Annotated in this window: 56 protein-coding genes and 1 tRNA gene (2 of these 57 only partly in view); 41 read left to right on the top strand and 16 right to left on the bottom strand. The window is 61.9% G+C overall.

Annotated elements, in window-relative coordinates; all coding sequences use genetic code 11:
* Window positions 1-1,692: the 3' portion of a hypothetical protein gene (locus HNQ95_RS12750; protein ID WP_182574215.1), read on the top strand. It extends 354 nt beyond the left edge of the window; 1,692 of the gene's 2,046 nt are visible here — the last part of the coding sequence; its start codon lies beyond the left edge, outside the window; the stop codon is at window positions 1,690-1,692.
* Here HNQ95_RS12750 and HNQ95_RS12745 read toward each other — a convergent pair.
* Window positions 1,630-1,875, bottom strand: a complete 246-nt coding sequence (locus tag HNQ95_RS12745; protein ID WP_182574214.1) for a hypothetical protein — start codon at window positions 1,873-1,875, stop codon at window positions 1,630-1,632. The two genes, HNQ95_RS12750 and HNQ95_RS12745, sit on opposite strands and share 63 nt — an antisense overlap.
* Window positions 1,876-1,953: 78 nt before the next feature.
* Between HNQ95_RS12745 and HNQ95_RS12740 the strand changes: the two genes are divergently transcribed.
* The 3 genes from HNQ95_RS12740 to HNQ95_RS12730 are packed head-to-tail and all read left to right on the top strand — an operon-like array spanning window position 1,954 to window position 3,575.
* On the top strand, window positions 1,954-3,018 hold the full coding sequence (locus HNQ95_RS12740) for a hypothetical protein (protein WP_182574213.1): 1,065 nt from the start codon (window positions 1,954-1,956) through the stop codon (window positions 3,016-3,018).
* Between the two features lie 3 nt (window positions 3,019-3,021).
* Window positions 3,022-3,276, top strand: a complete 255-nt coding sequence (locus HNQ95_RS12735; protein WP_182574212.1) for a hypothetical protein — start codon at window positions 3,022-3,024, stop codon at window positions 3,274-3,276.
* Entirely contained in the window at window positions 3,273-3,575 is a 303-nt protein-coding gene (locus HNQ95_RS12730; RefSeq protein ID WP_182574211.1) for a hypothetical protein, read from the top strand. Before HNQ95_RS12735 ends, HNQ95_RS12730 begins: the two co-directional genes overlap by 4 nt.
* Here the strand turns inward: HNQ95_RS12730 and HNQ95_RS12725 are convergent.
* Window positions 3,572-4,246, bottom strand: a complete 675-nt coding sequence (locus HNQ95_RS12725; RefSeq protein ID WP_182574210.1) for an FkbM family methyltransferase — start codon at window positions 4,244-4,246, stop codon at window positions 3,572-3,574. The two genes, HNQ95_RS12730 and HNQ95_RS12725, sit on opposite strands and share 4 nt — an antisense overlap.
* A gap of 124 nt (window positions 4,247-4,370) precedes the next feature.
* Here HNQ95_RS12725 and HNQ95_RS12720 point away from each other — a divergent pair, with 124 nt between their 5' ends.
* The 7 genes from HNQ95_RS12720 to HNQ95_RS12690 are packed head-to-tail and all read left to right on the top strand — an operon-like array spanning window position 4,371 to window position 6,754.
* Window positions 4,371-4,877: a DUF7338 family protein gene (locus tag HNQ95_RS12720; protein ID WP_182574209.1), complete on the top strand. Its 507-nt coding sequence runs from the start codon at window positions 4,371-4,373 to the stop codon at window positions 4,875-4,877.
* Window positions 4,877-5,539 (top strand): glycoside hydrolase family 108 protein, encoded by a 663-nt coding sequence (locus tag HNQ95_RS12715; RefSeq protein WP_182574208.1) that lies wholly within the window; start codon window positions 4,877-4,879, stop codon window positions 5,537-5,539. The genes HNQ95_RS12720 and HNQ95_RS12715 overlap by 1 nt, the downstream gene beginning before the upstream one ends.
* 1 nt (window position 5,540) lies before the next feature.
* Window positions 5,541-5,732 carry a Pam3-gp28 family putative phage holin gene (locus tag HNQ95_RS12710; protein WP_182574207.1) on the top strand — a complete coding sequence of 64 codons (192 nt, stop codon included), beginning with the start codon at window positions 5,541-5,543 and terminating at the stop codon, window positions 5,730-5,732.
* Window positions 5,729-6,010 carry a hypothetical protein gene (locus HNQ95_RS12705; protein ID WP_182574206.1) on the top strand — a complete coding sequence of 94 codons (282 nt, stop codon included), beginning with the start codon at window positions 5,729-5,731 and terminating at the stop codon, window positions 6,008-6,010. The genes HNQ95_RS12710 and HNQ95_RS12705 overlap by 4 nt, the downstream gene beginning before the upstream one ends.
* Entirely contained in the window at window positions 6,007-6,246 is a 240-nt protein-coding gene (locus tag HNQ95_RS12700) for a hypothetical protein (RefSeq protein ID WP_182574205.1), read from the top strand. The genes HNQ95_RS12705 and HNQ95_RS12700 overlap by 4 nt, the downstream gene beginning before the upstream one ends.
* A complete protein-coding gene (locus HNQ95_RS12695; protein ID WP_182574204.1) occupies window positions 6,243-6,458 on the top strand; it encodes a hypothetical protein in 216 nt (71 codons plus the stop codon). The genes HNQ95_RS12700 and HNQ95_RS12695 overlap by 4 nt, the downstream gene beginning before the upstream one ends.
* Entirely contained in the window at window positions 6,455-6,754 is a 300-nt protein-coding gene (locus tag HNQ95_RS12690) for a hypothetical protein (protein ID WP_182574203.1), read from the top strand. Before HNQ95_RS12695 ends, HNQ95_RS12690 begins: the two co-directional genes overlap by 4 nt.
* Before the next feature lie 312 nt (window positions 6,755-7,066).
* Here the strand turns inward: HNQ95_RS12690 and HNQ95_RS12685 are convergent, their stop codons facing one another.
* Window positions 7,067-7,885 carry a dienelactone hydrolase family protein gene (locus tag HNQ95_RS12685; protein WP_182574202.1) on the bottom strand — a complete coding sequence of 273 codons (819 nt, stop codon included), beginning with the start codon at window positions 7,883-7,885 and terminating at the stop codon, window positions 7,067-7,069.
* Window positions 7,886-8,012: 127 nt separating this feature from the next.
* Here HNQ95_RS12685 and HNQ95_RS12680 point away from each other — a divergent pair, with 127 nt between their 5' ends.
* Window positions 8,013-8,987 carry a GlxA family transcriptional regulator gene (locus tag HNQ95_RS12680; RefSeq protein WP_182574245.1) on the top strand — a complete coding sequence of 325 codons (975 nt, stop codon included), beginning with the start codon at window positions 8,013-8,015 and terminating at the stop codon, window positions 8,985-8,987.
* Window positions 8,988-9,085: 98 nt separating this feature from the next.
* Here the strand turns inward: HNQ95_RS12680 and HNQ95_RS12675 are convergent, their stop codons facing one another.
* The 6 genes from HNQ95_RS12675 to HNQ95_RS12650 all read right to left on the bottom strand — a co-directional run bounded on the left by HNQ95_RS12675 (window position 9,086) and on the right by HNQ95_RS12650 (window position 14,334).
* Window positions 9,086-9,844: an ABC transporter permease gene (locus tag HNQ95_RS12675; protein WP_182574201.1), complete on the bottom strand. Its 759-nt coding sequence runs from the start codon at window positions 9,842-9,844 to the stop codon at window positions 9,086-9,088.
* Window positions 9,844-10,599 carry an ABC transporter permease gene (locus HNQ95_RS12670; protein WP_182574200.1) on the bottom strand — a complete coding sequence of 252 codons (756 nt, stop codon included), beginning with the start codon at window positions 10,597-10,599 and terminating at the stop codon, window positions 9,844-9,846. The genes HNQ95_RS12675 and HNQ95_RS12670 overlap by 1 nt, the downstream gene beginning before the upstream one ends.
* A gap of 1 nt (window position 10,600) precedes the next feature.
* Entirely contained in the window at window positions 10,601-11,359 is a 759-nt protein-coding gene (locus HNQ95_RS12665; RefSeq protein ID WP_182574199.1) for an ABC transporter ATP-binding protein, read from the bottom strand.
* Window positions 11,360-11,498: 139 nt separating this feature from the next.
* Window positions 11,499-12,458, bottom strand: a complete 960-nt coding sequence (locus HNQ95_RS12660) for an ABC transporter substrate-binding protein (RefSeq protein WP_182574198.1) — start codon at window positions 12,456-12,458, stop codon at window positions 11,499-11,501.
* A gap of 17 nt (window positions 12,459-12,475) precedes the next feature.
* The gene (locus HNQ95_RS12655) at window positions 12,476-13,249 is read right to left on the bottom strand and encodes a 5-oxoprolinase subunit PxpA (RefSeq protein ID WP_182574197.1); all 774 of its coding nucleotides are present in this window, start codon (window positions 13,247-13,249) and stop codon (window positions 12,476-12,478) included.
* A gap of 41 nt (window positions 13,250-13,290) precedes the next feature.
* Window positions 13,291-14,334: a YeiH family protein gene (locus tag HNQ95_RS12650; protein WP_246340698.1), complete on the bottom strand. Its 1,044-nt coding sequence runs from the start codon at window positions 14,332-14,334 to the stop codon at window positions 13,291-13,293.
* A gap of 516 nt (window positions 14,335-14,850) precedes the next feature.
* On the opposite strand from HNQ95_RS12650, the gene HNQ95_RS12645 reads away from it, so the two are divergent.
* Complete coding sequence (locus tag HNQ95_RS12645) at window positions 14,851-16,170, top strand: S24 family peptidase (RefSeq protein ID WP_182574196.1); 1,320 nt, start codon at window positions 14,851-14,853, stop codon at window positions 16,168-16,170.
* Complete coding sequence (locus tag HNQ95_RS12640) at window positions 16,170-16,385, top strand: hypothetical protein (RefSeq protein ID WP_182574195.1); 216 nt, start codon at window positions 16,170-16,172, stop codon at window positions 16,383-16,385. The genes HNQ95_RS12645 and HNQ95_RS12640 overlap by 1 nt, the downstream gene beginning before the upstream one ends.
* Window positions 16,386-16,599: 214 nt before the next feature.
* On the opposite strand, the gene HNQ95_RS12635 is transcribed toward HNQ95_RS12640, so the two are convergent.
* Window positions 16,600-16,675, bottom strand: a tRNA-Lys gene (locus tag HNQ95_RS12635).
* Between the two features lie 262 nt (window positions 16,676-16,937).
* Here HNQ95_RS12635 and HNQ95_RS12630 point away from each other — a divergent pair.
* From HNQ95_RS12630 to HNQ95_RS12610, 5 genes are all read left to right on the top strand, one after another.
* On the top strand, window positions 16,938-17,276 hold the full coding sequence (locus HNQ95_RS12630) for a hypothetical protein (RefSeq protein ID WP_067962214.1): 339 nt from the start codon (window positions 16,938-16,940) through the stop codon (window positions 17,274-17,276).
* A 221-nt stretch (window positions 17,277-17,497) separates the two neighbouring features.
* Entirely contained in the window at window positions 17,498-18,244 is a 747-nt protein-coding gene (locus tag HNQ95_RS12625; RefSeq protein ID WP_067962212.1) for a cytochrome c biogenesis CcdA family protein, read from the top strand.
* 99 nt (window positions 18,245-18,343) lie between these two features.
* Entirely contained in the window at window positions 18,344-19,711 is a 1,368-nt protein-coding gene (gene glmU / locus HNQ95_RS12620) for a bifunctional UDP-N-acetylglucosamine diphosphorylase/glucosamine-1-phosphate N-acetyltransferase GlmU (protein WP_182574194.1), read from the top strand.
* Between the two features lie 146 nt (window positions 19,712-19,857).
* Window positions 19,858-21,681, top strand: a complete 1,824-nt coding sequence (glmS, locus tag HNQ95_RS12615; protein ID WP_067962207.1) for a glutamine--fructose-6-phosphate transaminase (isomerizing) — start codon at window positions 19,858-19,860, stop codon at window positions 21,679-21,681.
* 84 nt (window positions 21,682-21,765) lie between these two features.
* Window positions 21,766-22,521 (top strand): DUF502 domain-containing protein, encoded by a 756-nt coding sequence (locus tag HNQ95_RS12610; protein WP_182574193.1) that lies wholly within the window; start codon window positions 21,766-21,768, stop codon window positions 22,519-22,521.
* On the opposite strand, the gene recG is transcribed toward HNQ95_RS12610, so the two are convergent.
* Window positions 22,473-24,581, bottom strand: coding sequence for an ATP-dependent DNA helicase RecG (gene recG, locus HNQ95_RS12605; protein ID WP_182574192.1), 2,109 nt, complete (start codon window positions 24,579-24,581; stop codon window positions 22,473-22,475). The genes HNQ95_RS12610 and recG overlap by 49 nt on opposite strands.
* A 92-nt stretch (window positions 24,582-24,673) precedes the next feature.
* Here recG and HNQ95_RS12600 point away from each other — a divergent pair, with 92 nt between their 5' ends.
* Together HNQ95_RS12600 and mfd are read left to right on the top strand one after the other, a co-directional pair.
* Window positions 24,674-24,961 carry an FAD assembly factor SdhE gene (locus tag HNQ95_RS12600; protein ID WP_182574191.1) on the top strand — a complete coding sequence of 96 codons (288 nt, stop codon included), beginning with the start codon at window positions 24,674-24,676 and terminating at the stop codon, window positions 24,959-24,961.
* A gap of 8 nt (window positions 24,962-24,969) precedes the next feature.
* Window positions 24,970-28,470 carry a transcription-repair coupling factor gene (mfd, locus tag HNQ95_RS12595; RefSeq protein ID WP_182574190.1) on the top strand — a complete coding sequence of 1,167 codons (3,501 nt, stop codon included), beginning with the start codon at window positions 24,970-24,972 and terminating at the stop codon, window positions 28,468-28,470.
* A gap of 68 nt (window positions 28,471-28,538) precedes the next feature.
* Here mfd and HNQ95_RS12590 read toward each other — a convergent pair whose 3' ends face one another.
* The 3 genes from HNQ95_RS12590 to HNQ95_RS12580 all read right to left on the bottom strand — a co-directional run bounded on the left by HNQ95_RS12590 (window position 28,539) and on the right by HNQ95_RS12580 (window position 31,834).
* Window positions 28,539-28,979: a GNAT family N-acetyltransferase gene (locus HNQ95_RS12590; RefSeq protein WP_312874160.1), complete on the bottom strand. Its 441-nt coding sequence runs from the start codon at window positions 28,977-28,979 to the stop codon at window positions 28,539-28,541.
* A gap of 328 nt (window positions 28,980-29,307) precedes the next feature.
* The gene (locus HNQ95_RS12585; RefSeq protein WP_067962198.1) at window positions 29,308-29,985 is read right to left on the bottom strand and encodes a DsbA family oxidoreductase; all 678 of its coding nucleotides are present in this window, start codon (window positions 29,983-29,985) and stop codon (window positions 29,308-29,310) included.
* Window positions 29,986-30,013: 28 nt separating this feature from the next.
* Window positions 30,014-31,834 (bottom strand): extracellular solute-binding protein, encoded by a 1,821-nt coding sequence (locus tag HNQ95_RS12580; RefSeq protein WP_067962196.1) that lies wholly within the window; start codon window positions 31,832-31,834, stop codon window positions 30,014-30,016.
* Between the two features lie 233 nt (window positions 31,835-32,067).
* Here HNQ95_RS12580 and HNQ95_RS12575 point away from each other — a divergent pair, with 233 nt between their 5' ends.
* Window positions 32,068-32,694 (top strand): invasion associated locus B family protein, encoded by a 627-nt coding sequence (locus HNQ95_RS12575; RefSeq protein WP_067966575.1) that lies wholly within the window; start codon window positions 32,068-32,070, stop codon window positions 32,692-32,694.
* A gap of 75 nt (window positions 32,695-32,769) precedes the next feature.
* Here HNQ95_RS12575 and hspQ read toward each other — a convergent pair whose 3' ends face one another.
* The gene (gene hspQ / locus HNQ95_RS12570; protein ID WP_067962194.1) at window positions 32,770-33,093 is read right to left on the bottom strand and encodes a heat shock protein HspQ; all 324 of its coding nucleotides are present in this window, start codon (window positions 33,091-33,093) and stop codon (window positions 32,770-32,772) included.
* Window positions 33,094-33,360: 267 nt separating this feature from the next.
* Here hspQ and HNQ95_RS12565 point away from each other — a divergent pair, with 267 nt between their 5' ends.
* On the top strand, window positions 33,361-34,323 hold the full coding sequence (locus tag HNQ95_RS12565; protein ID WP_067962193.1) for an AEC family transporter: 963 nt from the start codon (window positions 33,361-33,363) through the stop codon (window positions 34,321-34,323).
* Between the two features lie 2 nt (window positions 34,324-34,325).
* Here HNQ95_RS12565 and HNQ95_RS12560 read toward each other — a convergent pair whose 3' ends face one another.
* Window positions 34,326-35,549, bottom strand: a complete 1,224-nt coding sequence (locus tag HNQ95_RS12560; RefSeq protein ID WP_067962192.1) for a UbiH/UbiF family hydroxylase — start codon at window positions 35,547-35,549, stop codon at window positions 34,326-34,328.
* 392 nt (window positions 35,550-35,941) lie between these two features.
* Between HNQ95_RS12560 and pcsA the strand changes: the two genes are divergently transcribed.
* The 18 genes from pcsA to HNQ95_RS12470 all read left to right on the top strand — a co-directional run.
* Entirely contained in the window at window positions 35,942-36,682 is a 741-nt protein-coding gene (pcsA, locus tag HNQ95_RS12555; RefSeq protein ID WP_067962191.1) for a phosphatidylcholine synthase, read from the top strand.
* Window positions 36,683-36,686: 4 nt separating this feature from the next.
* Entirely contained in the window at window positions 36,687-37,664 is a 978-nt protein-coding gene (locus tag HNQ95_RS12550; protein ID WP_067962189.1) for a quinone oxidoreductase family protein, read from the top strand.
* A gap of 101 nt (window positions 37,665-37,765) precedes the next feature.
* Window positions 37,766-39,343 (top strand): ABC transporter ATP-binding protein, encoded by a 1,578-nt coding sequence (locus HNQ95_RS12545; RefSeq protein WP_182574189.1) that lies wholly within the window; start codon window positions 37,766-37,768, stop codon window positions 39,341-39,343.
* Window positions 39,343-40,443, top strand: a complete 1,101-nt coding sequence (locus HNQ95_RS12540; protein ID WP_182574188.1) for an ABC transporter permease — start codon at window positions 39,343-39,345, stop codon at window positions 40,441-40,443. Before HNQ95_RS12545 ends, HNQ95_RS12540 begins: the two co-directional genes overlap by 1 nt.
* Window positions 40,436-41,350, top strand: a complete 915-nt coding sequence (locus HNQ95_RS12535) for an ABC transporter permease (RefSeq protein WP_182574187.1) — start codon at window positions 40,436-40,438, stop codon at window positions 41,348-41,350. Before HNQ95_RS12540 ends, HNQ95_RS12535 begins: the two co-directional genes overlap by 8 nt.
* 110 nt (window positions 41,351-41,460) lie before the next feature.
* Window positions 41,461-42,531, top strand: coding sequence for a BMP family ABC transporter substrate-binding protein (locus HNQ95_RS12530; protein WP_067962182.1), 1,071 nt, complete (start codon window positions 41,461-41,463; stop codon window positions 42,529-42,531).
* Window positions 42,532-42,701: 170 nt separating this feature from the next.
* On the top strand, window positions 42,702-43,538 hold the full coding sequence (locus HNQ95_RS12525) for a sugar phosphate isomerase/epimerase family protein (protein WP_182574186.1): 837 nt from the start codon (window positions 42,702-42,704) through the stop codon (window positions 43,536-43,538).
* A 253-nt stretch (window positions 43,539-43,791) separates the two neighbouring features.
* Complete coding sequence (locus HNQ95_RS12520) at window positions 43,792-44,670, top strand: branched-chain amino acid ABC transporter permease (RefSeq protein ID WP_067962179.1); 879 nt, start codon at window positions 43,792-43,794, stop codon at window positions 44,668-44,670.
* A gap of 41 nt (window positions 44,671-44,711) precedes the next feature.
* Window positions 44,712-46,475, top strand: coding sequence for a branched-chain amino acid ABC transporter ATP-binding protein/permease (locus HNQ95_RS12515; protein WP_182574185.1), 1,764 nt, complete (start codon window positions 44,712-44,714; stop codon window positions 46,473-46,475).
* Entirely contained in the window at window positions 46,468-47,172 is a 705-nt protein-coding gene (locus HNQ95_RS12510; RefSeq protein ID WP_182574184.1) for an ABC transporter ATP-binding protein, read from the top strand. The genes HNQ95_RS12515 and HNQ95_RS12510 overlap by 8 nt, the downstream gene beginning before the upstream one ends.
* 6 nt (window positions 47,173-47,178) lie before the next feature.
* Window positions 47,179-47,721: a thioesterase family protein gene (locus tag HNQ95_RS12505; protein WP_182574183.1), complete on the top strand. Its 543-nt coding sequence runs from the start codon at window positions 47,179-47,181 to the stop codon at window positions 47,719-47,721.
* The gene (locus tag HNQ95_RS34085; RefSeq protein ID WP_182574182.1) at window positions 47,718-49,331 is read left to right on the top strand and encodes a GMC family oxidoreductase; all 1,614 of its coding nucleotides are present in this window, start codon (window positions 47,718-47,720) and stop codon (window positions 49,329-49,331) included. The genes HNQ95_RS12505 and HNQ95_RS34085 overlap by 4 nt, the downstream gene beginning before the upstream one ends.
* Window positions 49,332-49,386: 55 nt before the next feature.
* Window positions 49,387-50,331 (top strand): aldo/keto reductase, encoded by a 945-nt coding sequence (locus HNQ95_RS12495; RefSeq protein WP_182574181.1) that lies wholly within the window; start codon window positions 49,387-49,389, stop codon window positions 50,329-50,331.
* A 130-nt stretch (window positions 50,332-50,461) separates the two neighbouring features.
* Complete coding sequence (locus HNQ95_RS12490) at window positions 50,462-51,358, top strand: enoyl-CoA hydratase (protein WP_067962171.1); 897 nt, start codon at window positions 50,462-50,464, stop codon at window positions 51,356-51,358.
* Window positions 51,359-51,389: 31 nt separating this feature from the next.
* Window positions 51,390-52,553, top strand: a complete 1,164-nt coding sequence (locus HNQ95_RS12485; protein ID WP_182574180.1) for an acyl-CoA dehydrogenase family protein — start codon at window positions 51,390-51,392, stop codon at window positions 52,551-52,553.
* Window positions 52,554-52,567: 14 nt separating this feature from the next.
* Window positions 52,568-53,623 (top strand): acyl-CoA dehydrogenase family protein, encoded by a 1,056-nt coding sequence (locus tag HNQ95_RS12480; RefSeq protein WP_182574179.1) that lies wholly within the window; start codon window positions 52,568-52,570, stop codon window positions 53,621-53,623.
* 1 nt (window position 53,624) lies between these two features.
* Complete coding sequence (locus HNQ95_RS12475) at window positions 53,625-54,776, top strand: acetyl-CoA C-acetyltransferase (protein ID WP_067962167.1); 1,152 nt, start codon at window positions 53,625-53,627, stop codon at window positions 54,774-54,776.
* Window positions 54,777-54,778: 2 nt separating this feature from the next.
* A protein-coding gene (locus HNQ95_RS12470; protein ID WP_067962165.1) for a gamma carbonic anhydrase family protein crosses the window boundary here: on the top strand, window positions 54,779-55,350 show its 5' portion. Its footprint extends 31 nt past the window's final position; 572 of the gene's 603 nt are visible here — the first part of the coding sequence; the start codon lies at window positions 54,779-54,781; the stop codon falls past the right edge of the window.

The following is a 55,350-nucleotide window of genomic DNA, read 5'->3' as shown; positions in this document are numbered from 1 at the left end:
CAGACCATCCAGTCGGGGACCGAGGCTGAAAAGTCGATGAACCCGAAGCTGGACACGGCCGCGCAGGTTACCGGCGCGGTCGTTGGCACGGTCCCCATGATTGCAGCAGCTCCGAGCGCCTTTGGCGTCGCGCAGGCAACCCGCTTGGGGAAGATTGGCGGCGCGACTCTTGGCGGCGGGGGCCTAGGAGGTGCAGACGCCTTTGTGCGGTCTGGTGGCGATCTGGAAAAAACGCGCGACGGCGCGCTCTGGGGTGGTGGTCTGGGTGCCGCCGGCACTTACGTCGCCCCTTTGGTCGGCAAAGGCGTCAAGAAGGTCGCCGATGCCCTCCTAACCGGTCGCCTCGCCAAGGCAACCGGCGTCGACAAGCAGGCTTTCAATCTCCTGGCCAAAGGCATGGAGCGTGATGGGCTCGACGCGGCGACTGTACACGCCCGTCTTCAGGAATTGGGCCCTGACGGCATGGTTCTGGATCTGGGGCCAAACCTCAAACACCAGGCCGCCGCGCTCGCTGCCATGCCGGGCGAAGGCCAGCAGATCGTTCGCGGTGCAATCGGCGCCCGCGATGCTGCTGCAAATCGTCGGATCATCGACGAGGTCAATTCCCAGCTTGGGCCGGCTCCGGTCCCGCGCAGGGTGTCGGCTGACATCGAGGTCAATCAGGGGCACCTGTCGCCGCGATACCGTGAAGTGTTCCAGAACGCTTCGCCGGTCGATACGCGGCCAATCGCGCAATATCTGGACCGGGAAATTCAGACCCTACGGGGCGAGGCGCAGCGTGGTCTGTCGACCGTTCGACGGATGCTCAATCGCGTCGGAACGGAAGAGCTTGAAACCAATCCCGTGACCCTGCTGGAAACCCGCAAGGCCATCGACGGCATGTTGGAGACGGTCCAGGAGACGAACGCCCGCAATGCCCTGACCACCGCCCGCCAGGCGGTTGACGATCAGCTTCGCGCTTCGGTGCCGGGCATCAAGGAAGTCGACGCTCAATATGCCGAACTGGCCCGTCAGAATACGGCGGTGCAGCGCGGTCAGACGGTTCTTGCCAATGGCCGCGAAGCACCTCGGCCGGTCGAACTGGCGGACGAATTCAGGCAAGGCGCGTTGCCTCAGGGCGAACAGATCGGTCCCTCGGCGGTGCCGGTGCGATTGCGCGAAGGTGCGCGGGCCGAAATCGAGCGCATCATTGGCACCAATGCCAACGACCGGGTAGCACTTCAGCGGCTGATCAAGGGTGAAGGCGACTGGAACCGCGACCGTCTCGCGACGCTGTTCGGCGACGACCGTGCCGACAGGATCATTCGGCTGCTCGACAATGAACGGTCCTTCGCGGACACCTCGAGCATCGTCACGCGCAATAGCGAGAGCCTGGCGCGCCGCGAGGCGATCAACGACCTGACAGGCCAGACCGGCGGCGACTTCGGCGTGGTCGACAGTTTCAAGGCTGGCGGCGTCGGCGGCGCGACGCGGGCAACAGCCGTTAAGGGTGTCGAGAAGGTCGTCGAGGCGTTGCAGGGCGTGAAGACGGAAGCAGCGCGAAAGCAGATGGCCGAAACGTTGACCAGCAACAATGCTGAGGTGGTCGATGCTCTGCTGAAGGCGGCGAAAGGCTCGAACCTTGATCCGTCACAGATCGATCGAGTTTCGCGGGCCTTGCTGCTGACGACGGTTGGCGGCGTCGGCCGCTGATCGCTGATCATAGCGAAGAGCAAAGAAAACGATCAGGCCCGTCACGATCACGCCGGTTAGCAAGCCGTTTTTGAAGTCTGATGAGACGACGCCAAGGAAGCCGTCCAGCGCAAAGCCAAGCGCCACCATTACGCAGGCGGTGACTGCTGCAGCGATCAACTGAACTGTGGTCCGGTAGCTCATGCGCCGGAAAGTAACCCCAGCCCGCCATTTCGACAATAGGCCGCCTTTGGAGCGGCTTTCCCACATGGAGTACTGCCGATGCCCCGTAACGGCTCAGGTGTGATGTCGTGGCCGCCAAATACGAATGGTGTGCCCAATACGACTGTTTCGAGCACACGCTACAATGCATTCCTGGCCGACCTTCTGGCGGATCTGAATGCTGCACGGCCCATAACCGCCGGCGGCACTGGTGGCAACACGGCCGTTTCCGGCAATGACAATCTCAATACTACCGGTGCCGACATGGCCTCGGCGGCGACGCTCAACCTGGCCAACGCGACGGGTGTCGTCGTCAACGTCACTGGCACCACGCCTATTACCGCGCTCGGCACGGTGAACTCGGGAGCGATCCGAACGCTGGTCTTCGCCGGCGCGCTGATCCTCACCCACAATGCGACCAGCCTCATTCTGCCGGGTGCGGCAAATATCACCACCGCTGCCGGCGATGTCGCAACCTTCCGGTCGAAGGGTACGGGCAATTGGGTCTGTGTTGGGTATCAGCGCTCGACAGGCGGACTCACGGTCAACACACTCGTTCAACCTACGCTCACACTGAAGCAGGGGGCCACTGCGACCCCCACCGCAGAGGGCGGTGTCGAGTGGGACACCGATGACAACGTACTTGCAATCGGCGACGGCGCTGCAACCCAGCTTTTCGTTCCCATCCCAGCGAGCACGGCAGCCGGCGACATCGAGTACTTCACTGCTGCAAAGGTCAAGGCAAGGCTTGCCAAAGGCACTGCGGCGCAGGTGCTTCAGATGAATTCTGGCGCGACTGCGCCAGAGTGGGCTGCCCCCATCGCAAGTCATCAAGGCGTGGCCAAGGCCTGGGTAAGCTTCAACGGTACTGGCACTGTCGCCATCAATGACAGCTTCAACGTGTCCTCAATTACAGACAACGGCGTCGGTAACTACACCGTCAACTTCGCGTCAGCGTTGGCCAACGCCAATTATGCGGCTGTCGGTATGGCCAGCGGCAACCTCAGGGATGTCAACTACAGCGGTGGTACTAAGACGACGTCGGCCATAGCCATTGTGGTTGGTGAATCAAACGTGGGTGGCGTCGACACCGCATATGTCGGCATCATTGTAATGGGAGACTGACCCATGAACAAACGTATCATTTTCCCGTCAGGTGATGGTGGGGTCTGTGTCCTGATCCCTGCTGGGAAAAGCGGCATTCCAATCGAAGAGATTGCCCGCAAGGATGTTCCTGCCGGCGTGCCCTACCGCATCATCGAAGCGACCGATGTTCCTGACGACAGGACTGAGCGTGGTCTCTGGTCGGCAGATTTCACGAACCCAGATGGTCACGGGATTGGCCCTGACGCTTGGTTTGCCGAACAGGAGGCAGGAGAATGAGCGTCATCACGATCCGACCGGCACCGCTGCCTACCTTGGATGATTACAAGGCGGCAATTGAACGGCTGATTGATGCGCGAGCGCAGGACCGTCGGTACGACAGCGCGGTGTCCCTCGCGACATATGTGGGGAGCACCAATGCCGCATGGGCTGCGGAGGCCGCCGCCTTTGTCGCTTGGCGCGATTGTGTCTGGGCATATGTCTATGCCGAGCTTGAGAGGGTGACGACGGGACTGCGTCCGCAACCATCGATCACGGATTTCTTAGCAGAACTACCGCAGATCAAATGGCCCGCTTAACGCTTCCGGTACCAAGCGTCCCAACGCGACCACAGGCGATGAACCCGCTCATATCCGCGTAGCTTCATCAACCGATCAATCTGTTTCTCTGCCTGTGTGTAGTTGTGCTCGATGGCGAAGAGACGGACGTCGTATCTGCCGAAGTCGAAACCCTCAAGAATCTCCGGCTCGCTGCCTTCGGTATCTATGCTGATGAAATCGATCTTTTTGGGCGCGTCGTAGCGGGCTAATAGGTCGTTCAGGCTGATCGTCGTTTGGGTGACCTTGGTATGGTCCGCACGGCGGGAGGCATGGCGGTCGCCGCCCGCGAATTGCTGCATAGTGGAAAGCTCGGGGTGGTCGGGGACAAAGAGCATGTCCACTTCGACCCCTGACACCTTGCCGACTGGCTGGCTGCAAAGCGGGGCCTTCCTTCGTGTAACGATGCTCTGTTCCGCGGCAGGGTTTGGCTCCGCTAGGATACCCGCCCAGCCGACTTGCTCGAGCAGGTAGGTATTGGAATGGGTAACGCCGTCGTAAGCGCCGACCTCGACAAAGAAACCGTCCGTCTTGTTGCCAGCTTCCGACAGCGCCCAAAGGTCTTGCTGGAGTTGCGAACTACTTTTGCGGTCACCCTGGCCGCGAATGAACGCAGGCGGGAACGCTGATCTGATCAGATTGCTTAGTCGCATAGATGCCCCGGAAGGATTGCCTAGGCAGCTTTAGACGATCCGAAGTGCATTTCAACCGTCTTCGAATTCGCGCACCTGACCCGCATCCAGCGGGAATGACGACGCACGCTCAAAGGAATTGGCCATGTATTCACGCTATCTTCTGATGGCGCCGCTTTCGCTCGCCTTCAATCTGTTTGTGATGGCGACGGTCCCGGTCTGGGCTGCATGGGCTGCGCTCGCCAGTCTTGACCGGCTGCCAGGCGTCTTTGCCTACGTCCACACCCACGATGACGACATCTACGGGCCTGTTCTAAAGCCGTTGTCAGCGCTGGAACGCTTCAAGGTCGCGTGCTGGTGGCTCTGGCGAAACCCTGGCTATGGCTTCGATGCCTATGTGCTCGGCTTTGACGCTGCCGGGGTTCAGATCGTCTCTGACAGCGGCGTTGTCGACTTTGACCGAGGCAAGACCGTCTCACGCCTCGTCGTCATGCAGGCTGCCAATGGCCACCGCTATTTCTCCTATCGTCGCGACCAGATGCTGCCAGGCAACCGCTTCGCCAAGATCTGGATCGGCTGGCACTGGTCTGCGCTCGATGGCCACCGGCACATGATCAAGATCATGTTCAACCCCTTTCGGAGTGTTTCCTGATGGACCGTAATTTCCAGCGGGCGCTTGCGCTCGTCCTGAAACATGAGGGGGGCTGGTCGGATCATCCGGCCGATCCGGGCGGAGCGACCATGAAGGGCGTCACGCTGGCGAACTTCCGCCGCTACGTGAAGCCGGGCGCGACCAAGGACGATCTGCGTGGGATCACGGACGAGCAGTTGGCGACGGTCTACCGGCGCTTCTACTGGGACGCGGTGCATGGCGCCGAACTGCCCGACGGTGTCGACTATGCCGTTTTCGACTTCGCCGTGAACAGCGGGCCGGGCAGGGCGGCCAAATACCTGCAGGGTGTCGTCGGTGTTGTGCAAGACGGCCGGATTGGGCCGGCCACCATTGCCGCTACCAAGGCGATGATGCGGGCAACCGTCATCAATGACCTTTGCGACAAGCGCATGAAGTTCCTGCGCGGCCTGAAGACGTGGCCGACATTCGGCAATGGCTGGACGGCGCGCGTGTCCGGCGTGCGCGCCGACGCGCTCAAGCTGGCCGAGCCGAAAGCGGGTGAGGGCACGGCTCCCAAGCCCGATGAGACAAGTCCGTCGCCACCTGTGACCGCCCCCGCCGAACCCGCCAAGGGCGCGGCCTTCTGGCTCCAACTCATTGGCAAGGCGTTCGCCTGGGCCTTCTCCCGAAAGGATCGCTGACATGACCGCAGTCATCGTTCGCATCGGCCTGCGTTATGGCGCGGGCTATCTCGTTCTCAAGGGCATGCTGTCGGCTGAAGACGGGGCCAACTTCGCCACCGATCCCGATATCCAGATGCTGGTCGGCGCCGGGCTGGGTGTGGTCGCCGAGGGCTGGTACTGGGCCGCTCGCAAGTTCGGGTGGTCGAAATGAGCAAGTATCGCAAGAAGCCAGTTGTCATCGAGGCTATGCAGTATCGATATGGCGATCCGGCCGTCCGCGCTTTCCTCGGAGCGAGCGCCGGCCACGAGAGCAAGGCGCGTCACCCTTCAGCGAAGGGCGAGCTTGAAATCGTCACGCTCGAAGACGGCCACGACCAGCGCGCAAAGCATGTGGCCACAGAGGGTGATTTCATCATCAAGGGTGTTCAAGGCGAGTTCTATCCGTGCAAGCCCGACATCTTCGAGGCGACTTACGAGGCGGCAGAATGACCGCGCTCATCCTCTCAGCACTGACCAATCCAACGCTGCTGGCGATCATGGGTGGCTTGCTGGCCGTCCTTGTGGCCTTCTTCAAGGGCAATTCACGCGGGGCGGCCAAGGAACGCGCCAAGCGTGAAGCTGAGGAAGCCAAGGCGCGGGATGTCCTCGACGACGTGCAATCCGATGTCGGCGCCATGTCGGCCGATCAGGTGCGCGCCGAGCTCGCCAAGAGGGCACGACCATGAAGCGCCGGCTGCTCGACCTCGTCGTCAAGATCATGCTGCTGATCGTGGTCCTGACCGGCGCTGCTGCCTGCACCTCAGCCCGGGGCAGCATCTGCCTGGGTCCAGACCTCCGCTATCGGCAACAGGTCTACGACGCGATGAACGCCGAGGAAGCAGCCCGGCACCTCACCATTCTGAAGACACGCGAGGAACTGTGCGGGAGGAAGCCGTGAGCGACCAAAAGCACTTCGGCATGGATATCGATATGAAGATGAGCCTGGGCAACATGATCGTCATCGGCACGTTGCTGGCGTCAATCATCTTCGGCTGGGCGAAATTTGGGTCTGACATTGAGGCCAACAGGCTGGCCACCGCGGCGAACACCACCCGCATCGAGCGCCTGGAGATCCAGAGCGGCGAGATGAAGGACCGGCTGACACGAATGGAGGTCACACTTCAGAACGTGTCCATGCAGATCGATCGCGCGGTCAGGCTGCTCGAGAAGGACTCTCCGACGCCGAGGCCGTAGCCGTTCATTAACGTCCATTACCACCTATTACCGCCCCACTTGCTTCGGCTGGCGGGTTTTTTGCGCTCACGCGCTCCCAACACTCGTCGCCTCGCTCTATAGCTTCGCTGCGTGGGGGGACTGCCCGCATGGCCGCCTAGACGTAATCGTCCTTCCCGCAAAAGCCGCCGGTTCACCCGGCGGCACTTTGTCGTTCAGTCGGGGGGGGCGTTGTGAGAGTTTCACCGTCGCGCCCGCATTATCGCAAGGGGACGATAGACGGCCTCCCACACTGCACCTGTCGCGCGACCTTGGCATCTCGTCTGCCCGAGATTACGAAGTCAGCCTGCGTTTGAAGAAATCGAGTATCTCGTCGCGTGCCTTGATAGTCGGCTGACCAGCCTCATCAATCAGATGCACAGTAACGACGTTGTGGGGGGTCTGCACGACCTTCTCAAAGAATTCCGGCACATCGCGGTTCGCCGACGCATCCGGCAAAACGCGACCAACAAAGCGGTCCCCCAAGACCTGCTGATAGGCTGCGAAACGCTGCGCCTTACAGAACCGATCGCCCTCGAAACGGTAAGCAAGAACGGTCAGGTCCTCTTTGACTAGTCGCTCCCTAACCGTGACGAGGTCTTCGGATGAGATTTCGAGGCCGGCATCATCGTCGAGGGGCAGAGCTGGTTGCGAGAGAACTGGCGCAAGCATGGATGGCTCCAACATCATGCTGAGTGCGAAATTGCCCGAGAAGCACATGCCAATAGCGCCCACCCCGGGACCTCCACACTCTTCATGTGCAAGTTTCGCCAAGGCCCGAAGCCATATTGTGACTGGACTTGAAGCACCAGCGCCGAAGGCACGGAACTCTGCGCTTACGCAAACTCGTTTGAAGATTGCCTGGCCCACCTCAAGGTCAACCGGCTCCCCGTCTCGGCCATAGAGGGATGGCATGTAGACCGTAAACCCCGCCTCCAAAACCCAGCGAGCGAAGCGGGCAACGTGTGGACTGATACCGGGCACTTCCGGAATCACGATCACCGCGGGCCCTTTGCCCGCAGTATGCACCATCTTGGTTACGCCCATCAGGGTTATCTTCCTTGGAGCAAAATCCTCAAGAGGATCATACTCGTCGAGCTTCCTAGCCTTCATCGCCTTTTTCCTTCCTGTTTGGTTGCCGGCCTTTCCCCAGACGTCTGGGGGTAGCCGACTTCCATTTGCAGTGACGGAGTGCTTTATTCGAGTGTCCTATCTGACATTATTCGTGCTAAATCAGCCAATGTTCGATTTCACACTCGTCGTGCTTCCAGGCACTTTTGCGTCAGGCGTCGGCGTATCGCTCGACACGCTTGCCTGTGCCACTGCCATTGCTCATGAAGCTGGCTGCGCTCCGCCACGCTGGCGCATTTGTTCGACCGAGAAGTCAGTGCTCCTCAGTAGCGGCCTTCAGATTGAAGCTGCGATTCTGCCGGAAAAGCCGAAGTCCGATGGATCGGTCTGGCTGCTGCCCGGGCTTGGCCTTAACGATGCCGAAGCTGTCATAAACCGCCTAGCGCAGCCGGATGCGGTCACTATAGCAAATGGGTTGAAGGCGCATTCCGACGCAGGAGGGATTATCGCGGCGTCATGCTCTGCAGTGTTCTTGTTGCATGCGGCGGGGCTTCTGAGCAGCAAGAGGGTGACCACGACATGGTGGCTCGGGGGGCTCCTGCAACAGATGGCACCCGATTGCCAAGTTGACGTCGATCAGATCGTTGTCGCCGACGGAAACATTATCACAGGTGGCGCGGCCTTCGCGCACATCGACCTAATGCTGCATCTACTTCGCATCCGCTTTGGCCCGGCACTTGCTGAGTCAGTTTCGCGCGCAATGGTAATCGATGGCCGCCAATCGCAAGCGCCGTTCATCGTTCCTGCGATTCTGGCAAGCAGCAGCGACGTCGCAACTAGGCTTGTGGCCTGCTTTGAAGCGAGGCTGCCGAACCCTCCATCGGTGGAAGAACTTGCTGCAGAACTATCTATGTCGAGCCGAACTCTCTCGCGGCGTATCAAGGCCACAACGGGGAAAAGTGTGTCTGCCTTGCTTCAAAGTGTGAGGATCAATCGGGCGCGGATACTGCTGGAGAGCACCAACATTTCCGTAGAAAAAATAGCCGAACAAGTTGGTTATGCTGATACGACTGCGCTGCGACGGCTAATGCGAAAAGTCACGCAGGCAACGCCGCGGCAGTTTCGCGGCAAACGAAACGCATAAGCCGGTGCTGGAGCCCAGATGTCTAACAGCTAGGCCGCATTTAGCATTGGCGCTACCCGGTTTCAGCCCGGGTAGCGCAATCTTTCGGTCGTCTTGGGCTAACCTGTCTGGAAGCGCCGAGCTAGAATCAGGCGCTCCATCAACTCGAACAGAATCTGACAAATCGCGCCAACACCGCCTAGCACGAAGATGCCAACGACCATGCGGTCGGTTTGCAGCGCGAACCGTGAATCCATGATAATCTGTCCCAACCCTGAATTGGCACCAATCAATTCAGCGGATACCAACGCCACGAAAGCAAAGCCGACCGCGTTGCGTAGACCTATTAGGGCGTAGGGCACTACCGATGGCAGTACAACCCGGTAGAGTCGCTCGAGTGGCCCCAACCCGATGATCTCTGCAGTGCGCAAACGGATTAACGGCACCTCCTTGGCACCAACCAGCGTGCTAATAGTGACCACCACCCAAACTACATAAGCGATAACCAGCCATTTGGACATTTCGCCGATGCCAAACCACATGATTACGACCGGTACTAGCGCGATGGGAGGTATACCCTTTGCAACATCAAATATGATGCTGAACGATTCGCGGATGATGGTGATACGCCCGAGGATGATACCTGTGACTACGCCGGCAACACCCCCCAGCAGATAGCCGACGACTACGCGGCCCAGGCTCGTAATAGTAGCCTTCACAATCTCACCTGAAGACAACATGCCCTTGAGAGCCTCAACCACCTGCAGAGGGCTCGGCACGAGGTCTGGACGTCCAATAGACCCGGCGGCAATCGCCCACATAATGACGAAGGAGCACAGTGAAAGCGTCGACAAGGTCGTCATACGAAAGCCAGACATTACTTGATCCTCCGCTTGGTCGAGTAGCGTGGCAATAAGGTCTCCACTGCGAACTCAAAGGCGCGGTCCAGTAGCAACGCCAGCAATCCCAGTCCAATGATACTAGCCATCAGGGCGGCGGTGTCGAATTGCGAGCGGGCTTGCATAAGTCGATAACCGACACCGCTTTCAGCGCCCAGCATCTCGGCTGCCACTACGACCATGACGCCAAGGCCGATCGCCGTACGTATGCCAATAATGATTGCGGGTATGCAGGACGGCAGCACTATCTTGAACAGCGCCTGGGGGCCGCGGACGCCAAGGCATTCGCCCGCCCGCAACTTGATGCGGCTTACATTGCGCACACCGGCCCGCGTGCTAATGAGCACGGTTAGGGTGATCGTATAGACTAGCAACGCGATACGAGACTGTTCCGTCACTCCGAGCCACAACAGACTAAACGGCACTAGCGCTATCGCCGGGATGGCGTTGAACATACGAATAAAGGGCTGGACAATAGCGTTCGCGATAGGCCACCAGCCGATAGCCACGCCTATGAGAATGCCAGCCGGGACGCCGATCAATAAGGCGAGTAGCAGTCGCCACAGGCTCGCGCCGACATCGTCGGTCATGCTGCCACTCACAATCATATCATATGCACTAGCGCCAACTACCCTCGGAGGTGGGAAGAGCATGTCAAAGGCGATTGCATTTGCCATCAGTTGCCAAACCGCGATGACGATGGCGACGCCTAGCCCCGCATAGAGCACACGCATCTCAGTGGTCCTCATCGATGTCGAGTGCCCTCTCAAGGCGGGTCTTCATTGCGACATATTCGACCGTGGCGGGATCCTGTGGAATTTGGTCGCGCCGAATCCATTCCTTCACGCGTGCGCCAGGACCGGTCGAAAGTACGACGATTTCGGTCGCCAGAAGCAAAGCTTCCTCAATGTCATGCGTGACGAAGAAAATGGTCTTCCCTGTCTCCTCCCAAAGAGATTTGAGGTCAGTCTGAAGCTTTTTGCGAGTAATGGCATCCAGCGCCCCAAACGGTTCATCCATCAAAAGCATGTCTGGCTCCATGGCGAGCCCGCGTGCGATCTGTACGCGCTGTTTCATGCCGCCGGACAGTTCCGAAGGGAACTTGTTTGTATGATTGGCTAAGTTGACCATCTCGAGCACCCGGGCGACACGTTGCTGTCTTTCAGCACGCGGGAGTCGGGAAATGCCGAACTCGACATTTTCTCGGACGGTCAGCCAGGGAAAGAGTGCATTGCTCACGTCTTGGAACACAACTACTCGGTCGGGGCCAGCCGAACGGATTTCCTCTAATCCGAGGCGAATGGCGCCCGAAGTCGGGCGTTCGAAGCCCGCGATAAGATCGAGTAGCGTGCTTTTGCCAGATCCGCTGGGACCGAGCACACAGATGAATGAGCCCCTGTTAAATTCTAGGTCGATCCGGTCAAGGATCGGGTAGTTACCGAAGGATTTCGAGACGTTTGAAATTCCGAAATTGGTCCATAGCTTAGCTAGCATTTTTTGTTCCCCTTTTTTTGTCTGTACGGTCCGCTGGGCGGAGCATAGATGCCCGCCCAGCGTCCTGATCCGCCTTACCTGCCATCCCACCAGGGGAACTGGTATCGTTGCGGCTCATCAATGTGAGGCTATTCGCCTCCTATTGGACTAGGCTGGCGTCCACTGCCTTCAAGGCAGTCCAGTCGAATGCCTTTTGCCAATCTATCGGCGCGGCGATCAGCTTCTGACTTTCCAAGAATTGGCCAACGGACTTCATTCCGTCCAGGAAGTCCTTACTAACGTGCATGTCCCATTTATTAGTCTCGAGCACGCTTTGGACATCGGCGGGCGGGGCCTTGAGATAAGCAGCCAAATCCGCGGCGTTGGCTTCTACGCCTCCGGACTTCTCGAGATATTTGGTGGCCTTAAGCAGTGCGCGCACCACTTTCTCCACCGTCTCGGGCTGCTTCTCCAACAGCTCGCGCTTGGCTACTATTCCGGAGTAAATGTCGAAGCCGACTTGGCCGTTCCAGGCGGCTGGTATCATTTCGCCGCGACTTAGCTGTACCATCTTTTGGTCGAAAGGCTTCCATGAGGAAACGGCATAGACGTCGCCTTGAACGAGGGCGGAGATTTGGTCGAAGGGCGCGAGGTTGATGCGCTCGACGTCGTTCAATGTCAGTCCCTTGCTGTCCAGGAAACGGCTCAGCATGTATTCCCCAGCCGATTTTGAGACCAGGCCAATTTTCTTTCCTTTGATGTCGGCAGCTTCCATCTTTTCCTTTGGTCCGACAACAACCATAAAGTGCGAGCTCTGAGAGAACTGCGCGACCATAACGACGTCGCCTCCCGTAAGAAGATACGACAGAGGCACATCGGCAGCGACGAGGAAGTCGGCCGCGCCAGATCGGAAACCCTCAATAGCCTCAGCGCCAGAGGGGAAAGGCCTCACCACAGCCTCCAATCCTTCCTCCTTGAAGTAGCCCTGTTGGTCGGCCACAAAGACCGGGGCGAACGTGGGGCTGGAGCCCGCGAAAATCCGAACTGGTTCCGCCGATGCGGCAGTAGATAAAATAGCGGCGCCGAAAATCAGCGCCGTCAAAAGTGTTCTAAAATTCATTGACTCCTCCCGATGTTTTACAATGAAGCCAACGCCACAAGGCGCGACTTGACTACTCTATGTCCTCTGTTCTGCAGTTCTTTCCGCGTCTTCTTGGCGAGTTCGATACCGTTGGCCATGTCTCCGTGCATGCAGATGGTCTGCGTAGGCAGGACTATCCAAGATGATCCATCGAGGGCGAGACGACCGCCCTCTTCGACCAACGAAATTGCGTTACGGGCAACCTCGGCGGGGTCCCGCGCCTCGCGTTTCTTGTCCAAGTATAGCGAGCCGTCCGGATTGTAATCGAGGTCAACATATCCCTCATTGACCATCATGATGCCCAAGTCTCGGCATGCGGCATCAACGATAGGACCGACAAGAAAAAGAAGAAGGCTGTCATCGACAGCCTTCAGAGCACGCACGACGCCCCGTGCCACTTCCGGATCGACAGCCGCCGCGAGATAAAGCTCGCCATGCGGTTTGACGTGGTTCAGCGGAACATTCTCCGCTGCACAAAATGCTTTCACCGCGCCGATCTGATATACGGTTATCTCGAACACTTCCTGCTCGCTCAACCCCATCTTGCGACGGCCGAAACCAGCCAGGTCGGGATAAGCGACATGCGCACCTATTTCGACCCCATGGTCCTTTGCGAGCTTTACAGTGGCGTGGATAGTACCTGGATCAGCAGCATGATACCCGCAGGCAATATTGGCCGAAAGAACATGCTTGATCAGCGCTTCGTCGTTGCCCAGCCTATACCGACCGAACGATTCTCCCATATCTGCGTTCAGATTAACCAGCGCCACGACCTGATACCTCCACCACTTACCCTGCGCCAATGTGTCCCTTAGTACTCGATCTTGATCAACGCGAGGCTGAGTCCTGCGATGAACAGGGAAGCCGACAGCGCCAGAACCAACGGGCGCCAACCATGCCTGCGGATTTCGGCAACGTTCGTGCCCAGCCCCATCGCGGCCAAGCCGACCGACAGAAGGCATGTGGTGACCGATTTCAACAGTACCGTCGCCTCAGCGGGTATCGTTACCAGGCTGTTCAGACCAACAACCCCGACGAAGGCAAAAACGAACCAAGGGAGCGGCGGGCGCTTGGCCTCCGCTGTACCCTTGCGGTGCATGGCAATAGCGCCAAGAGCGATGACCATGGGCGCGAGCATGGCGATACGTGCGAGCTTGACGACGGTGCCGATCTCGCCCGCTTGGGGACCGCCCTGGAAGCTTGCGCCAACCACTTGCGCTACCTCATGAATGGAAGCGCCGGCCCACAGCCCGAAAGCATGCTGATCAAGGCCGAAGCTACCCATCAGCAGGGGGTAGCATAGCATGGCGACAGTGCCGAACAAAGTGATGCAAGCGATTGCATAGGCGACCTGCTCGCTTCGAGCATTCGTCACGGCATTGGTGGCAACGATTGCAGATGCGCCGCAGATAGACGTTCCTGCGGCAATCAGTTCAGTTAGCTTTTGATCGACCCCCATCCAGCGGCCCAACAGGATGGTGAACCCGAAAGTTGTGACGAGAGCAATTACTGTGACAACAATTCCCTGCACGCCAATCGAGACAATCTGCGTTGCCGTGAGTTGGAAGCCGAGCGCAACGATAGCGGCACGCAGCAACGTCTTCTGTGAAAAGGCAATGCCCGCCTTGGCATTGGCCATCACGCCGACCGTATTAGAGAATACGATTCCAACTAGCACAGCCAGTATCAGCGGGCTGAGCAACGCCATGCCAGGTAGCTGCTTTAGGGAGAACCCAGCGCCTGCAATTGTGCAGGCTAGCACAATACCAGGCCGGATCACGTTGTGCGTTTCGTCGCCCTTTTTCATGGGCGCCTGTGGAAGCGACAAGCGGTTATCGGCAAGGTCGACGGACAATTTTTTTCTCCAGATATTAAATCGAGGAGATCATTTTTTCAAAAGCCGCTCCAACGCATTGTGTTTGTCAAATTAATCGGACAGGTCGATTAATGGAGCACGAAACGGCCCCGCGCGCCGAAAGGTGGCGGGAGCTAAATTTCCATGCGCAAAGAGGCGCCCCGGAGGGCGTTCTTGCAATCTTAAGCAAATCAGATGAAGGTAGGCGCGGGTGTGACAACCTGACCGCGATAAGCAGGAACCACGATTGGCGTCGTAGGTGCTGCTGAGGCGCACATGGCCTTGGCGGGCCGTAATGTGCCACCGGATACGCCTTGGCGGGCGTTCCAACTCGGCTGAATATGGCCGGGGGCGAACGCTATGTCCAGAGGGGTGACCCTTAAAATCGTTCGACCTGTCTCGCGGCAGGTGTCACCCCCCGGCTGCTGGTCCGCCACCAGCGCGGAAGGCCTTTCTGTGACGGGAAGGTCCCTCCACCGACTGTGACGGTCGGTCTAAAACCGCGAGTACTGAAAAATGACCCTTCACACAAATGGGGGGCATGACGCCCCCGATTTTATGCCGAAGCTCCAAGTCGACGGCGGGTTCGTCTTTGTCACCTGCAAGGAAGGCCACCGGCTTTCCATATCGGCCACCATCGAGTGCTTGATAGATATGCTCGACACCATGGAGCCTGACCCCGACCTTGAAGACAACTCCGACGACGAACCTTGGCTTGGCTGGCCGAATGCTGCTCAGCCGGCATGCGGTGACATGTCCCAGGACAGCGACCGTGAAGCCGACTGGGCAGATGCCGAGCCAACGCTCGGGGCGACTGAAAACCATCCGCGGCCCCTTGGTCATGGACGATCCAAGGACGGGGCGCAAAACGGATGGTCGACAGGGATTGCAGTCGTCGCCGATGGCGAGAATGAGCCGTGCCTGGCCGCAGCCGAAAGCCATCCTTCGTCGCGGGAGTTCATTGCTTGTGGCGTTCAGCAGCCCCGGAGCGGCGCTGTTTACCATGACCGGAGCCATAATCAGGAGCAATGGGCCAAAGGTGACGCATCTGGGGATGATCGTGAAGACGATGACGAGCGCGAACCGGACCAAGACGACGAGTATTCGCTAGGCTGGGGTGATGGCTCGCAGGCGGTCCTGCAGGCCAGGGATGAGTACGAGGCCAGCCTCGGCTTTGTCGGCATAGGAACAGGTTGGCGCGCTGGCGAGGACGATAACGACACTGAGGCTTGCCAGCTTGGCGACAATGAGTTGGAGGCTGATCCTGCTGAAAGCGGTGTCGGGGATGAGGATGGACTATATTGGATGAGTTCGGAAACGCTCTCCGAGCGCGGCGCACGCTCCGACGTCCGCAACCCAGCAGTGCTGCCTGAGTTCTTTCCAGACCGCTTCTCAATGGTAGGCGCCGGCAGTTGCTGTGAACCCCTCATTGCAGATGGCTCACGTCTTTTCGTCGATAGACAACAGTCCTTGAAGCCAGGCGGGTTCGTCGTGGTTTTCCGTGATCCGGCGAAGGTGTCGAGCGGCGACCATGTCATGAAAGTCAAACGCCTCGTCTCCCAGACAGAAGACGCTTACGTGGTCGAAATGCTCAACCCGCCAACACGCATTACCTATCAGCGCAAGGACGTGCTGGCCGTGTGGCATTGTGAAGTGGCGCCGGCGGACTATGTTCCGGGGCCGGTGGTCACAGATGGCGAGATGTTGGCCAAACGCGCGGCCGAAATGCGGCGGCAGGCTCAAAAGCTCACCTATGCCGAGCGTGCGCACCGGATGCCCGACGGAACGATCATGCGCACCTTCGTGGCTTCCAACGACGTCAAGGTCATCCACTGATGAAGGCGGCGGTGACATCTGAGGACATCGACCGTTCCCTGCATCTGTTGGGGCTCTTGGCCGTATGTGCGCATGCTTCGTCGACCATCAATGAGGTCAGCGGCATGACGACACAGCAGGTCGCCAGCGGTCTAGCAAGTTGCATGGTGCTCGCCATTGGCTTGGCGGGGCAACAGCATGATTTGCTGGACGCGGTGCGCGATGATCAGGGGTAGGCGGCATGAGCTACCTTGATCTGCTGTTTTGGGTGACCGTTGGCGCCGGCTACGCGAGTCATTTGCTCATATTGGGCTGAGACATTTGAGAGGCCCGGTTGCACCTGCAGCCGGGCCTTCAAATATGTTACCCATACTGCACCCATCGGCCTGCTTCCTCGATTCAGGTCAGTGGCGACGGCGATGTAAGCATCTGGTTTTATTGGGTTTTTTGTGGTGAGCGCGCAGGGATTCGAACCCTGGACCTACTGATTAAAAGTCAGTTGCTCTACCGGCTGAGCTACGCGCTCCCGGGGGGCGTATGGCGACCCCGAAATTGCGGCGGAACATAGGGAGAGTGTCCCGGCGGGTCAACCGGAAAAACATCATTGCAAACAGGCTGTCGAATGGCCACCGGCAATTGGCTCTCGACCCTGCAACTCAACTCGCTCGGCATTTCCTGGCAACCCCTCACGCGCGTAATATTACCTCTTGGTGATATTGCTGGCATCCGGCAGCGCTGCTAGACATCGGGGGCCCAATATCGGGCTTATCGTTTTGGACATTTGATAGATGCGTATTCTTTTGAAACTCGCCGTTGCTTCCGTTTTCGCAACTTCCGTCATTCCCGCCGTCGCACAGGCAGAAGATCTTGTCTTCACGCTCAAGAACGGCACGAAATCGGTGCTGACGAATTTCTACGCCTCGCCGGTTGGCGTTGACCAGTGGGAAGACGACATCTTCGGCCGCGACACGCTGGGCGCAGGCGAAAGCATGCAGATCACCATCGCCGATGGCCGCAGCGTCTGCGAATACGACATGCGCTTCGAATTCGAGGAAGGCTCAGACCTCGACACCACCGAGGACAAGCAGAACCTCTGCGAACTCGGCGAATACACGATCCACGAATAGGGCTGGCTTCGAGCAAGCCCCGGGCTGGTCACGCCGCGAACAGATTCGGCACCTTTTGCGCCGAACCCCGAATAGAGTGGCTATCGGCAATGCACGCCGCAGGAACGCCGAAGAAAACTGCACCGGGCCGGAAGCAACCGGCCCGTCTGCCACAAAATGGTGATTGGTACCTGATTGCCGCTGCCGCTATAGCGGCCCTGCACATTGTGGAGCGGCATTGAATGGCATTGGACGTCGGTTATCTCAGCGCATTGGGGGCGGGCGCCCTGTCGTTCCTGTCGCCTTGCGTGCTGCCGCTGGTGCCGCCTTACCTCTGCTACATGGCGGGCGTTTCGGTCGACGACTTCCGGGCCGAGGGCGGGGCCGCAACCGTTTCCCGCGCCCGCGGCGCGCTTTTGACCGCGTCGGCCTGCTTCGTGCTCGGTTTTTCCACCGTCTTCGTGGCGCTGGGTGCTGGCGCCTCGACGATCGGGCAGCTGTTGCGAACCTGGCAGGAACCGCTGGCGATGGCGGCTGGCGTGCTGATCATCCTGATGGGCCTCAATTTCCTCGGCATCCTGCGCATTCCGCTGTTTTCGCGCGAGGCGCGCTTCCAGTCGCAAGGCAAGCCGGCGAGCAATCTCGCCGCCTATCTGATGGGCCTAGCCTTTGCCTTTGGCTGGACGCCGTGCATCGGACCGGTGCTGGGGCCGATCCTGACGCTGGCCGGCGGCCGCGAGACGGTGGGAGAGGGCGCTGCCCTGCTGGCTGTCTATTCGCTCGGCCTTGGCATTCCGTTCCTGATCGCGGCGCTGTTTTCGGGCGCTTTCATGCGGTTCCTGCAGAAGTTCCGCGTCCATCTCGGCAAGGTCGAAAAGGCCATCGGTGCGCTTCTGGTGGTTGCAGGCGTGCTGTTCCTGACCGGTGGCGTGCAGACCGCATCCTACTGGTTGCTGGAGCGCTTTCCGGTGCTCGGCCAGCTCGGCTAGCTCCAAAAACGTCCAGATAGCCTGTGCATTGGAGGCGATTGCCAGCAATGCTAGAAAGGCGGGCGAATCCCGCCGCTTCTTGCCAATCCGGACGACGCCATGACCTCGAGAACCTGCCTGTCGATCATCCTTGCCGCCGGCGAGGGCACTCGGATGAAGAGCGCGACACCCAAGGTTCTGCACCAGATTGCCAATCTGCCGATGGTGGCGCATGTCGCCAGGGCCGCCGAGAGCGCAGGCGCCGACGCAGTCGCGCTGGTGGTGGGGCATGGCGGCGACGCGGTGAAGAAGGCAGCGGAGGCGTTCGCGCCGAAGGCGGATGCATTCGTCCAGGCTGAGCGGTTGGGTACGGCTCATGCGGTGCTGGCGGCACGGGCGGCGATCGCCAAGGGCCATGACGACATTCTGGTAATGTTCGGCGACACGCCGCTGGTCGAGGCCGATTCGCTTGCCTTGGCGCGTCAGAAGCTTGCCGAGGGGGCTGCCGTGGTCGTCATCGGCTTCCGGCCGCCGAACCCGGCAGGTTATGGCCGCCTTTTGGAGAAGGATGGGCGCCTGGTCGCCATTCGCGAGGACAAGGATTGCACCGACGAAGAACGCAAGATCGGATTCTGCAATGCCGGGCTGATGGCAATTGCGGGCAAGGATGCGCTGAGGCTGCTCGATCAAGTCGGCAATTCAAACGCCAAGGGCGAGTTCTACCTTACCGACATCGTCGAGATCGCCGACAAGGCCAGTCTCATGGTTGTTGCCACCGAGGCGAGCTTCGAAAGCGTGCTTGGCATCAACAACCGGGCGGAACTCGCCGAAGCCGAGGCGATCTGGCAAAAGCGCCGCCGCCGGCAGGCCATGCTCGACGGTGCGACGCTGATTGCGCCCGAAACCGTCTATTTTTCGCATGATACGGAGATCGGCGCCGACGTGCTGGTCGAGCCGAACGTCTGGTTCGGTCCTGATGTGAAGGTTGCCGACGGCGCCGTCATCCATGCGTTCAGCCATCTCGAAGGCGCCGATGTCGGCCCCCGTGCCGAGGTCGGGCCATATGCCCGGCTGCGCCCGGGTGCGGAGCTGCATGAGAAAGCCAAGGTCGGCAATTTCTGCGAGGTCAAGAAGGCGACGGTCGAGAAGGGCGCCAAGATCAACCACCTGACCTATATCGGCGATGCGCGCGTCGGCGTCGGCGCCAACATCGGCGCGGGCACGATCACCTGCAATTATGACGGCTACTCGAAATTCTTCACCGATATCGGCGAGGGCGCATTCATCGGCTCGAACTCGTCGCTGGTTGCGCCGATTGTCATCGGGGCCGGCGCCTATGTCGCCTCGGGCAGCGTCATAACAGAGGAAGTGCCCGGGGATGCACTGGCCTTTGGTCGGGCGCGCCAGAAGACCTTGCCGGGCAAGGGCAAGGAATTGCGCGAACGCTTCGCCTCTGCCGCCGCTGCGAAAAAGGCGGGTGCAAAGTAACGGCATTTCAATCCTGCCGTGCCATGGATGGTCCTTCTTGCCCGGTCGGGCGGCTGATACGTTGCGAAACGGAATGTGACTTCCGCTTGGCTGCTGTGCTGCCTAAAAGGCCGACAGGGTTTTGAGGGATTGGACGGGGCAAAATCATGTGCGGAATCGTTGGTATCGTCGGCCAGACGCCGGTTGCGCCGCTGATCGTGGATGCGCTGAAGCGGCTGGAATACCGCGGTTATGATTCCGCCGGTGTCGCCACGATTGAGAATGGCGAACTGGCGCGCCGCCGCGCCGAGGGCAAGCTTGTCAATCTCGAGCGCCGGCTCAAGGCCGAGCCGCTGGATGGCAATATCGGCATCGGCCATACGCGCTGGGCAACGCACGGCGTGCCGAACGAGACCAATGCGCACCCGCATTTTTCCAACGGCGTGGCGATCGTCCACAATGGCATCATCGAGAATTTTGCCGAGCTGCGTCAGGAACTCATGGCCGATGGCTATGAGTTCACGTCGCAGACCGACACGGAGGTCGTGGCGCATCTGATTGCGCGTGAACTGGCGCGCGGCACCAAGCCTATCGATGCAGCGCATGCGGCGCTGAAGCGCCTCAACGGCGCCTTCGCGCTCGCCATCATGTTCAAGGGCGACGAGGACCTGATCGTCGGCGCCCGCAATGGGCCACCGCTGGCTGTCGGCCATGGCGAGGGCGAGATGTTCTTGGGCTCGGATGCGATTGCGCTTGCGCCCTTCACCAACTCGGTCACTTACCTTGAAGACGGCGACTGGGCGGTGGTGCGCCGCAACGAATTCCAGATCTACACGATGGATCGTGTGCCGGTGGAGCGCCAGCGGCGCCAGTCGGTCGGCACAAGCTATCTCGTCGACAAGGGCAATCACCGCCATTTCATGGAAAAGGAAATCCATGAGCAGCCGGAGGTGATCTCGCACACGCTGGCGCACTATCTCGACTTCACGCAAGGGACGTCGAAGCCGCTCGACTTGCCGTTCAACTTCGCCGACATCGACCGCCTCGCGGTTTCGGCCTGCGGCACGGCCTATCTTGCCGGGCTCGTCGGCAAATACTGGTTCGAGCGCCACGCACGGCTGCCGGTCGACATCGATGTCGCCTCGGAGTTCCGCTACCGCGAGATGCCGATCTCTAGGAAGAGCGCAGCGTTCTTCGTCTCGCAGTCGGGTGAAACCGCCGACACGCTGGCCTCGCTGCGCTACTGCCGTAAGGAAGGCGTGCCGATCGGCGCGATCGTCAATGTACGCGAATCGACGATGGCGCGCGAATCCGACGTCGTGATGCCGACGCTTGCCGGCCCCGAGATCGGTGTTGCCTCGACCAAGGCCTTCACCTGCCAACTTTCGGTGCTGGCGGCGTTGACCATACGGGCCGCCTCGCAACGCGGGACGATTACGGCGGAAGAAGAAAAGGCGCTGGTGCGCAGCCTGTCGGAGACGCCGCGCTATGCTGCCCAGGTGCTCAAGCTCGACAAGCAGATAGAGAAGGTTTCGCGTGAGCTGGCTTCGTACAAGCACGTGCTCTATCTCGGCCGCGACACCAATTTCCCGCTCGCCATGGAAGGCGCGCTCAAGCTCAAGGAAATCTCCTACATTCATGCCGAGGGTTATGCCGCCGGCGAGCTCAAGCACGGCCCGATCGCACTGATCGATGAGAACATGCCTGTCATCGTCATCGCTCCACATGACCGCATCTTTGAAAAGACCGTGTCGAACATGCAGGAAGTGGCGGCCCGCGGCGGCAAGATCATCCTGATCACCGACCAGAAGGGTGCCGCGCAGGCGACGGTGAAGACACTCGAGACCATCGTGTTGCCCGACGTGCCGGAGTTCATCGCGCCGATCATCTATGCCCTGCCGATCCAGATGCTGGCCTATTTCACGGCCGTGTTCATGGGCACCGACGTCGACCAGCCGCGCAACCTGGCAAAGTCGGTGACAGTGGAGTAGGGCCGACACCCCCTACCAAGATCTGTGTTCCAAAGCGTCGCGCGCTTGACTAATGTTGCGCTGCAAACGGTGCGGCGGTGAACGATGTCGGATGGCCACAAGACTTCTGGGATGACGCGGCTGAGGAACTATTTCCTCACCGGTTTCATCGTCTGCGCGCCGCTGGTGCTGACCATCTATATCGTCTGGTCGTTCATCGGCTGGGCCGACTCCTGGGTAAAGCCGTATATTCCGGCGAGCTACAATCCCGATACCTATCTGTCGATTCGGGTGCCGGGTTTCGGCCTGATCGTCGCCCTGGTGATGATCACGCTGATCGGTTTCCTGACGGCCAACTTCATCGGACGCGCCATCGTCGGATTCGGCGAGCGGCTCCTGAACAGGACCCCGCTGGTGCGCGGCCTGTACAAGACGCTGAAGCAGCTGTTCGAGACCGCGCTGTCGAATAAGAGCGACATGTTCCGGACCGTCGGCATGGTCGAATATCCGCGCAAGGGTGTCTGGTCGATCGTTTTTGTCGGCAATGAAAAGCGGACGGAGATCAATGACAAGCTCGACAAGGAAGGCGACCCGCTGATTGCGGTGTTCATGCCGTGCACGCCCAATCCGACCACGGGATTCCTGATGTATGTGCATCGCTCCGAGGTCGTGCTGCTCGACATGAGCATCGAGGACGGCGCCAAGCTGATCGTCTCGGCTGGCCTTGTGGTGCCAGAACCGGCGCCGGGCGCAGCAGCCAAGAGCAAGGCGATCGAAGGGCCCATCGGCAACCCTTCTGCCGGCGCGCTGCCTCAGCCGGCCCTCAGCAAGCGCACGGCCTCGTCCCTGCCGAACACGTAAAGCAGCAGGCGCAACGCTTCCCCGTGTGGCGACACGAGCTCTGGATCACGAGCAAGGATCAGGCGCGCGTCGTCGCGGGCGATCTCCAGGAGGTCGGCGTGCGCTTCGATGCGCGCGATCTGGAAGCCCGGCGTGCCGGACTGGCGCGTGCCCAGCAATTCGCCTTCGCCGCGCAGTTTGAGGTCTTCCTCTGCGATGAGGAAGCCGTCCTCGGTTTCACGCATGACCGACAGCCGGCGCTTGGCTGTTTCGCCAAGCGGATCCTTGTAGAGCAGCACGCAGGAAGATGGTTTCGAACCGCGGCCGACGCGACCGCGCAGCTGGTGCAACTGGGCGAGGCCGAAGCGCTCGGCGTGCTCGATGACGATGATGGTGGCGTCGGGCACGTCGACGCCGACCTCGATGACGGTGGTGGCGATCAGCACACGCGTTTCGCCCTCCTTGAAGGCGCGCATGGCCTCGTCCTTCTCCGCGCCCTTCATCCGGCCATGAACGAGGCCGATACGTTGGCCGAAGACCGGCTGCAGCGAGGCGAAACGATCCTCGGCAGACATCAGCTTGATCTCTTCGGATTCCTCGACCAGCGGGCAGATCCAATAGACCTTCTGGCCTTCGGCGACGGCGTCGCGCATGCGGCCGACGAGTTCCTCCAAGCGCTCGAGCGGCATGGTGACAGTGCGGATCGGCTGTCGGCCGGCCGGCTTTTCGGTCAGGCGCGACACATCCATGTCGCCGAAGGCGGTGAGCACCAGCGTGCGTGGGATCGGCGTCGCGGTCATGACCAGCATGTCGGGCGCCTGGCCCTTGGCGTTCATGGCAAGGCGCTGGTGCACGCCGAAGCGGTGCTGCTCATCGATGACGGCCAGCGCCATGTCGCGGAAGGTGACTGTATCCTGGAACAAGGCGTGGGTGCCGATTACGATGTCGATCTCGCCGCTTTCGAGCCCCGCCAGCGTCTGGGCGCGGTCGCGGCCCTTTTCGCGGCCGGTCAGGATCGCCACGTGCATGCCGACTCGTTCGGCCAAGGGCGCGATTGTCGCCAGATGCTGGCGGGCAAGGATTTCCGTCGGCGCCATCAGTGCCGCCTGGCCTCCCGCCTCGACGGCTCGAGCCATGGCCAGAAGTGCGACCACCGTCTTGCCCGAGCCGACGTCGCCCTGAAGCAGGCGCAGCATGCGTTCGGGTTTGGCGAGGTCGGCATCGATCTCTTCCAGGGCGGCCTGTTGCGAGCCGGTCAGTTGATAAGGCAGTGCCGCGCGGAGTGCGTTGACGAGGCGGCCGTCGCCAGTCAGTGGCCGGCCATGCAGCTTGCGCACGCGGGCGCGGACGAGGGCGAGCGACACCTGGCCGGCAAGCAACTCGTCATAGGCGAGGCGGCGCCAGGCGGCATTTTCGGGCGAGGCGTCGATCGGATCAGCAGGATTGTGGACGCGTTGCAGCGACGCCGCGAAAGCGGGAAAACTCTGCCGGCGTATGACATCGGCGTCGAGCCACTCAGGCACCTCAGGCACCCGTTCGAGCGACTGGCCGATGGCGCGGCGCAGCACCTTGGCCGACAGGCCCGCCGTCAGCGGATAGACAGGTTCGACCAGCGGCAGCTTGTCGGCCTCGCTGGCAAGCGCGATGTGGTCAGGATGAACCATCGAGGGGCGGCCGTTGAACCACTCCATGCGGCCCGAGACGATGACTTTCTCGCCCTCGGGCATCGCCTTTTCGAGATAGGCGGCATGCGCATGGAAGAAGGTCAGCGTGATCTCACCTGTGTCGTCATGCGCAAAGACGCGGTAGGGCGCCGAGCGGTTGCCGCGCGGCGCCGGCTGGTGGCGGTCGATGCGGACCTCCAGCGTGACGATGGCACCTTCCGCGGCGAGCGCGATACCAGGTCGGTTGCGGCGGTCGATGACGCTGTTGGGCAATATGAAAGCGAGGTCGCCGACGCGGGCGGACCGGTCGCCGAGATCGGCAGGCACGACCTTTTCGATCAGCACGGCAACCTTAGGTCCGATGCCGGTGAGCGAAGTGATGGGGGAGAACAGGGGATCGAGAAGGGATGGACGCATCGTGTCAGCTTATGCGCTGCTGCAGCCCGGGCAAAGGCTGACATGGCCGGCTATCCACGCTATATGCGCCTCGACATCAGAGGATTGCTGACATGACCGGATCGACACGCTCGAGCGAAGGGCTTGATACGCGCAGGCGCAAGCTTTTGTTCCGCTCCTGGCATCGCGGCATGCGCGAGATGGACCTGATCCTCGGCAGTTTCGCCGACGCCAATATCGACAGGCTGAGCGATGCGGAGCTCGACCTCTACGAGGTGCTGCTCGACATCACCGACAAGGAGTTGCTGTCCTGGATCATCGGCGAGCACCCTGTGCCTGAAGCTGTCGACCATGACGTCTATCGCCAGATCGTGGCGTCGCGCGGCGCGTTCACAGCCTGAGTGAAATCATGAGCCTGACCAAAGCAATCGGCCTGCCCAAGGGTCGCGCCGGACAGTTCATCGTCGACGGCGTCGCCGACGGCTATGAGGCCTTCGCGCTCGCCATCGCCGCCGCCGAGACGGCGCCTGACAAGCCGCTGCTGTTTGTCGCGCGCGACGGACAGCGGCTGCCGCAGATCGTCGAAGCGCTGGCTTTCGTCGCGCCCGACCTGCCGGTGCTCGAACTGCCGGCCTGGGACTGCCTGCCCTACGACCGCGTGTCGCCGGGGTCGGATACGGCAGCGCGCCGGCTCGATGCGCTGGCGGCGATAATCGCATTGAGGAAAGAGCCGCATCGGGCGATCGTGCTGACGACGGCCAATGCGCTTCTGCAGCGCATGCCGCCGTCGGCTGCGCTCGAAGCGCAGGAATTCCCCGCCAAGCCGGGCAACCAGGTCGAGATGAACCAACTGGTGGCGCGGCTCGAACGGGCTGGCTTCGAGCGCGTGCCGACGGTGCGCGGCGTCGGTGAATTCGCCGTGCGTGGCGGCATCCTCGACCTATATGCGCCGGGTGCCGCGGATGCGCTGCGCCTCGACTTCTTCGGTGACACGCTGGAGACGATCCGTGCCTTCGACGTCGCCAGCCAGCGCACGACGGGCAGCCGCAATCAGGTGGTACTGCAGGCGATGAGCGAGGTGGCGCTGACGCCGGAAACGATCAGCAAGTTCCGCCGCAGTTACATCGACGCCTTTGGCGCGCCGTCGCGCGACGATGCTCTGTACGCCGCGGTCAGCGAAGGCAGGCGCTTTGCCGGCATGGAGCACTGGCTGCCGTTCTATTACTCGCATCTCGAAACGATCTTTGACTACCTGCCCGACGCGCCTGTGGTGTTCGACCATCTGGCGCGCGAGGCTTTGGGCGAGCGCCATGCGCTGATCCTTGATCACTACGAGGCCCGCCGCAAGCAGGGCGAGGGCAAGGGGCTCAAAGATGCCGTGCCCTACAAGCCTGTGGCGCCAGATCAGATGTATCTGTCGCCCGAAGAGGTGTTCACCGCGCTCGCCGACCAGGTCAATGCTGAGCTTACGCCGTTCGACACGCCGTTTTCGAGCGGACGCAAGGTGCTGCATGCCGGTTCGCATGCCGGCCGCAGCTTTGCCGAGGAGCGCGCCGACCCGAACGCCAACGTCTTCGACGTGGTGGCCCGGCACATCGCCGACCAGCGGGCGGCCAAGCGCCGCGTCGTTGTCGCCGGCTGGACCGAAGGCTCGCTCGACCGGCTGACGCAGATCCTCGACGAGCACGAGCTCGGCAACCTCAAGCGTGTGGCGAACATGGCCGAGGTCGAGGCGCTGAAGCCGGGCGAAGCGGGCCTCGCGGTGCTGCCGATCGAGGCCGGCTTCGAGTCAGGTGACCTCGTCGTCGTTGCCGAGCAAGACATTCTCGGCGACCGGCTGATCCGGCGCTCGAAGAAGCGCAAGCGCGCTGCCGACTTCATCGCCGAGGCAGCGTCGCTGTCGTCGGGCGACATCGTCGTCCACGCCGACCACGGCATCGGCCGCTTTGTCGGCCTCAAGACAATCGAGGCGGCCGGTGCGCCACATGACTGCCTCGAAATCCACTACGCCTCGGACGGCCGGCTGTTCCTGCCGGTCGAAAACATCGAGCTTCTGTCGCGCTATGGCTCGGACTCAGCCGAGGCCCAGCTCGACAAGCTCGGCGGCGGCGCCTGGCAGTCGCGCAAGGCCAAGCTCAAGCGGCGCCTGCTGGAGATGGCCGGGCAACTGATCAAGCTTGCCGCCGAACGGCATATGCGCGAAGCACCCGCGATGAACCCGCCTGATGGCGTCTATGGCGAATTCGCGGCGCGGTTCCCCTATGAGGAGACCGACGACCAGCAGAGCGCCATCGATTCAGTGATGGAGGACCTGGGTGCCGGCAAGCCGATGGACCGCCTGATCTGCGGCGACGTCGGCTTTGGAAAAACCGAGGTTGCCCTCCGCGCGGCCTTTATTGCCGCCATGGAAGGTTTCCAGGTGGCGGTCGTGGTGCCGACGACCTTGTTGTCGCGCCAACATTTCAAGACCTTCTCGCAGCGTTTCGCCGGCCTGCCGGTCAAGGTGCGGCAGGCCTCCAGGCTCGTCGGCAGCAAGGAACTTGCCGAGACCAAGCAAGGCATATCAGACGGTACTGTCGACATCGTCGTCGGCACACATGCACTGCTCGGCTCGTCGATACAGTTCAAGAACCTCGGCCTGCTGATCATCGACGAGGAGCAGCATTTCGGCGTCAAGCACAAGGAGCGGCTCAAGGAGCTGAAGAGCGACGTGCACGTGCTGACGCTGTCGGCGACGCCGATCCCGCGCACGCTGCAGCTGGCGCTGACCGGTGTGCGCGAGTTGTCGCTGATCGCCACGCCGCCGGTCGACCGCATGGCGGTGCGCAGCTTCATCTCGCCCTTCGACCCATTGGTCATCCGCGAGACGCTGCTGCGCGAGCGCTATCGCGGCGGCCACAGCTTCTATGTCGTGCCGCGCATCGCCGATCTCGCCGAAATTCATCAGTTCCTGCAGGAATCGGTGCCTGAATTGAAGGTGGCGGTGGCGCATGGCCAGATGCCGCCAGGCGAGCTCGACGACATCATGAACGCCTTCTATGACGGCCAGTACGACGTGCTGCTGTCGACGACCATCGTCGAATCGGGCCTAGACATTCCGACCGCAAACACGCTGATCGTGCACCGCGCCGACATGTTCGGCTTGGCGCAGCTCTATCAGCTGCGTGGGCGCGTCGGGCGCTCTAAGGTGCGCGCCTATGCGTTGTTCACGCTGCCCGCCAACCGGACGCTGACTGCCACCGCCGACCGCAGGCTCAAGGTGCTGCAGTCGCTCGATACTCTGGGCGCCGGCTTCCAGCTCGCCAGCCACGACCTCGACATCCGTGGCGCCGGCAACCTCCTCGGCGAGGAGCAGTCGGGCCACATCAAGGAAGTCGGCTTCGAGCTCTACCAGCAGATGCTGGAAGAGGCAGTGGCCGAGCTGCGCGGCAGCGGTGAGGCGATCGACACCGGCTGGTCGCCGCTGATCGCTGTCGGCACGGCTGTCATGATCCCGGAAGGCTATGTGCCCGACCTGCAGCTCAGACTGGCGCTCTACCGTCGACTTGGCGATCTCGAAAACACCGAGGAGATCGACGGTTTTGGCGCCGAGCTCATCGACCGCTTCGGGCCGTTGCCGGAGGAGGTCAAGCACCTGCTCAAGATCGTCTTCATCAAGGCTTTGTGCCGCAAGGCCAATGTTGAAAAGCTGGATGCCGGGCCGAAGGGCGTGGTGGTGCAGTTCCGCAAGAAGGAGTTTGCCAATCCGGCGGGTCTGGTGCGCTACATCGCCGAGCAGGGTTCGCTGGCCAAGATCAGGCCGGATCACTCGGTGGTGTTCGCCCGCGACTGGCCGAACCCTGAAAAGCGCCTGGCCGGCTCGGCCGTCATCATGACGCAACTGGCGAAGTTGGTCGAACAGGCGGCTTGAGATGCCGTGCGCATGGGATAGGGACCGGCATCGCAGGGGCGCGATGCCGGAGCAGCCGCTGGATTGGATCAGGTGTCCGTAAGGCGCAACGTCATGTTCCAGCGGTCCAACCCTGGCTCGAAACCATCGGGCGTGACTCTCGAGGCGGTGAAGCCGAACTTCTCATAGAAGCCATGGGTGTGTTGGCTGGTTTCCAGGATCCGTTCTGCGATGCCAGGGATAGCGCGTGCCTGCGCCAATCTGGCCTGCGTCAATCTGGTCCCCAGACCCTGTCCGTGAAACACCCTGTCGACCATTCCCCATGCCAAGCTGGCGCGCTTGCGTTCTGGCTCGACTGCCAGCCCGCCACAGGCGATGTCCGACCCACTGCGTGTGAGCACCAGATAGGGCCAACCTTCGGTAGCGATGCTTTCCAGAAATTGGCAAATGTCCGCGCGCTCTTCCGGTGCAAAGAAGGTCGGCACGTTGCTGTCGAATATCGCCAGACAGGCGGCAAAGTCTTCGGCCACGTAGGGCCGGGAGTTATGTCTTTCATTGCGGAAATTGCCTCGAACGATCGGGGTTACTTGCGTAGTCCAATTGCTGTTTCTGGCCAAGAGTGGCCTGAGCAGGCGAGGGATGTCATGCTCACGCGTCGTCGCGAATTCACACAAGGCCCTTGGCCGCTCCATGCCGTGGCGTCCATGAAGCCATTGATCCCCGATGTCGGCCCCAATGGGCACTGACGCTCCATCGCTTGCACTGCTTATCGCCAACACCAAAAAAGCCCCGATCGCCGAAGCGAAGGGGGCTTTGGATACATTGTATCACACCGACCGGCGCAGCGGCCGGGCGGGCTTAGTTGAGCGTCGGCTCGCCGGCAGCCTTTTCGGCTGCCACTTGCCGAATGGCATCGGCAAGGGTGGCCGAGTCCTGGGCGCCCATGACCGCGTATTTGCCGTCGAGCAGGAAGCAGGGCACGCCTGTGATCCCCATGCGCGAGGCGGTGACGATCTCGTTGGTGACGTCGTCGCGGTCGGCGTCGGTGGCGAGCAGCGATTCAACGACCGCCGTATCCATGCCGGCTTCACGCGCTGCTTCGACCAGCACGGCGTGGTCACCAATGTTCTTGCCCTGCTCGAAATAGAGGCTGAACAGCAAACGCGCGAGCTTGTCCTGCACGCCGTCTCCCGAAGCCGCTGCCCAGCGGATGAGGCGGTGGGCATCGAGCGTGTTCGGCGCAACCGTGATGGCGTCAAAGTCGAACGAGATGCCTTCGACAGCACCCAGCGAGACCAGATTGGCGTGGACCTGTTTCAACCGGTTCTCGTCCGAGAATTTCGCCAGCATGTAGGCCTTGCGTTCCTTGCCCTCGGGCGGGATCGTCGGGTCGAGCTGGAACGGGCGCCAATGCACCTCGGCCTTGATGTCGGGCAGGCTGGCAAGGGCGTTTTCGAGGCGCTTCATGCCAAGAAAACACCACGGGCAGACAACATCCGAGACGACGTCGATGGTGATCCGGTTCTGTTCAGACATGGAAAAGTCCTTAGCTCAAGCAGTTCGATTAACCGCCCTGACTCCACCAGACCGGCAACTGATAGCCAAATATGGGTGTTTTTTCCGGATGTTTTAGTCTCTTCGCAAATGCGATCCACTGCTCGGAGTTGTGTTGGAACGGCACCATGTAATTGCCGGAGATCAAGAGACGGTCGAGGGCACGCACCGCAGCCACGAAATCTTCCTTCTCGCGCGCCTTGAGCATGGCGTCGATCATTGCGTCGACGGCGGGGCTGGAAACGCCGGCAAGATTGAATGAGCCAGGCTTCTGGGCCGACGACGAGCCCCAGCGCCCGATCTGTTCGATGCCCGGCGACAGGGTCCCGGTGAAGCCTGTGACGCCGATCAGCGCGTCGAATTCGAAAGCCTGCTTGCGTGACTGAATCTGGTCGGCTTCGAGCGCGCGGATGGTGACCGCGATACCGAGCTTTTCCAGCGTGCGCTGGTAAAGCGCGGCAAGCCGCTGCTCGGCCTCGGACGAAGTCAGGATCTCGAAGGCGAAGGGCGCGCCTTGTGCATCGAGCATCTTGCCGCCCTGCAAGGTGTAGCCGGCGGCCTTGAACAGCTCGAATGCCTGTTTCATCACCTTGCGGTCCTGACCGGAGCCGTCGGTGACAGGTGGGCGCCATGTGCCATCCATGATGTCGGGGCGCACCGCATCGGGGAAGGGCGCCAGCAGCGCCTTTTCCTTGTCGTTGGCCGGCACGCCAAAGGCGGAAAGCTCCGAACCCTGCCAATAGCTGACGGTGCGCTCATACTTGCCGGCGAACAGGTTTCGGTTGGCCCATTCGAAGTCGTAAAGCATGCCGAGCGCCTGGCGAACCTCAGGGTTGGCGAATTTCGCCAGCCGGGTGTTGAACATGAAGCCGGTGACGACAGGCGGAAGGCCGCTCTTGAAGGTCTCGGCGACGATGTCGCCGTTCTTGAAGGCAGGGAAATCGAAGCCACGTGCGCGCTTGACCGGATCGGCCTCGGTGAAGGTGTCGCAGATGCCCTTCTTGAACGCCTCAAACTGGGCAGCGGCGTTGAGGAAATACTCGATGGTGATCTGGTCGTAATTATCGAAGCCGCGCTTGGACGGGATGTCGCGTGCCCAATATTCGGGATTGCGCTTGAAGACGATGCGCTCGCCGGGCTTCACTTCGGCAACCGTATAAGGGCCGCTGCCGACGAGCGGTTTCAGTGTGGTCTGGTCGAACGTGTCCTTGGAGAAGGCGTGTTTGGGCACGATCGGCGTCAGCGCGATGATCAGTGGGAATTCGCGGTCGGCCTTGTCATTGAAGTTGAAGCGGACGCTGTTGTCCCCGGTCTTTTCGATCTTCTCGATCTTGGCCATGCGGTCGCTGTAGGGCGGGCGTCCCTTTTCGGTGAAGACCTCATAGGTGAAGATGACATCGTCGGGCGTGATCTGCTGGCCGTCCGACCACTTGGCGTTGGGGTCGAGGTGGAACTCGATCCATTTGCGCTCGGGGTCGATGTTGACCGACTTGGCAGTCAGGCCATAGATGCTGAAGGCCTCGTCGGCACTGCGCTGCATCAGCGATTCGAAGACGAGATTGCCGTAGATCGTATCTATCATGCCGCGCGCGGTGGTGCGCAGGCTCTTGATGATGAACGGGTTGAGATTGTCGAAGCTGCCGATGACGCAGTAGGTGATCTTGCCGCCCTTGGGGGCGTCGGGATTGGCGTAGGGAAAGTTCTTGAAATCGGCGGGCAGGGCAGGGGTGCCATGCATGGAAAGGCCATGAACGGGCTCGGCCAGAGCGGCGCGCGGCGCCAGAGTTGTGATGGCGGCGGTGGCAACCAGCAGCGAAAGAGTGCGTCTCACGACGATTCTCCACGAATTCGGGGAAGCTTTGATGATTCGAAGCGTAGCGCAGGCGTATGTGGCCCGTCCATGCTGGCTCAAGGCACAAGAAATGCATGGAAACAGGCTGGATTCGCGGCTCGCGGCAGTGTAACACGCGCGGCGAAGTCATGCTGTTGCCTCATTTGCCCAACAGGTAGCGTCGACACACGGCTAGGGCCGGTTCCGGGATTGTTTGAGAGGAATTCATGAAGATGACGAGCCAGAAATTCGACGGTCTCCGCCTGTCGGCCTTGGCGGCTGGCGTTGCCGGTCTGCTGGCGTCGGGCCTCGCGCCGGCCGCTGCGCAGCAGCAGCAGGTGCCGCAGGGCTGGTTCAAGGCCTGTTCCAAGCAGGCTGACGTCGATATCTGCAACGTGCAGAACATCCTGACCGCGAGCAACGGCCAGCTGGTCACCGGCATCTCGATGATCGAGCTCAAGGGCAAGGTCAACCGCAAGGTGTTCCAGGTCACCGTGCCGAGCGGCCGCCTCATCCCTCCGGGAATCGGCCTGCAGGTCGATGGCGCCAAGGCCCAGAAGCTGGAATACGTGATCTGCTTCCCGGACCGCTGCGTGGCCGAGATCGCCCTGACCGACGCGCTCGTCGGCTCGTTCAAGAAGGGCACCGACCTGACCCTGACCTCGATCAACTTCCAGAACCAGCCGAACCCGATCAAGGTTTCGCTGTCGGGATTCACCGGCGCCTTCGATGGCGAGCCGCTGAAGCAGTCGGACCTGGAAGACCGCCAGAAGAAGCTCCAGGAGTTCGTGTCGAAGAACAACGAGGACTTCGCCAAGAAGCTCAAGGAAGAACAGGACAAGGCCAAGACGGCCAACTGATCGACCTGACCGTACTGAACTGAAAAAAAGCGGGGTTTAGGCCCCGCTTTTTTGTTGCATATCAACTGGTTGCGTCTAGTGGCTGCTACGCGCCTTGGGGGCGTAGTGACCGTCCGCTGTCTTGTCGAAAAACTCACCGACCTGCGGATGCCGCACCGGCTCGCCGGAGCTGTCCTCGAGCAGGTTTTGCTCGGAGACATAGGCGACGTATTCGGTCTCCGCATTCTCTGCGAGGAGGTGATAGAAGGGCTGGTCACGCCGCGGGCGCACGGCGGCGGGGATCGCGTCGTACCACTCCTCGGTGTTGGCGAATTCGGGGTCGACATCGAAGATCACGCCCCGGAACGGGAAGACCCGGTGGCGCACCACCTGTCCGATCGAGAATTTTGCCGTCTTCATGGATCACCTGCACCGCGTAAGAGTTGCCAATTCACACGCGCTTTCAATCGCTTAGGACACGTTCGAGGTCGATAAGACCTACTGGCCCTGCCAATCGCGCCCTTCCAAGTTCCTATTTGGCGCAGCAAGGCAGCCATTTCAATGGCATAGCGGCTTGACGGCCGGTCCGGCGGCACGATACCGGCTGGTAGCAATGCTCCATCGCGCATCCGTTGCCCGCCAGGCGGCGAACGCGCCTTTTCCAGCACGAGAAGCGGGAAAGCGCCGATGTCTGAGGTGATCGGTCTGGTCTTGCCCTTTTTCGGGCTGATCTTCATGGGTTTCGTCGTTGCCCGGATCACCCGGCAGCCGCTGGAAGCGCTCGGCTGGATGACGACCTTCATCGTTTATGTCGCCCTGCCGGCGCTGTTTTTCCAGCTGCTGGCCAAGACGCCGTTCGAGCGGCTGACCGAATGGGGCTACATATCAGGCGCGGTGTTCTCGACCTTCGTCATCTTCATGCTGATGTTTACGGCCTCCTGCATCCGAGGGCGCGGCGAGATCGCCGAATCGACGATCAAGGGGCTGGCGTCGGCCTATGGCAATATCGGCTACATGGGCCCAGGTCTGGCGCTGCTGGCCTTCGGCGAGGAGGCGGCGGTTCCAGTCGCACTGATCTTCTGTTTCGAAAACATCATGCATTTCACCGTAGCACCAATGATGATGGCGCTGGCCGGCGACGAGCCGCGCTCGCCGATGAGCGTTGCTCTGGACGTGGTCAAGAAGATCGCCTTTCATCCGTTCATCGTTGCAACGGCGATCGGCGTGCTCGCGGCCTATGTCGAATTCCGGCCGCCCCTGCCTGTCGAACGCTTCCTTGAATATCTGTCGCGGGCGGCAGCACCCTGCGCATTGTTTGCCATGGGCGTGACGCTGGCCTTGCGGCCGTTGAAGCGGGTGCCGCATGAGATGGTGCCGATCGCGCTGCTCAAGCTGATCCTGCATCCGCTGCTGTGCTACGTCGTGCTGAGCTGGGTTGGCAATTTCGAGCCGGTCTGGCTGTTCTCGGCCATGCTCATGGCGGCATTGCCGACGGCGACCAATGTCTTCGTCATCGCCCAGCAATATGGCGTCTGGGTTGAGCGGGCTTCGGCCAGCGTGCTGGTCACCACCTGTCTGTCTGTCTTGACGGTGACCGGGCTGCTTTACGCGATCCAGCACGGCATTTTGCCGCCGGATCTCTTTCCTTAAGCTCAGTCGGTGGCAGCATCGCCGCCGCGGCGCGGCGAACGAAGCCCGGCGACGGCCGAGGAAAAGCCGCTACCCGGGCGCAGGCCTTCGCGCATGAAGAAGGCACGGAGTGGCGAGAAGACGCCGAGAACGTTGAGGCCGGCGCTGCGCGCCAGCTGCGCCGGCAGCATGTCGGACAACAGCGACCTGTTGAGCAGGTTCACCGCGCTGGTGCGGGCAACAATGTCGGGACGCCGTGCGGCATCATAGGCTGCCAGCGCTTCTGGAGCCCCGGAATCGTCGCGATGTTTGGCTGCCGTTTCAACGAGTTGGTCGATATCCCTGATGCCGAGATTGAGCCCTTGCGCGCCGATCGGCGGAAACACATGCGCTGCTTCGCCGACCAGGGCGATGCGGTTCTGGGCGAAGCGCCGCGGCAAGGATGTCGACAAAGGGTATATCTGGCGTCCGCCCTCGATCGTGACGCGGCCGAGCATCGACTGCATCTGCTGCTCGACACGTTGCGACAGCGCATCGTCGCCGACGCTGGCGAATTCCTTGGCGGTTTCGGGTCTGAGCACCCAGACGAGGCTTGAGCGGCGGCCGGGTAGCGGCACTTGGGTGAATGGCCCGGTTTCGGTGTGGAATTCGGTCGAGGTGAAGGCGTGGTCACGACTGTGGACGAAATTCAGCACCAGAGCGGCCTGTGGCAGCGACTGCGCTGAGGCCGAAATGCCGGCGGCCTGGCGGGCCGGTGAATTCCTGCCATCGGCGGCAACCGCCAATGGCGCTTCAACCAACGTGCCGTCCGATAGTGTGGCAATCACCTTGCCGGGCTCAAGGGTCCAGTTGTCGACCATGGCGCGGCGCCACTCGATTCCCGAATGGGCTTCGACCGCCTTTTCCAGGACTGCATTGAAGACGCGGTTCTGGAAGTTCAGCCCAAAATGCTCTTCGCCGATCTCGCCGGCGCGGAAGGTGACCATCGGACTGCGGATCAGCCGCGACGTGCCGTCGATGATGCGCATCACCTTGAGGGGAGCAGCATCTGGCTCGAGCGAATCGAGCATGCCGAGCGTGGCCAGGAACTTCAGCGCCGGGACCATCAGAGCTGTGGTGCGGCCATCGTCGGTCCGGGCCGGCGGTCCGGCAAGCACGACGCTGAAGCCGGCCTTGGCAAAGGCGAGGGCTGATATCAACCCCACGGGTCCGGTGCCTGCCACCAGAATTCTCGTGTCGACGCTCATCGGCAGCCCATGCTGTTCCAGTGCTGTCTCAGCACCTTGGTTTTCCCGGTATATTGCAGGCCTAAGCCATTGATCAACGCGGCGATTCATCCCATTCGGTCGCAACAGTCGATCCCGGCGCAATTTCAGCCAGCCTGATAACTTGCCGGCTCATCACGCCGAAGTGGATGAAGCAGTGTTGGCGCCGTGACAAGGCATTTTCGGTTTGGCTTTCGTCTTGTCTGGAAAGCGACGCTGCTATTAAGTGCCGGAATGGCAAGGGAGACTACCGGTGGCAAACAGGAGGCACGATGACTAGAGAATTCGTGCAATCATGCCGCAACAGATTTGCTCCATATGCTCGGTCATGTTCATCCACTCGGCTCAATTCTGCACAATGATTGGCGGGAAACGTGAAGCCTAAGAAAGTCACATGGCCGCAGGCGCGGGCCTTTTCGGTCCATCTTCTCACCGCATCGGGTTCGTTCCTTGCCTTCCTGTCGCTGGTTGCGGCGAGTGAGGAGCGCTGGACGGCGATGTTCTGGTGGCTGGGGCTCGCTCTTTTCGTCGACGGTATCGACGGGCCGATCGCGCGCAAGCTCGAGGTCAAGGAGATCCTGCCGACATGGTCGGGCGAACTGCTCGACAACATCATTGATTACGTCACCTACGTCCTGATCCCTGCCTTCGCGCTCTACCAGAGCGGCTTCATGGGAGAGGGGCTGTCGTTTCTGTCGGGCGCGATCATCGTGGTGTCGAGCGCGATCTATTATGCCGACACCGGGATGAAGACGAAGGAGAACTTCTTCAAGGGCTTCCCGGTGGTGTGGAACATGGTGGTGTTCACGCTGTTCGTCATCGAGCCGGGGCAATGGGTGTCGTTCGCAGTGGTGGTCATCGCCGGCATACTGACCTTCGTTCCGATGAACTTCCTGCATCCGGTGCGGGTCGTCAGGCTTCGCAACATCAACCTGCCGATGACGCTGATCTGGTGCGCGTTTGGCGGTGTCGCGCTGTGGCAGGCCATGGATGCCAGCGAATGGGTCAAGATCGGCATCGCCATCAGCGGCATCTACCTGTTCTTCATCGGTGGCGTTATGCAATTTTTCCCCAAACTCGGCGGCGAGCCGGCAATCGAGACAGAGAAAGACTGACGACGTGCCCAAAGCCATACGCGTTCACGCCCACGGCGGCCCCGAAGCGCTTGTCTATGAAGAGGTAGAGGTCGCCCGACCGGGGCCCGGCCAAGCGCTCATCCGCCATACCGCGATCGGCCTGAACTTCATCGACGTCTATTTCCGCACGGGGCTTTATCCTGCGCCCGCTGGCATGCCGGTGACGCCTGGCGGCGAAGCGGCCGGCGTGGTGCTCGAACTCGGCGAGGGCGTGAACTGGCTTTCTGTCGGCGACCGCGTCGCCTATTCCATTCCGACGGGCGCCTATTGCGAGCAGCGCGTGATTGCCGCCGACAAGCTGGTCAAGCTGCCCGACGGCATCAGCGACGAGCAGGCGGCGGCGATGATGCTGAAGGGCATGACCGCCGAATACCTGCTGCTGCGTACCTTCAAAGTGAAGGCCGGCGATACGGTTCTTTACCACGCGGCCGCTGGCGGCGTCGGCCTGATCCTCGGCCAGTGGGCAAAGCACCTCGGTGCGACAGTCATCGGCACTGTAGGCTCGGACGACAAGGGCGAGCTTGCCATGGCGCATGGCTTCGACCACGTCATCAACTATCGCAGCCAGGATTTCGTCGCCGAGGTGGCTGCCATCACCGGCGGCAAGAAATGCGACGTCGTCTACGATTCCGTCGGCAACGACACCTTTCCCGGCTCGCTCGACTGCCTCAGGCCGCTCGGCACATTCGTCAGCTTCGGCCAGTCCTCGGGACCGATCCCGCCGTTCAGCATTTCGCTCCTGGCCCAGAAGGGCTCGCTGTTTGCCACCCGGCCGACGCTGTTTGTCTACAATGCGCTGCGCGAAGATATGGTAAGGTCGGCTGACGCATTGTTCGATGTGGTGCTGAGCGGCGCCGTCGAGATCAGGATCAACCAGCGTTATGCGCTACGCGACGTGGCACAGGCTCATGCCGATTTGGAAGGCCGCAAGACGACGGGGACGACGGTTCTTATCCCTTGAGTTTTCGCTGGAATTCTTGAAGCTCTTTCAACTTCTGACATGCTTTGCGCCGGGAGCAGGACGCGCCTACCATGCTCCCGGGAACATAAAAAAGAACTGACATGGGAGGCGTTGTGGACACAACCCCTTTAGCCAATGGTCGGAACCTGCTTGAGGTTCGCGGCCTGACGAAGGTATTCGGCACGTTGAAGGCGTGCGACCAGGTCGACTTGACCATCGCCAAGGGCGAAATCCATGCCCTGCTCGGTGAAAACGGCGCCGGCAAGTCGACACTGGTTAAGATGCTGTTCGGCTCGCTCGAGCCCAATGCCGGCGAAATTGCCTGGAACGGACAGCCTGTCAGGATCACCAGCCCAGGCGTCGCCAAGAAACTCGGCATCGGCATGGTTTTCCAGCATTTTTCGCTGTTCGAGGCGCTGACGGCCGCCGAGAACATCGCGCTGTCGCTGGCCGACGACACGCCGATCAGCACCATTGCTGCCAAAGCGCGTGCGCTGTCCTACAGCTACGGCCTGCCGCTTGATCCGGACTCGCTTGTCGGTGATCTCTCGGTCGGTGAGCGCCAGCGCATCGAGATCATCCGCTGCCTGCTGCAGACACCAGACCTGATCATTCTCGACGAGCCGACTTCGGTGCTGACGCCACAGGAAGCCGACAAGCTGTTCGAGACGCTGGAGCGCCTGCGCGCCGAGGGCAAGTCGATCCTCTACATCTCACACCGGCTCGATGAAGTCCGCCGGCTTTGCGACAGCGCCACGATCATGCGGCACGGCAAGGTTGTGGGCCACTGCAATCCCCGGGTCGAAACACCGTCCTCGCTGGCTCGCATGATGGTCGGCACCGAGGTCAAGAACGCCGAGCGCACCACGGCATCGGTGCGTGGCGAGGAACTGCTCAGCATCTGCGGCATGAGCCGCAAGCCAGCCGGGCCGTTCTCGATGCCGCTCAAGAACATCTGGCTGAGCGTCGCCGGCGGTGAGGTCATCGGCATTGCCGGTGTCGCGGGCAACGGCCAGGGAGAACTGTTCGAGGCGATTTCGGGCGAGGCGCTGCAGGAAAGCGCAGACGCCGTCCGCATTCGCGGCAAGTCGGCCGGGCGCATGGGCATTTCGGCGCGGCGTCTGCTGGGGGCGGCTTTTGTCCCGGAGGAGCGCCTCGGTCATGGTGCCGCGCCGCGCCTGCGGCTGTCTGACAATCTCTTGCTGTCGCGCCACAGCACGGACGGCAAGGCGTTTGTCGGTACCGGCGGAATGGTCAAGTCTGGTGCTATCCAGAAGGCGGCACAGCGCATCATCGAGGTGATGGACGTGCGCAAGAGCGCGCCCGATCCGGAGGCCGCAGCCCTTTCAGGCGGCAACCTGCAGAAATTCATCATCGGCCGCGAGCTCGATCGCAATCCGTCGGTGATGGTGGTCAACCAGCCGACCTGGGGCGTCGATGCCGGTGCTGCGGCGCGCATCCGCCAGGCACTGATCGAACTCGCCCGCAATGGTTCGGCGGTGCTGGTGATCAGCCAGGATCTCGACGAGCTGTTTGAAATCTCCGATGCCATCGCTGTCATGCACAATGGCGAGCTGTCCAAGCCGATCCCGATCGCGGAGGCCACGCTAGAACGTATCGGGCTGTTGATGGGCGGCGCCGAACCAGGTCACCTCGACCCTGCGAAGGAGGTGGCGTGATGCGTATCGAACTCGTCAAGCGTCCCGAACGCTCCAAGTTGTTCGCGGCACTTTCACCCTTCATCGCGCTCGGGCTGACGCTGATCGCCGGCGCGATCATGTTCTCGCTGCTCGGCAAGAGCCCGGTCGAAGCGCTCTATTATTACTTCATCGATCCGCTGCGTGAGGTCTGGTCGCTGCATGAGCTGGCGGTCAAGGCTGCACCGCTGATCCTGATCGCGGTTGGTCTGTCGATCTGCTACCTCTCCAACAACTGGAACATCGGCGCCGAGGGCCAGTTCATCATCGGCGCCATCACAGGCTCGATCCTGCCGGTCATGTTCCCCGATTTCCAGTCGTGGATCGTGCTGCCGCTGATGCTGTTGATGGGTGTCGCCGGCGGTGCCGCCTATGGCGCTATTCCGGCCTATCTCAAGGTGCGCTTCAACACCAACGAGATCCTCACCAGCCTGATGCTGGTCTACGTCGCACAGCTGTTCCTCGACTGGATGGTCCGCGGCCCTTGGCGCAACCCGGCGGGCATGAACTTTCCGGAGACGCGCACCTTCAGTCCGAGTGCCGTGCTGCCCGAGATCTGGTCGGCATCCGGCCGTGCCAACTGGGGTTTTGTCTTTGCCATCGTCGCGGCGGTTGCGCTGTGGTTCATGCTGTCGCGAACGCTTCGAGGTTTCGAGGTGCAGGTGCTTGGGCAAAGCCCGCGCGCCGGCAAGTTCGCAGGCTTCTCACAGTCGCGCATGGTGTTCTTTGCCTTCCTGGTGTCGGGCGGGCTCGCCGGCCTTGCCGGCATTTCCGAAGTCTCGGGCGCTATCGGCCAGCTCAGGCCGACGATTTCACCCGGTTACGGCTTTGCCGCGATCATCGTCGCCTTCCTCGGACGCCTGAACCCGCTCGGCATCATCGCCGCGGGTCTGGTGCTGGCGCTGTCCTATCTCGGCGGCGAGGCAGCGCAGATCTCGATCGGCGTGTCGGACAAGGTGGTGCGTGCCTTCCAGGGTATGCTGCTGTTCTTCGTGCTCGCCTGCGACACGCTCATTCTCTATCGCATCCGCTTTGTCGGCGCCTCCGCTGCAAAGACCGTGGAGGCCAGGCAAAATGTTTGAAGATATCCTGATAACGATTGCGACGGCGGCAACCCCGCTCTTGATCGCAGCCGTCGGCGAAGTGGTGGTCGAGCGCTCCGGCGTGCTCAATCTCGGCGTCGAGGGCATGATGGTGATGGGCGCGGTGACCGGTTTCGGCGTTGCGCTGACTACCGGCTCTCCCTGGCTCGGCGTTGTTGCCGCGATCATCGTCGGCATGCTGTTTTCACTGCTGTTCGGTTTCCTGACATTGACACTGGTGACCAACCAGGTGGCGACCGGCCTGGCCCTGACGCTGCTCGGGCTCGGTCTCTCAGGTATGCTCGGCGAAGGTTTCGTCGGCCTGCCGGGCATCAAGATGAGCTATCTCCACATCCCCTATCTCACCGATGTTCCCTATATCGGCAGGCTGTTCTTCGGTCAGGATCCGCTCTTTTACGTGTCGATTCTGCTGACGGCGGGCGTCGCCTGGTTCCTGTTTCGCTCGCGCGCCGGCCTGACGCTGCGGTCGATCGGCGACAACCACACCTCGGCGCACGCGCTTGGCATCAAGGTCATCGGCATCCGCTATCTCGCGGTCATGTTCGGCGGCGCCTGTGCGGGACTCGCCGGCGCCTACCTGTCCCTCATCTACACGCCGCAGTGGATCGAAAACATGACCGCCGGCCGGGGCTGGATTGCCTTGGCGCTGGTGGTGTTCGCGTCCTGGCGGCCGTGGCGCGTGCTTGCGGGCGCCTATCTCTTCGGAGCGGTCTCGATCGGCCAGTTGCATGCCCAGGCCCTGGGTGTCGGCGTGCCGTCGCAACTGCTCTCTTCGCTACCCTATCTGGCAACCGTCGTGGTGCTTGTGCTCATTTCGCGCAACAGGCGGCTCACGATGGTGAACACTCCGGCTTCATTGGGGCGGCCGTTTGTGCCAGATCGCTAAGATCATGGCGACGATTCGGAAGTCGTTCCGGTGACTTCCGGTCCGAACCATGTACAGGGACTATAAAAGGATGGGATAGTGCCCCGGGCAACCACTAGAGGAACAAGAGTATGAAGAAGACAATATTGTCGTTCGCCGCGGCGGCTGCCGTGATGTCTTTCGGAACCATGGCTGCGCAAGCAGCAACCAAGGCCTGCTTTATCTATGTCGGCCCGATCGGCGATTTCGGCTGGTCGTACCAGCACCACCAGGGCCTGGAGGAGATGAAGAAGGCGCTCGGCGACCAGGTCGAGACTGCCTATCTCGAAAGCGTGCCGGAAGGTGCCGACGCTGAGCGCGCCATTGAGCGCTTCGCGCGCTCGGGTTGCAACATCGTCTTCACGACGTCGTTCGGCTATATGGATCCGACCAACAAGGTTGCCGGCAAGTTCCCGGATGTGAAATTCGAGCACGCCACCGGCTACAAGCGCGAGCATCCCAACGTCGCGACCTACAACTCGCGCTTCTATGAAGGCCGCTATGTGCAGGGTGTGATCGCCGCCAAGCTGTCGAAGGCAGGCGTTGCCGGCTACATCGCGTCCTTCCCGATCCCGGAAGTGGTGATGGGCATCAACGCTTTCGTGCTCGGTGCGCAGTCGGTCAACCCCGACTTCAAGGTCAAGGTGGTGTGGGCCAACACCTGGTTCGACCCGGGCAAGGAAGCCGACGCCGCCAAGGCGCTGATCGACCAGGGCGTCGACATCATCACCCAGCACACCGACTCGACCGCCCCGATGCAGGTTGCGACCGAGCGCGGCATCAAGGCCTTCGGCCAGGCTTCGGACATGATCAAGTTCGGCGAAAAGACCCAGCTGACCTCGATCGTCGATGACTGGGGCCCATACTACATCGAGCGGGTCAAGGCCGTGATCGACGGCAGCTGGAAGCAGCAGGACGTCTGGGGCGGCATGAAGGAAGGCCACGTCGTGATGGCGCCCTTCACCAACATGCCCGACGACGTGAAGGCGCTGGCCGAAGAGACCACCGCCAAGATCAAGTCCGGCTCGTTCAACCCCTTCACGGGCCCGATCGCCAAACAGGACGGTTCGGAATGGTTGAAGGCTGGCGAAGTGGCCGAGGACGGCGTGCTGCTCGGCATGAACTTCTACGTCAAGGGCGTGGACGACAAGCTGCCGCAGTAAGCGGATCGATATCGGCTGCGAGACGCCTCGCGGTTCAAGGAAACCCCCGGTTATACCGGGGGTTTTTCGTTTCAGGCGTCGCATGCAGCTGGCGCCTAGTCCGAATGGACCTGTATGCCTGATGCCGCGAGGACATTTTGGGCCGATTGCAGCCAGCCCCGGGATGACCAATGAAGACGCGCGAATATGTCTGCAGCTCGCACACGATAAGCGGCGTCATGCCAGGCAACCCCGTTGCCTCGCGCCATGGCTTTGCCGAGCGTGTGGAGGCGTGTGCTGCGGCCGGCTACACCGGCATGTGCCTGCATTTCCGCGACTATGCCGAGCAGCGGGCGCGTGGGTTTGGCGATGGCGAGCTTCGCGCCATTCTCGATGCACACGGCATGAAGCATGTGTCGGTCGAGTTTCTGACCGACTGGTTCATGGACGGCGAGGCGGGGCTTGTTTCCCGCCGCAACGAAGAGACGGCGTTCCGGGCGGCGGCCGCGTTCGGCGCCAAGGTCATCAATGTCGGACCCGATCTTGGCGAACGTGGCATATCGCTCGAGACCATGCAGCGGAAATTCCGCGACCTCTGCGGCCAGGCGGTCGAACATGGGCTTTCGATCGCGCTGGAACTGGTGGCCTGGGGCAATGTGCGTGACGTAGACACGGCGCTGGCGATCATCGCCGACATTCCCAATGCCGGGCTGGTCATCGATTCGTGGCATGTTTTCCGCGCCGACGTGCCGTTGGAGGATCTGAGGCGGATTGCCGCGAACAGGATCCTGTGCGTGCAGGTGAACGATGCCGGCAAGGTGCCGGTCGGCCAGCGCTCGGCCGAGACCATGAACCGCAGCCTGTGCGGGCAGGGCGCATTCGATCTTTCCGCCTTCGCTGCGACGCTGGATGATATGGGCGTTGCCGCGCCGTTCAGCGTCGAGGTGATTTCGCCCGAACTCGCGGCTCTCGGCCGGAATGAGGCGGCGAAAATTTCGTTCGACACGGCACGGGACTGCTTTTCCTGACCATTAGCGCCCAAGGGGGGGCGGCCATGGATGACGACGACAAAGTCGGCGTCTGAACAACCGCGTCCGAACCTTGCACGGGGCGACCGACCGCTCCGTTTTCCTGCAATTGTCGTTAGTCCGTTCGAACGATGTTGCGGGCGTCGCTGGCACGCATAAGCTGACCTCAAAATACGCCTTCCTCGTCAGCTTTCCGGGCTTGCCCGCGGTGCAGGCAGGGCGGGTTCATAAGTGAGGTCAGGGAGGCGAGCTTATGCTCAGCGAAATACTGATCATCGTGATACGCGGGATCGCCATCGGGTCGATCTTTGCCACCATCGCGATGAGCTTCAATATCGTCCATGGCGCGACCAACATCTTCAACTTCGCCCAAGGCAACATGTTCATCCTCGGCGGCTTCGCCGCCTATTTCCTGGCCAACCAGGTCGGGCTTGGCCAGTGGAGTCTGATGCTGCTGCTGACTGGCCTGGGCATCGCCGCCGTCGTCGCCGTCCAGGGCTACATCACGCTTTTGCCGCTGCGCTCCTCGGTCGAGCAGGACAGCTGGCTGATTTCGACGGTGTCGGTCTCGGTGATCGTGGCGGCGTTGCTGATGATCACACAGGGGCCGTTCGCCTATTCCGTCCAGAGCGTCGTGCCGAGCTTCCGCATCTTCGGGACCCGCACGCCGGGTGCCTATGCCTTGGCGATCGCTGCGATGATCTTCTGGTTTTTCGCGTTGCGCTACTTCCTGCGCCGCACTTTCATCGGTCTCGCCATCAGCGCGCTGTCGCAGGATTTCGACGCCGCGCGTGCTGCCGGCCTGCCGGTGCGCCGGCTGCAGCTCATCTCCTTTGCAATCAGCGGCCTGATGGTCGGTACCGTCGGCTTCCTCGTTGCTCCTGTGATCTCGGTCAGCCCTGACGCCGGCCTGAAATATGTGCTCAACGGCTTCGTCGCCGCCGTCGTCGGCGGCATCGGTTCCAACGCCGGCACGCTGATCGGTGGACCTCTGGTGGGCGTGGTGGCGATGCTGACCGCCTACAAGGTCGGTGGTGCCTATCAGGACCTCGCATCGTTGCTGGTTCTGGTGCTGATCCTGATGTTCCGGCCGCAAGGCCTGTTCGGGCGCGTCGGCGCAAGGCGGGTGTGATCATGCAGGCGACCGCGAACGTACAAACCGGACCCGTTTCCATGGCTGAAACCAAGCCGAAAGGCCGCTTCAACTCCGACCTGACGCAGGTCTGGATCGGCGTGGCGCTGATCGCGATCACCGGCTTCGGCCCGGTGATCGCCGGCAACTCCTACTGGATTCACACGTTCCAGCTGGTGAACATCTATATCGCAGCAGCCATCTTCCAGAACATGCTGTTCGTCGATGCTGGCCAGAAGTCGTTCGGCCAGGGCGCCATCCTCGGACTTGCCGCCTATGTCGCTGCGATCCTGTTCGGCCTGCATGGCTGGTCGTTTGCAGCCGCCGCGATGGGTGGCATCGTCGCTGCCATGCTTGGCGGCCTGCTGTTTGCCCTGCCGGCGTTGCGTGTACAAGGCTTCCACCTCGGCTTCGTAACCATGAGTGCCGCGATCGTTTTCCCGCAGCTTCTGGTGACGCTCGACAAGTGGACCAACGGCATCAACGGTATCAGCGTCACCGTACCGGCGCTGACCAATCCGATCGTGGGTAGCATGTCGCTGCTGGCGATCGCGGTTGCGGTATTCCCGATGATCGCGCTGTTCGTCCATTACGGTATTCGGCGCTCGAAGCTCGGCCGTATGATGTTCGTGGCGGCGCTGAGCCCGGAAGCGGCGCGTTCCCTGGGCATCAAGCCGGGAGTGATGCGCTTCACCGCCTTCATCGTCGCGTCGATCGGGACCGGTATCTGCGGTATCCTCTACTTGCCGACGGTAGCTTTCGTCAGCCCGCAGGGCTTCAACATCGAGCTGTCTTTCGTGTTCTTCTTCGCGGTCGTTGTCGGCGGTCGCGGACAGATGCTCGGTCCGATCATCGGCATCTGGATCGTCTACATCCTGCCGAACATCCTCTTGGCCGGTTTCGTCGAGTATCGCCTCTTGATGTATGGCTGCCTGACGCTTGTTGCGGTCATGGCTTTCCCCGATGGCATCGTCGGCTCGGTCGAGCGCCTGCGCGCCAAGCGCAAGCAGACCGGCGGCGGCGAGCAGGCCTTCCGCATCGACGGTTTTCTCGCCGACCTGCAGGCCGGCAAGACGGTCCGCGAGCCGAGCGAGGAGATCGCCGTCGAGGTGCGCAACGGCACCAAGAAGTTCGGCGAGGTGGTGGCTGTCAGTGCTGTCGACCTCAAGGTTCGCAAGGGTGAGGTGCACGGACTGATCGGCGCCAACGGCTCGGGCAAAACCAGCCTGCTCAACGTGCTGAGCGGTCTGTCGCGCCTGAACACCGGCTCCTTCATGATCAACGGGGTAGACGCGACCAACATGGCGGCCGACCGCATCGCCAATATGAGCCTCGGCCGCACCTTCCAGGCGCCGCGCATCTTCAGCCAGATGTCGCTGTGGGACAACTTGAAGATCGGCATCGATGCCCGCGTCGGCCCTGCCAGCGCTGACATGACCGCGCTCGCCAAGGCGATGGAGAAGAGCTTTGGCCAGGACAGCGCGACGCTGCTGTCGCACGGCCAACGTCGTCTGGTCGAAGTGATGCGCACGGTGCTCAAGGAGGCAACCATCGTCTTGTTCGACGAGCCGGCTGCCGGCCTGTCGCAGAGCGAGCGCACCAACTTCGCCAATCTCGTCAAGTTCCTGAGCCGCCAGATGGGCAAGACAGTCATCCTGGTCGAGCACGATCTCGACCTGGTGTGGGGCATTGCCGACACCATCACTGTGCTGGAACAGGGCCGAGTGGTTTCTTCAGGCAAGCCGGACGTAGTCGCCAAGGACCCGGCTGTGCAGCATATGTTCGTGGGGTCGCGCCATGCTTGAGGTCAAGAATCTGGTTGCAGGCTATGGCACCATCCCGGTGCTGCGCGATGTGTCGCTGACCGCAAAGGCGGGCGAGATCCTGCTCATCGGCGGCGAGAATGGCGCCGGCAAGTCGACGCTGATGCGGGCGATCGCCGGCTTCAACAAACCCGACAGCGGCGAGATCCTGCTCGACGGCAAGGCGATCGGCGGGGTCGCGCCGGAGAAGGTGGCGCAGTCGGGCTTGCGCCTTGTGCTTGACGGGCACCGTGTGTTTCCCGAGCTCAGCGTGTTCGACAATCTGCGCATGGGCGCCGCCGCCCGGCGTGGCGACCGTGCCGGCTTCAACAACGCGGTCGAGGAAATCTACTCGGTCTTCCCGATCCTGAAGGAAAAGCAGAAACTCTACGCTCGTGATCTCTCAGGCGGTCAGCAGCAGATGCTGGCGCTCGGCCAAGCCTTCATCGCCCAGCCCAAGGTGCTGCTCTGCGACGAGCCGTCGATGGGCCTCGCCCAGGCGCTGCTGCCACCGATCCTCGCCTTCCTGCGTCGCTGGGCGCAGACCGGCACGGCGGTTGTCATCGTCGAGCAGCATCTGGCTGTTACCGCCCCCTATGCCGACCGCGCCATGATCATCGAGCGCGGCCAGGTGAAGTTCTCGTGCCTCGCCTCCGAACTGGACGAGAAGCTGAACGCTCCGGCTGTCGCGGCGGAGTAAGGGCTGATGAACGACGAGTGCGCGGTCGGGGACCAAGTTTCGGGCGCGAACGCCGGAGACCCTGAAAACGGGCCGCGCGTCTATATCAGTTTCCGGGGGCAGGTCGAGCCGCGCTGGCTCGACGTCAACCGGCACATGAACGTGTCCTGGTACGACCATGTGTTCGATATCGCCGAAAGCGACCTGTTCGAAGTCTTTGGTATCCATGACGACTACATCAGGCGCACCAGCTACAGCTTCTTTCGGCTGGAGAAAAGCGTTCGCTACGAACGGGAACTGATGCCGGATGCAAAGCTGGAAGCCCGCAGCGTCGTGCTGTGGACCGACCTGAAGCGCGTCCACCACTTCCACGAATTGTGGAATGTCGACCAAAATTACCGCGCCGCGACGGTCGAAGGCCTGTCGATCCATGTCGACCTGCGCCTGCGCAAGGCAGCCAGGATCGTCGAGGCTGCCGTGGCCGATCCGCTGACAAGGCTTGCCCAGGAGCACGCGCGCCTGCCGTGGCCCAAGGGCGTAGCGCGGCGAGACTTCGGGGCAAGGACGTGACGTTCAGCGACCTCGAATTCGACTATGTCGTCGTGGGCGCAGGTGCGGCCGGCTGCGTGCTCGCCGCACGCCTGTCCGAGAACCCCAATGTGCGGGTTGCCGTCATAGAGGCCGGCGGGCTGGACAAGGACATGTTGATCCGTATTCCGGGCGCCAATGTCGTGACCGGCACGCATCCCGCCTACAACTGGAGCTACGAGAGCGAACCGGTGCAAGCGCTGGGCGGCCGCAAGCTCTATTGGGCCCAGGGCAAGCTCGTCGGCGGCTCCAGTTCGATCAACGGCATGATGTACATGCGCGGCCACCGGCGCGACTACGACAACTGGAAGGCGCTGGGCAATGACGGCTGGGGGTATGACGATGTTCTGCCCTATTTCAAGAAATCCGAGACCAACGAGCGCGGCGCCAACGACATTCATGGCGGCAGCGGGCCGATGCAGGTGTCGAAGGGACAGGGCACTGCCCCCGTCTGCGACATGTTCCTCGATGCGGCGGCCGACGAAGGCTTGCCGCTGACCGACGACCTCAACAAGGACGCGGCCCAAGCCTTCGGTCATGTCGACCTGACCATTGGCAAGGGCAAGCGTTCAAGCACGGCTGCGGCCTTCCTGCACCCGGCGCTGAAGCGGCCGAACCTGACGCTGATCGTCAACGCCCTGGTCAAGCGGGTGGTGATCGAGGCGGGGATCGCCACCGGTGTGGTGTTTGCCCATGAGGGCCGGCCACGCGTGGCGCGCGCGGTCAAGGAAGTGATACTCAGCGGTGGCGCAGTCAACTCGCCGCAATTGTTGATGCTGTCGGGCGTGGGCGACGCGGGCAGCCTGCAGCGTCTCGGCATCAAGGTAAACGCAGACAGCCCCGAGGTCGGACAGAACCTGCAGAACCACCCGATGTACCGGCTGATGTACACGACGACAAAGCCGGTCAGCGCCTACAGTCACGTCAAGCCGTGGGGCGCATTGAAGGCCGGCGCGCAATATGTGTTCCAGCGTCGTGGCGTCCTGAGCCGCGGGCTGTTTCCAACATCAGGCTATCTCAACGCCGTCGAGGGCGATCCCGGCAGCGAAATCCAGGTCTGCATGGCACCGGCAACAGTGATCCGCCGTGGTCCTGGGGTGCTTGGTATCCTGCCGCGGGAACATGGCTTCACGCTGTTGCTCAACCATGGCTCGCCCTACAGCCGGGGCCAAGTCACACTCAAGTCGGCCGATGCGATGGCGCATGCCGCGATCTCGCCGAACTATTTCTCTGATCCGCGCGATCTCAAGATACTGACGGAGGGAGCCGCCCGGACGCGTGCGATCGTCAACCAGCCGGCTTTGCGCAATGTGCTCGCCAAGGAACTGTTGCCGGCGCGGTCGATCCGTTCGCTCGACGACATCGCCGAGGACATTTTGGCGACGGCCGTGACGCACTACCACGCTGCCGGCACCTGCCGGATGGGTGCGGACACAGACTCGGTGGTCGATCCGCAACTGCGGGTGCGTGGTGTCGAAAGGCTGCGTGTCGCCGACGCGTCGATCATGCCGGTGCTGGTCAACGGCAACACCTATGCCGCGACAGTCATGATCGCGGAGAAGGCTGCCGATATTGTCAAGGCGGCCGCATAGGCTGTTTGCCTTTGAAATAAGATAGTTAGCGAACGAAGATGATGGAGTAGACGAGATGGAAAAGCGCGTTCTCGGCCGCACGGGCCTTGAGGTTTCGGTTGTCGGTCTCGGCTGCAACAATTTTGGCGGCATGATCAGGAGTCTCGACACCGAGGGCGCCCGCAAAGTGGTGCATGCCGCGCTCGATGCCGGCATCACGCTGCTCGACACCTCGGATTCCTACGGCGTCAATGGTGGGTCGGAGATCACTTTGGGCGAGGTGCTCGGCGACCGGCGCAAGGATGTGGTGTTGGCGACCAAGTTCGCCTCGCCGCTCAACCGCGAGAAGAGCAATCGCTACAACGGATCGCGCGGCTACATCATGAATGCTGTCGAAGACAGCCTGCGCCGGCTCAAGACTGACTACATCGACCTCTACCAGTACCATTTCCCAGATCCGCAGACGCCAGTCGAGGAGACGCTGCGGGCGCTCGACGATCTCGTGAAGCAGGGCAAGGTCCGCTATCTCGGCTGCTCGAACCTGCCGGCATGGATGCTGGTCGATGCCAGTTGGACTTCGCGCCATCACAATCTGCACAGCCTGCAATCCACCCAGGCCGAATACAATCTGATCTCGCGCACGGCCGAGACCGAGCTGTTCCCGGCGATGCACCGCACCGGCATGACGCTTTTGCCCTATTTCCCGCTGGCGAGCGGCCTCCTGACCGGCAAATACCGCAAGGGTCAGGCGCTGCCGGAGGACACGCGCATGAACATGGCCTATTTCAAATCCGGCCTGACCGACGCCAATCTCGACAAGGTCGAGAAGCTGATCGGCTTCAGTGAAGCGCGCGGACGCACCATCCTCGAGCTGGCGTTTTCCTGGCTGGCCTGCCAGCCGATCGTTTCCAGCGTAATTGCGGGTGCCACCCGTCCCGAGCAGGTGGTGGCCAATGCAGCGGCTGCCTCGTGGAATCTGACGGCAGCGGAGCTCGCCGAGATCGATACGATCTGCAAATGATCGTGCGGCAAGTGATTGTGCGGCGCACAAAGTTGCCGGCGCTTTAGTCCCTTTGGACGATTGCACCCCTTGGCGGGGAACGTAGTTTCTCCGGAGCTACCAAGTTGAATTGTCAGCGGAAACCCTTGATATGAGCGATCTGGTTGAGCCGCGTACGGCAGACATCACCTATGAGACGGGCGAGCCGGTCCTCTACGAAACCGAGGGACCGATCGCCTGGGTGACGATGAATCGCCCGACGTTCAACAACGCCCAGAACTCCCAGATGACCTATGCGCTCGACGATGCCTTCAAGCGCGCAGTCGACGACGACACGGTGAAGGTCATCATCCTGCGCGGCGCGGGGAAGCATTTCTCTGCCGGCCACGACATCGGCACGCCGGGTCGCGACGTCAACAAGACCTTCGACCGTCGCCTGATGTGGTCCGACCACACCAACAAGCCGGCTGCCGAAATGCTCTACACCAGGGAGCACGAGGTCTATCTCGGCATGTGCCGACGCTGGCGCGACATCCCCAAGCCCACGATCGCACTTGTGCAGGGCGCTTGCGTCGCCGGCGGGTTGATGCTTGCCTGGGTCTGCGACTTCATCGTCGCCACCGACGATGCCTTCTTCCAGGATCCGGTGGTGCGCATGGGCATTCCAGGCGTCGAGTATTTCGCACATGCCTTCGAGCTGCCGCCGCGCGTCGCCAAGGAATTCCTGATGATGGGTGAACGCATGCCGGCGTCACGCGCCGAGCAGTTCGGCATGGTCAACAAGGTGGTTGCCCGCGACGAACTGGAAGGCGCCGGTCGGGCCATGGCCGAAAAGCTGGCGCAGTATCCGCGCCTCGGCCTCTGGCTGTCCAAGCAGGCGATCAATCATGTCGAGGACCTGCGCGGAAAGCGCACCGCCATGGACGCGCATTATCACATGCATCATTTCGCCCATGCCCAGAACGACCTGACCACCGGCAACACGCTGGGCGGACAAGACGCCAAGAGCATGGCCGCCGCCAACAAGAAGCAGGCCGGCGAGGCTTGAGCCCGCCACCGACCAACGGGAATTTCCAAGCGTGGATCTTGATTACACCGACGAGCAGCAGGCCTTCCGCCAGGAAGTGCGCTCCTGGCTCGAAAAGCATGTGCCCAGCAAGCCGCTGCCGTCCTTCGATGCCAGCCGCGAGGGTTTTGAGGCGCATCGCGCATGGGAGCGCGTGCTGGCCGAGGGCCGCTGGGGCATGGTGACCTGGCCGGAAAGCTATGGCGGGCGCGGGCTCGACCTGATCCAGTGGCTGATCTTCGAAGAAGAATATTACCGTGCCGGCGCGCCGCTGCGCGTCAACCAGAACGGCATCTTCCTGCTCGGGCCGACGCTGATGGAATATGGCACCGAGGAGCAGAAGGCGCGCTTCCTGACCTCCATGGCCTCAGGCGACGAGATCTGGGCGCAAGCCTGGTCCGAGCCTCAAGCCGGTTCCGACCTGGCCTCGGTGCGCGCGACCGCCGTGCTTGAAGGCGACGAATATGTGCTCAAGGGCCACAAGATCTGGTCGTCGCGCGCGGTCTTCGCCGACTGGGCCTTTGGGCTGTTCCGCACCGATCCGGCGTCGCAGCGCCATAAGGGCTTGTCCCTGATCTTTTTCCCGCTCAACGCCCCCGGCGTGCGGGTGCAGGCGATCCCGCAGATCGACGGCGAGACCGGCTTTGCCGAAATCTTCCTCGACGATGTCCGCGTGTCCGCCTTCAACCGACTCGGCGGCGAGGGCGAGGGCTGGAACATCTGTATGGCAACTGCCGGCTTCGAGCGCGGCCTGATGCTGCGCAGCCCGGCGCGCTTCCAGGTGGCGGCGCGCAAGCTGGTCGAGCTCTACAAGGCGCATGAGGCCGAGGTCGAGCCAACGGTGCGCACGGCGGTGCTGCAGTCCTGGATGGACGCCGAGGCCTATGCGCTGTCGATCTACGCCACCGCATCGCGGCTTGCCGCAGGCGGCCATATCGGCGCCGAGGCCAGCACCAACAAGATCTTCTGGTCGGAAATGGACATCGCCATGCACAAGGCGGCATTGTCGATCCTGGGCGCCCGTGCGGAACTGCTGCGTACGGCGCCCGAGGCGGGCGACATCGGCCGCTGGCTGGACGGCTACTTCTTCTCGCTGGCCGGACCGATCTATGCCGGCTCGAACGAGATCCAGCGCAACATCATCGCCGAGCGTATGCTTGGGCTGCCGCGCGCATAAGGGGAGGCGAAAAGATGGATTTCCGTTTCTCCGAAGAACAGACGATGACGGCTGACGTGGTCCGTGAGTTGCTCGCTGACGTCTGCCAGCCCGCCGACCTGCGCCGATTGATGGGCGAGGGCGCTGCCCGCGACGCTTCCCGCTGGGCCAAGATTTTGGAGATGGGCCTCGCCGGTGCCCTGGTGGCTGAAGACAATGGCGGCCTCGGACTGTCGGCCATCGACTTCGTGCAGATCGCCGAGGCTTGCGGCTACGCCGGGCTGCCGGAGCCGCTGGTCGAGAATGCAGGCGTGGCGTTGCCGCTGCTTGCTGCCTTCTCCGACAATGCCCGGGTGGCCGCGCTGCTCAAGCGTGCGCTCGCCGGCGATGTAACCGTCACGGTGGCACATCCGGCCAATTCGTTCGTCGCCGATGCCGATACGGCCGAGGCGGTACTCGTCGTCCGCGACGGTGCTGTCCATCTCGTCGAAACCGCCAAGGCAAGGATCGTGGCGCAGCCGAGTGTCGATCCGTTCCGCCGGCTGTTCACGGTTGAATTCGAGCCGAGCGACGCAACGCTGGTTGCCGGCGCCAGTGAGGCCGCAGTCCCGCTGGCTGCCGCTCTCGACCGTGGCGCGCTGTTTGCAGCCGCTCAGATGCTGGGTCTAGCCCAGCGCTGCGTCGATCTCGGTGTCGCGTATGCCAAGGAACGCCAGCAGTTCGGCAAGCCGATCGGCTCCTACCAGGCGGTCAAGCATCACCTCGCGACCGCCCAGGTGAAGATCGAGTTCGCTCGTCCGGTGCTGCATGCGGCAGCCGCCCAGCTCGAGCAGAGCGATCTCTACAGCCGCGCTCGCATCTCGCAGGCCAAGCTTGCCTGCACTGATGCCGCCGACGTCGCGGCTCGGACCTCGATCCAGGTGCATGGCGCCATGGGTTATTCCTGGGAGGTGGACGTTCACTTCTTCCTCAAGCGTGGCATCGCGTTGACCAGTTGGTGGGGCGGCACTGCCTTCCATCGCGAGCGCGTCGCAGCCCGCGTCTTTGCGCGTCCGCTCGGACCCGAACACACCTTTGCCGGAGAGGCCTGATATGCCTGAAGCCTATATCGTCGACGCCGTCCGTACGCCGGTCGGCCGCAAGAAGGGCTCGCTTGCCGCCCTGCATTCGGCAGACCTTGGTGCCCAGCCGATCAAGGCGCTGATCGCCCGCACCGGCATCGACCCGAACGCGGTCGATGACGTCATCTATGGCTGCACCGACACGATCGGCTCGCAGGCCGGCGACATCGCCCGCACCTGCTGGCTGGTGGCGGGTCTGCCCGACCATGTGCCTGGTGTAACCGTCGACCGCCAGTGCGGTTCGGCACAGCAGGCGGTGCACTTCGCCGCGCAGGCGGTGATGAGCGGTACGCAGGAGCTAGTGATTGCCGGCGGCGTGCAGAACATGAACATGATCCCGATGGCGTCGGCTATGCTGGTCGGGCCGCAGTTCGGCTTCCCCGATCCGTTCAGCACCTCGCCGGGCTGGCGCGCCCGATACGGCGACCAGGAGGTCAGCCAGTTTCGCTCGGCCGAAATGATCGCCGAGAAGTGGCAGTGCAGCCGCGACGAGATGGAGCAGTTCGCGCTGGAGAGCCACCGGCGCGCCATTGCCGCCATCGACGCGGGACGGTTCACCAATGAGATCGCGCCGGTCGGCGACTTCGCCGTGGACGAGACGCCGCGCCGCGACACATCGCTCGACAGGATGGCGACGCTGAAGACGCTGGTCGAAGGCGGTCGCGTGCATGCCGGCGTCGCCAGCCAGAACGCCGATGCGGCGGCTGCGCTGCTGATCGCCTCGGAACAGGCGGTGAAGGACCACAACCTCAAGCCGCGCGCCCGCATCCACCACATCAGCGTGCGCGGCGACGATCCGGTATGGATGTTGACAGCGCCGATCCCGGCGACGCGCCATGCGCTTATGAAGACCGGCCTGAAGATCGAGGACATCGACCTGTTCGAGTGCAACGAGGCCTTTGCCTCGGTCCCGCTCGCCTGGATCAAGGACCTTGGCATTCCACGGGACAAGGTGAACGTCAATGGCGGCGCGATCGCACTCGGCCATCCGCTAGGCGCCACCGGCGCGCGCATCATGACCACGATGCTGAACGAACTCGAGCGCCGCAACGGCCGCTATGCGCTGCAGACCATGTGCGAAGGCGGCGGCCAGGCCAACGTGACCATCATCGAGAGGCTCTGACCATGCCGTGCTATGCCTTTGAAGGCATCGTGCCGGTGGTCGACCCCACTGCTTACCTGCATCCGACGGCGGTGCTGATCGGTGACGTGACCATCGGGCCGCGCTGCTACATCGGCCCCGGGGCGTCGCTGCGGGGCGATTTCGGCCGCATCACAGTCATCGGCGATGCCAGCGTGCAGGACAATTGCACCTTGCACACCGGCTCGGGCTCGGACTGCATCGTCGGCCGCGGCGCGACCGTAGGCCACGGCGCCATCCTGCATGGCTGCACGGTGGGCGAGAATGCACTTATCGGCATGAATGCAGTGGTGCTCGACGGCGCCGTTATCGGCGACGACAGCCTGGTGGCAGCGCTCAGCCTGGTGAAGAACGAGGTGGTGACGCCTCAACGTAGCCTGATCGCCGGCAATCCAGCCAAGGTGATCAAGGAAATGCCGGAAGCCGCTATCATCTGGCGCAACAATGGCGACGGTGAGTATCAGCGGCTGGCGGACCGGTCGCTTGCCGATCTCGTGGAATGCGAACCGCTCCGCGTCGCGGAACCTGGCCGCAAACGCAACACCGGCAAGGCGCG

Source organism: Aminobacter ciceronei, from assembly GCF_014138625.1.
GTDB classification, from domain to species: Bacteria; Pseudomonadota; Alphaproteobacteria; order Rhizobiales; family Rhizobiaceae; genus Aminobacter; species Aminobacter ciceronei.
The sequence above is the reverse complement of the archived record's forward strand: the minus strand, read 5'-3'. Positions and strand labels throughout refer to the sequence as shown.

Excerpts from the sequence above, each read along its gene's own strand:
- HNQ95_RS12745 (WP_182574214.1), bottom strand. The coding sequence starts at position 1,875 with ATGAGCTACCGGACCACAGTTCAGTTGATCGCTGCAGCAGTCACCGCC.
- HNQ95_RS12740 (WP_182574213.1), top strand. The coding sequence starts at position 1,954 with ATGCCCCGTAACGGCTCAGGTGTGATGTCGTGGCCGCCAAATACGAAT.
- HNQ95_RS12735 (WP_182574212.1), top strand. The coding sequence starts at position 3,022 with ATGAACAAACGTATCATTTTCCCGTCAGGTGATGGTGGGGTCTGTGTC.
- HNQ95_RS12730 (WP_182574211.1), top strand. The coding sequence starts at position 3,273 with ATGAGCGTCATCACGATCCGACCGGCACCGCTGCCTACCTTGGATGAT.
- HNQ95_RS12725 (WP_182574210.1), bottom strand. The coding sequence starts at position 4,246 with ATGCGACTAAGCAATCTGATCAGATCAGCGTTCCCGCCTGCGTTCATT.
- HNQ95_RS12720 (WP_182574209.1), top strand. The coding sequence starts at position 4,371 with ATGTATTCACGCTATCTTCTGATGGCGCCGCTTTCGCTCGCCTTCAAT.
- HNQ95_RS12715 (WP_182574208.1), top strand. The coding sequence starts at position 4,877 with ATGGACCGTAATTTCCAGCGGGCGCTTGCGCTCGTCCTGAAACATGAG.
- HNQ95_RS12710 (WP_182574207.1), top strand. The coding sequence starts at position 5,541 with ATGACCGCAGTCATCGTTCGCATCGGCCTGCGTTATGGCGCGGGCTAT.
- HNQ95_RS12705 (WP_182574206.1), top strand. The coding sequence starts at position 5,729 with ATGAGCAAGTATCGCAAGAAGCCAGTTGTCATCGAGGCTATGCAGTAT.
- HNQ95_RS12700 (WP_182574205.1), top strand. The coding sequence starts at position 6,007 with ATGACCGCGCTCATCCTCTCAGCACTGACCAATCCAACGCTGCTGGCG.
- HNQ95_RS12695 (WP_182574204.1), top strand. The coding sequence starts at position 6,243 with ATGAAGCGCCGGCTGCTCGACCTCGTCGTCAAGATCATGCTGCTGATC.
- HNQ95_RS12685 (WP_182574202.1), bottom strand. The coding sequence starts at position 7,885 with ATGAAGGCTAGGAAGCTCGACGAGTATGATCCTCTTGAGGATTTTGCT.
- HNQ95_RS12680 (WP_182574245.1), top strand. The coding sequence starts at position 8,013 with ATGTTCGATTTCACACTCGTCGTGCTTCCAGGCACTTTTGCGTCAGGC.
- HNQ95_RS12675 (WP_182574201.1), bottom strand. The coding sequence starts at position 9,844 with ATGTCTGGCTTTCGTATGACGACCTTGTCGACGCTTTCACTGTGCTCC.
- HNQ95_RS12670 (WP_182574200.1), bottom strand. The coding sequence starts at position 10,599 with ATGCGTGTGCTCTATGCGGGGCTAGGCGTCGCCATCGTCATCGCGGTT.
- HNQ95_RS12665 (WP_182574199.1), bottom strand. The coding sequence starts at position 11,359 with ATGCTAGCTAAGCTATGGACCAATTTCGGAATTTCAAACGTCTCGAAA.
- HNQ95_RS12660 (WP_182574198.1), bottom strand. The coding sequence starts at position 12,458 with ATGAATTTTAGAACACTTTTGACGGCGCTGATTTTCGGCGCCGCTATT.
- HNQ95_RS12645 (WP_182574196.1), top strand. The coding sequence starts at position 14,851 with ATGACCCTTCACACAAATGGGGGGCATGACGCCCCCGATTTTATGCCG.
- HNQ95_RS12640 (WP_182574195.1), top strand. The coding sequence starts at position 16,170 with ATGAAGGCGGCGGTGACATCTGAGGACATCGACCGTTCCCTGCATCTG.
- HNQ95_RS12630 (WP_067962214.1), top strand. The coding sequence starts at position 16,938 with ATGCGTATTCTTTTGAAACTCGCCGTTGCTTCCGTTTTCGCAACTTCC.
- HNQ95_RS12625 (WP_067962212.1), top strand. The coding sequence starts at position 17,498 with ATGGCATTGGACGTCGGTTATCTCAGCGCATTGGGGGCGGGCGCCCTG.
- glmU (WP_182574194.1), top strand. The coding sequence starts at position 18,344 with ATGACCTCGAGAACCTGCCTGTCGATCATCCTTGCCGCCGGCGAGGGC.
- glmS (WP_067962207.1), top strand. The coding sequence starts at position 19,858 with ATGTGCGGAATCGTTGGTATCGTCGGCCAGACGCCGGTTGCGCCGCTG.
- HNQ95_RS12610 (WP_182574193.1), top strand. The coding sequence starts at position 21,766 with ATGTCGGATGGCCACAAGACTTCTGGGATGACGCGGCTGAGGAACTAT.
- recG (WP_182574192.1), bottom strand. The coding sequence starts at position 24,581 with ATGCGTCCATCCCTTCTCGATCCCCTGTTCTCCCCCATCACTTCGCTC.
- HNQ95_RS12600 (WP_182574191.1), top strand. The coding sequence starts at position 24,674 with ATGACCGGATCGACACGCTCGAGCGAAGGGCTTGATACGCGCAGGCGC.
- mfd (WP_182574190.1), top strand. The coding sequence starts at position 24,970 with ATGAGCCTGACCAAAGCAATCGGCCTGCCCAAGGGTCGCGCCGGACAG.
- HNQ95_RS12585 (WP_067962198.1), bottom strand. The coding sequence starts at position 29,985 with ATGTCTGAACAGAACCGGATCACCATCGACGTCGTCTCGGATGTTGTC.
- HNQ95_RS12575 (WP_067966575.1), top strand. The coding sequence starts at position 32,068 with ATGACGAGCCAGAAATTCGACGGTCTCCGCCTGTCGGCCTTGGCGGCT.
- hspQ (WP_067962194.1), bottom strand. The coding sequence starts at position 33,093 with ATGAAGACGGCAAAATTCTCGATCGGACAGGTGGTGCGCCACCGGGTC.
- HNQ95_RS12565 (WP_067962193.1), top strand. The coding sequence starts at position 33,361 with ATGTCTGAGGTGATCGGTCTGGTCTTGCCCTTTTTCGGGCTGATCTTC.
- HNQ95_RS12560 (WP_067962192.1), bottom strand. The coding sequence starts at position 35,549 with ATGAGCGTCGACACGAGAATTCTGGTGGCAGGCACCGGACCCGTGGGG.
- HNQ95_RS12545 (WP_182574189.1), top strand. The coding sequence starts at position 37,766 with ATGGGAGGCGTTGTGGACACAACCCCTTTAGCCAATGGTCGGAACCTG.
- HNQ95_RS12540 (WP_182574188.1), top strand. The coding sequence starts at position 39,343 with ATGCGTATCGAACTCGTCAAGCGTCCCGAACGCTCCAAGTTGTTCGCG.
- HNQ95_RS12535 (WP_182574187.1), top strand. The coding sequence starts at position 40,436 with ATGTTTGAAGATATCCTGATAACGATTGCGACGGCGGCAACCCCGCTC.
- HNQ95_RS12530 (WP_067962182.1), top strand. The coding sequence starts at position 41,461 with ATGAAGAAGACAATATTGTCGTTCGCCGCGGCGGCTGCCGTGATGTCT.
- HNQ95_RS12525 (WP_182574186.1), top strand. The coding sequence starts at position 42,702 with ATGAAGACGCGCGAATATGTCTGCAGCTCGCACACGATAAGCGGCGTC.
- HNQ95_RS12520 (WP_067962179.1), top strand. The coding sequence starts at position 43,792 with ATGCTCAGCGAAATACTGATCATCGTGATACGCGGGATCGCCATCGGG.
- HNQ95_RS12515 (WP_182574185.1), top strand. The coding sequence starts at position 44,712 with ATGGCTGAAACCAAGCCGAAAGGCCGCTTCAACTCCGACCTGACGCAG.
- HNQ95_RS12510 (WP_182574184.1), top strand. The coding sequence starts at position 46,468 with ATGCTTGAGGTCAAGAATCTGGTTGCAGGCTATGGCACCATCCCGGTG.
- HNQ95_RS12505 (WP_182574183.1), top strand. The coding sequence starts at position 47,179 with ATGAACGACGAGTGCGCGGTCGGGGACCAAGTTTCGGGCGCGAACGCC.
- HNQ95_RS12495 (WP_182574181.1), top strand. The coding sequence starts at position 49,387 with ATGGAAAAGCGCGTTCTCGGCCGCACGGGCCTTGAGGTTTCGGTTGTC.
- HNQ95_RS12490 (WP_067962171.1), top strand. The coding sequence starts at position 50,462 with ATGAGCGATCTGGTTGAGCCGCGTACGGCAGACATCACCTATGAGACG.
- HNQ95_RS12480 (WP_182574179.1), top strand. The coding sequence starts at position 52,568 with ATGGATTTCCGTTTCTCCGAAGAACAGACGATGACGGCTGACGTGGTC.
- HNQ95_RS12475 (WP_067962167.1), top strand. The coding sequence starts at position 53,625 with ATGCCTGAAGCCTATATCGTCGACGCCGTCCGTACGCCGGTCGGCCGC.